The organism is Cytobacillus sp. FSL R5-0569 (assembly GCF_038007265.1).
GTDB classification, from domain to species: Bacteria; Bacillota; Bacilli; order Bacillales; family Cytobacillaceae; genus Cytobacillus; species Cytobacillus kochii.
The window spans coordinates 288,358-346,028 of the sequence record NZ_JBBOWW010000001.1 but is presented as its reverse complement, the minus strand read 5'-3'; the positions used below and the strand labels follow the sequence as shown (position 1 = coordinate 346,028).

At 38.1% G+C, this 57,671-nt stretch carries 59 protein-coding genes and 3 riboswitches (2 of these 62 only partly in view); of the genes, 6 read left to right on the top strand and 53 right to left on the bottom strand.

Features of this window, described 5'->3' with window-relative positions:
* Together MKX78_RS01865 and MKX78_RS01860 are read left to right on the top strand one after the other, a co-directional pair.
* On the top strand, positions 1-715 hold the 3' portion of the coding sequence (locus tag MKX78_RS01865) for a polysaccharide biosynthesis protein (protein ID WP_095370925.1). The gene continues 281 nt to the left of window position 1, outside the view; 715 of the gene's 996 nt are visible here — the last part of the coding sequence; its start codon lies beyond the left edge, outside the window; its stop codon occupies positions 713-715.
* Between the two features lie 197 nt (positions 716-912).
* Positions 913-1,674, top strand: a complete 762-nt coding sequence (locus MKX78_RS01860; protein WP_095370926.1) for an IclR family transcriptional regulator — start codon at positions 913-915, stop codon at positions 1,672-1,674.
* A gap of 223 nt (positions 1,675-1,897) precedes the next feature.
* Here MKX78_RS01860 and MKX78_RS01855 read toward each other — a convergent pair whose 3' ends face one another.
* The 9 genes from MKX78_RS01855 to MKX78_RS01815 all read right to left on the bottom strand — a co-directional run bounded on the left by MKX78_RS01855 (position 1,898) and on the right by MKX78_RS01815 (position 10,031).
* The gene (locus MKX78_RS01855) at positions 1,898-2,653 is read right to left on the bottom strand and encodes a 3-oxoacyl-ACP reductase (protein WP_095370927.1); all 756 of its coding nucleotides are present in this window, start codon (positions 2,651-2,653) and stop codon (positions 1,898-1,900) included.
* A gap of 92 nt (positions 2,654-2,745) precedes the next feature.
* Positions 2,746-2,847: riboswitch (TPP riboswitch) on the bottom strand.
* A gap of 85 nt (positions 2,848-2,932) precedes the next feature.
* Complete coding sequence (locus tag MKX78_RS01850; RefSeq protein ID WP_307315591.1) at positions 2,933-4,468, bottom strand: glycosyltransferase; 1,536 nt, start codon at positions 4,466-4,468, stop codon at positions 2,933-2,935.
* Positions 4,469-4,585: 117 nt separating this feature from the next.
* A complete protein-coding gene (locus MKX78_RS01845) occupies positions 4,586-6,250 on the bottom strand; it encodes an ABC1 kinase family protein (RefSeq protein WP_307315593.1) in 1,665 nt (554 codons plus the stop codon).
* Between the two features lie 29 nt (positions 6,251-6,279).
* Positions 6,280-6,582 (bottom strand): phasin family protein, encoded by a 303-nt coding sequence (locus MKX78_RS01840; protein WP_307315594.1) that lies wholly within the window; start codon positions 6,580-6,582, stop codon positions 6,280-6,282.
* A 435-nt stretch (positions 6,583-7,017) separates the two neighbouring features.
* Positions 7,018-7,437, bottom strand: a complete 420-nt coding sequence (locus tag MKX78_RS01835) for a disulfide oxidoreductase (RefSeq protein ID WP_095370930.1) — start codon at positions 7,435-7,437, stop codon at positions 7,018-7,020.
* Between the two features lie 2 nt (positions 7,438-7,439).
* Positions 7,440-8,126, bottom strand: coding sequence for a DsbA family protein (locus MKX78_RS01830; RefSeq protein ID WP_307315597.1), 687 nt, complete (start codon positions 8,124-8,126; stop codon positions 7,440-7,442).
* Positions 8,127-8,203: 77 nt separating this feature from the next.
* On the bottom strand, positions 8,204-8,674 hold the full coding sequence (locus MKX78_RS01825; protein WP_307315599.1) for a nucleoside deaminase: 471 nt from the start codon (positions 8,672-8,674) through the stop codon (positions 8,204-8,206).
* Positions 8,675-8,692: 18 nt separating this feature from the next.
* On the bottom strand, positions 8,693-9,265 hold the full coding sequence (locus MKX78_RS01820) for a hypothetical protein (protein WP_307315601.1): 573 nt from the start codon (positions 9,263-9,265) through the stop codon (positions 8,693-8,695).
* A 70-nt stretch (positions 9,266-9,335) separates the two neighbouring features.
* Positions 9,336-10,031 carry a CPBP family intramembrane glutamic endopeptidase gene (locus tag MKX78_RS01815; protein ID WP_341049528.1) on the bottom strand — a complete coding sequence of 232 codons (696 nt, stop codon included), beginning with the start codon at positions 10,029-10,031 and terminating at the stop codon, positions 9,336-9,338.
* Positions 10,032-10,111: 80 nt separating this feature from the next.
* On the opposite strand from MKX78_RS01815, the gene MKX78_RS01810 reads away from it, so the two are divergent.
* Positions 10,112-10,825, top strand: coding sequence for a MerR family transcriptional regulator (locus tag MKX78_RS01810; protein WP_307315604.1), 714 nt, complete (start codon positions 10,112-10,114; stop codon positions 10,823-10,825).
* 11 nt (positions 10,826-10,836) lie between these two features.
* On the opposite strand, the gene MKX78_RS01805 is transcribed toward MKX78_RS01810, so the two are convergent.
* Entirely contained in the window at positions 10,837-12,159 is a 1,323-nt protein-coding gene (locus MKX78_RS01805) for a TrkH family potassium uptake protein (RefSeq protein ID WP_322910287.1), read from the bottom strand.
* Positions 12,160-12,895: 736 nt separating this feature from the next.
* A riboswitch (cyclic di-AMP (ydaO/yuaA leader) is annotated at positions 12,896-13,047 on the bottom strand.
* A 226-nt stretch (positions 13,048-13,273) separates the two neighbouring features.
* Here MKX78_RS01805 and MKX78_RS01800 point away from each other — a divergent pair.
* Positions 13,274-14,173, top strand: a complete 900-nt coding sequence (locus tag MKX78_RS01800; protein ID WP_095370937.1) for a 3-hydroxyacyl-CoA dehydrogenase — start codon at positions 13,274-13,276, stop codon at positions 14,171-14,173.
* Between the two features lie 528 nt (positions 14,174-14,701).
* Here the strand turns inward: MKX78_RS01800 and MKX78_RS01795 are convergent.
* From MKX78_RS01795 to MKX78_RS01630, 34 genes are all read right to left on the bottom strand, one after another.
* Positions 14,702-15,670 carry an LLM class flavin-dependent oxidoreductase gene (locus MKX78_RS01795; RefSeq protein WP_341049525.1) on the bottom strand — a complete coding sequence of 323 codons (969 nt, stop codon included), beginning with the start codon at positions 15,668-15,670 and terminating at the stop codon, positions 14,702-14,704.
* A gap of 154 nt (positions 15,671-15,824) precedes the next feature.
* A complete protein-coding gene (locus MKX78_RS01790) occupies positions 15,825-16,094 on the bottom strand; it encodes a hypothetical protein (RefSeq protein WP_095370940.1) in 270 nt (89 codons plus the stop codon).
* Positions 16,095-16,169: 75 nt separating this feature from the next.
* Positions 16,170-17,582: a catalase gene (locus MKX78_RS01785; protein ID WP_322910283.1), complete on the bottom strand. Its 1,413-nt coding sequence runs from the start codon at positions 17,580-17,582 to the stop codon at positions 16,170-16,172.
* Positions 17,583-17,874: 292 nt separating this feature from the next.
* Entirely contained in the window at positions 17,875-19,755 is a 1,881-nt protein-coding gene (locus MKX78_RS01780; protein ID WP_095370942.1) for a helix-turn-helix domain-containing protein, read from the bottom strand.
* Positions 19,756-19,898: 143 nt separating this feature from the next.
* Positions 19,899-20,918: a 4-hydroxy-2-oxovalerate aldolase gene (dmpG, locus tag MKX78_RS01775; protein WP_307315616.1), complete on the bottom strand. Its 1,020-nt coding sequence runs from the start codon at positions 20,916-20,918 to the stop codon at positions 19,899-19,901.
* A 16-nt stretch (positions 20,919-20,934) separates the two neighbouring features.
* Complete coding sequence (locus MKX78_RS01770) at positions 20,935-21,810, bottom strand: acetaldehyde dehydrogenase (acetylating) (RefSeq protein ID WP_322910281.1); 876 nt, start codon at positions 21,808-21,810, stop codon at positions 20,935-20,937.
* A 26-nt stretch (positions 21,811-21,836) separates the two neighbouring features.
* Positions 21,837-22,586, bottom strand: coding sequence for an IclR family transcriptional regulator (locus MKX78_RS01765; RefSeq protein ID WP_322910280.1), 750 nt, complete (start codon positions 22,584-22,586; stop codon positions 21,837-21,839).
* Between the two features lie 142 nt (positions 22,587-22,728).
* Positions 22,729-24,018 carry an MFS transporter gene (locus MKX78_RS01760; RefSeq protein ID WP_095370946.1) on the bottom strand — a complete coding sequence of 430 codons (1,290 nt, stop codon included), beginning with the start codon at positions 24,016-24,018 and terminating at the stop codon, positions 22,729-22,731.
* A 65-nt stretch (positions 24,019-24,083) separates the two neighbouring features.
* A complete protein-coding gene (locus MKX78_RS01755) occupies positions 24,084-24,878 on the bottom strand; it encodes a 2-keto-4-pentenoate hydratase (RefSeq protein ID WP_095370947.1) in 795 nt (264 codons plus the stop codon).
* 60 nt (positions 24,879-24,938) lie between these two features.
* Entirely contained in the window at positions 24,939-25,796 is an 858-nt protein-coding gene (locus MKX78_RS01750) for an alpha/beta fold hydrolase (protein ID WP_095370948.1), read from the bottom strand.
* A 20-nt stretch (positions 25,797-25,816) separates the two neighbouring features.
* Positions 25,817-26,773, bottom strand: coding sequence for a 3,4-dihydroxyphenylacetate 2,3-dioxygenase (gene hpaD / locus MKX78_RS01745; RefSeq protein WP_322910278.1), 957 nt, complete (start codon positions 26,771-26,773; stop codon positions 25,817-25,819).
* Between the two features lie 34 nt (positions 26,774-26,807).
* Positions 26,808-27,596, bottom strand: a complete 789-nt coding sequence (locus MKX78_RS01740) for an FAD synthetase family protein (RefSeq protein WP_340977412.1) — start codon at positions 27,594-27,596, stop codon at positions 26,808-26,810.
* A 20-nt stretch (positions 27,597-27,616) separates the two neighbouring features.
* Positions 27,617-28,096, bottom strand: a complete 480-nt coding sequence (locus MKX78_RS01735) for a flavin reductase family protein (RefSeq protein ID WP_095370951.1) — start codon at positions 28,094-28,096, stop codon at positions 27,617-27,619.
* 17 nt (positions 28,097-28,113) lie between these two features.
* Positions 28,114-29,292, bottom strand: coding sequence for an acyl-CoA dehydrogenase family protein (locus MKX78_RS01730; protein ID WP_341049520.1), 1,179 nt, complete (start codon positions 29,290-29,292; stop codon positions 28,114-28,116).
* Positions 29,293-30,996: 1,704 nt separating this feature from the next.
* Complete coding sequence (locus MKX78_RS01725) at positions 30,997-31,266, bottom strand: hypothetical protein (protein WP_224938243.1); 270 nt, start codon at positions 31,264-31,266, stop codon at positions 30,997-30,999.
* A gap of 576 nt (positions 31,267-31,842) precedes the next feature.
* A complete protein-coding gene (locus MKX78_RS01720; protein WP_341049516.1) occupies positions 31,843-32,874 on the bottom strand; it encodes a S66 family peptidase in 1,032 nt (343 codons plus the stop codon).
* Positions 32,875-32,891: 17 nt separating this feature from the next.
* Positions 32,892-33,707, bottom strand: a complete 816-nt coding sequence (locus tag MKX78_RS01715) for a lipid II flippase Amj family protein (protein ID WP_307315635.1) — start codon at positions 33,705-33,707, stop codon at positions 32,892-32,894.
* A gap of 140 nt (positions 33,708-33,847) precedes the next feature.
* Complete coding sequence (locus MKX78_RS01710; RefSeq protein WP_224938246.1) at positions 33,848-34,135, bottom strand: DUF4190 domain-containing protein; 288 nt, start codon at positions 34,133-34,135, stop codon at positions 33,848-33,850.
* Positions 34,136-34,145: 10 nt separating this feature from the next.
* Positions 34,146-35,987, bottom strand: coding sequence for an LTA synthase family protein (locus MKX78_RS01705; protein WP_341049513.1), 1,842 nt, complete (start codon positions 35,985-35,987; stop codon positions 34,146-34,148).
* Positions 35,984-37,582, bottom strand: a complete 1,599-nt coding sequence (locus tag MKX78_RS01700; RefSeq protein WP_307315638.1) for an aminotransferase class V-fold PLP-dependent enzyme — start codon at positions 37,580-37,582, stop codon at positions 35,984-35,986. The genes MKX78_RS01705 and MKX78_RS01700 overlap by 4 nt, the downstream gene beginning before the upstream one ends.
* Positions 37,582-38,127 carry a glycerol-3-phosphate acyltransferase gene (locus MKX78_RS01695; protein ID WP_233435322.1) on the bottom strand — a complete coding sequence of 182 codons (546 nt, stop codon included), beginning with the start codon at positions 38,125-38,127 and terminating at the stop codon, positions 37,582-37,584. The genes MKX78_RS01700 and MKX78_RS01695 overlap by 1 nt, the downstream gene beginning before the upstream one ends.
* Positions 38,128-38,304: 177 nt before the next feature.
* Positions 38,305-38,736 carry an RrF2 family transcriptional regulator gene (locus MKX78_RS01690; RefSeq protein WP_224938250.1) on the bottom strand — a complete coding sequence of 144 codons (432 nt, stop codon included), beginning with the start codon at positions 38,734-38,736 and terminating at the stop codon, positions 38,305-38,307.
* An 18-nt stretch (positions 38,737-38,754) separates the two neighbouring features.
* Complete coding sequence (locus MKX78_RS01685) at positions 38,755-39,651, bottom strand: NAD(P)/FAD-dependent oxidoreductase (protein WP_095370963.1); 897 nt, start codon at positions 39,649-39,651, stop codon at positions 38,755-38,757.
* A gap of 219 nt (positions 39,652-39,870) precedes the next feature.
* On the bottom strand, positions 39,871-40,434 hold the full coding sequence (locus MKX78_RS01680; protein WP_307315645.1) for a PepSY domain-containing protein: 564 nt from the start codon (positions 40,432-40,434) through the stop codon (positions 39,871-39,873).
* A 106-nt stretch (positions 40,435-40,540) separates the two neighbouring features.
* The gene (locus tag MKX78_RS01675; RefSeq protein ID WP_307315648.1) at positions 40,541-41,218 is read right to left on the bottom strand and encodes a PepSY domain-containing protein; all 678 of its coding nucleotides are present in this window, start codon (positions 41,216-41,218) and stop codon (positions 40,541-40,543) included.
* A gap of 7 nt (positions 41,219-41,225) precedes the next feature.
* On the bottom strand, positions 41,226-42,578 hold the full coding sequence (locus MKX78_RS01670; RefSeq protein WP_307315651.1) for a sensor histidine kinase: 1,353 nt from the start codon (positions 42,576-42,578) through the stop codon (positions 41,226-41,228).
* A complete protein-coding gene (locus MKX78_RS01665; protein ID WP_307315654.1) occupies positions 42,575-43,270 on the bottom strand; it encodes a response regulator transcription factor in 696 nt (231 codons plus the stop codon). Before MKX78_RS01665 ends, MKX78_RS01670 begins: the two co-directional genes overlap by 4 nt.
* Before the next feature lie 112 nt (positions 43,271-43,382).
* Positions 43,383-44,384 (bottom strand): DUF1835 domain-containing protein, encoded by a 1,002-nt coding sequence (locus tag MKX78_RS01660; protein WP_307315656.1) that lies wholly within the window; start codon positions 44,382-44,384, stop codon positions 43,383-43,385.
* A gap of 175 nt (positions 44,385-44,559) precedes the next feature.
* On the bottom strand, positions 44,560-44,871 hold the full coding sequence (locus MKX78_RS01655) for a hypothetical protein (protein ID WP_307315659.1): 312 nt from the start codon (positions 44,869-44,871) through the stop codon (positions 44,560-44,562).
* A 249-nt stretch (positions 44,872-45,120) separates the two neighbouring features.
* On the bottom strand, positions 45,121-45,378 hold the full coding sequence (locus tag MKX78_RS01650; RefSeq protein ID WP_341049500.1) for a hypothetical protein: 258 nt from the start codon (positions 45,376-45,378) through the stop codon (positions 45,121-45,123).
* 222 nt (positions 45,379-45,600) lie between these two features.
* On the bottom strand, positions 45,601-45,954 hold the full coding sequence (locus MKX78_RS01645) for a hypothetical protein (protein ID WP_341049499.1): 354 nt from the start codon (positions 45,952-45,954) through the stop codon (positions 45,601-45,603).
* A 15-nt stretch (positions 45,955-45,969) separates the two neighbouring features.
* Positions 45,970-46,119, bottom strand: coding sequence for a hypothetical protein (locus MKX78_RS01640; protein ID WP_341049498.1), 150 nt, complete (start codon positions 46,117-46,119; stop codon positions 45,970-45,972).
* A gap of 104 nt (positions 46,120-46,223) precedes the next feature.
* Positions 46,224-46,415, bottom strand: coding sequence for a hypothetical protein (locus MKX78_RS01635; RefSeq protein WP_341049495.1), 192 nt, complete (start codon positions 46,413-46,415; stop codon positions 46,224-46,226).
* Positions 46,416-46,634: 219 nt separating this feature from the next.
* Complete coding sequence (locus MKX78_RS01630; protein ID WP_341049493.1) at positions 46,635-47,897, bottom strand: cation:dicarboxylate symporter family transporter; 1,263 nt, start codon at positions 47,895-47,897, stop codon at positions 46,635-46,637.
* A 130-nt stretch (positions 47,898-48,027) separates the two neighbouring features.
* A riboswitch (cyclic di-AMP (ydaO/yuaA leader) is annotated at positions 48,028-48,183 on the bottom strand.
* A 361-nt stretch (positions 48,184-48,544) separates the two neighbouring features.
* Between MKX78_RS01630 and MKX78_RS01625 the strand changes: the two genes are divergently transcribed.
* The gene (locus tag MKX78_RS01625; RefSeq protein WP_307315668.1) at positions 48,545-49,000 is read left to right on the top strand and encodes an SRPBCC family protein; all 456 of its coding nucleotides are present in this window, start codon (positions 48,545-48,547) and stop codon (positions 48,998-49,000) included.
* Positions 49,001-49,018: 18 nt separating this feature from the next.
* Here the strand turns inward: MKX78_RS01625 and MKX78_RS01620 are convergent, their stop codons facing one another.
* Positions 49,019-49,414, bottom strand: coding sequence for a VOC family protein (locus MKX78_RS01620; protein ID WP_307315671.1), 396 nt, complete (start codon positions 49,412-49,414; stop codon positions 49,019-49,021).
* A gap of 64 nt (positions 49,415-49,478) precedes the next feature.
* Positions 49,479-50,702 (bottom strand): MFS transporter, encoded by a 1,224-nt coding sequence (locus tag MKX78_RS01615; protein ID WP_322910333.1) that lies wholly within the window; start codon positions 50,700-50,702, stop codon positions 49,479-49,481.
* An 83-nt stretch (positions 50,703-50,785) separates the two neighbouring features.
* Here MKX78_RS01615 and MKX78_RS01610 point away from each other — a divergent pair, with 83 nt between their 5' ends.
* Complete coding sequence (locus MKX78_RS01610) at positions 50,786-51,424, top strand: alpha/beta family hydrolase (RefSeq protein WP_307315674.1); 639 nt, start codon at positions 50,786-50,788, stop codon at positions 51,422-51,424.
* 19 nt (positions 51,425-51,443) lie between these two features.
* Here the strand turns inward: MKX78_RS01610 and MKX78_RS01605 are convergent, their stop codons facing one another.
* From MKX78_RS01605 to metG, 7 genes are all read right to left on the bottom strand, one after another.
* Positions 51,444-51,833 (bottom strand): DUF2283 domain-containing protein, encoded by a 390-nt coding sequence (locus MKX78_RS01605; RefSeq protein ID WP_307315676.1) that lies wholly within the window; start codon positions 51,831-51,833, stop codon positions 51,444-51,446.
* 77 nt (positions 51,834-51,910) lie between these two features.
* Positions 51,911-54,391 carry a peptidase G2 autoproteolytic cleavage domain-containing protein gene (locus tag MKX78_RS01600; RefSeq protein WP_341049485.1) on the bottom strand — a complete coding sequence of 827 codons (2,481 nt, stop codon included), beginning with the start codon at positions 54,389-54,391 and terminating at the stop codon, positions 51,911-51,913.
* A 205-nt stretch (positions 54,392-54,596) separates the two neighbouring features.
* Complete coding sequence (locus MKX78_RS01595; protein WP_341049483.1) at positions 54,597-55,079, bottom strand: VOC family protein; 483 nt, start codon at positions 55,077-55,079, stop codon at positions 54,597-54,599.
* A 148-nt stretch (positions 55,080-55,227) separates the two neighbouring features.
* Positions 55,228-55,689 (bottom strand): helix-hairpin-helix domain-containing protein, encoded by a 462-nt coding sequence (locus MKX78_RS01590; protein WP_095370978.1) that lies wholly within the window; start codon positions 55,687-55,689, stop codon positions 55,228-55,230.
* Between the two features lie 25 nt (positions 55,690-55,714).
* Positions 55,715-55,963: a hypothetical protein gene (locus MKX78_RS01585; protein WP_341052689.1), complete on the bottom strand. Its 249-nt coding sequence runs from the start codon at positions 55,961-55,963 to the stop codon at positions 55,715-55,717.
* A 112-nt stretch (positions 55,964-56,075) separates the two neighbouring features.
* Positions 56,076-56,939: an aminoglycoside 6-adenylyltransferase gene (locus tag MKX78_RS01580; RefSeq protein ID WP_341049481.1), complete on the bottom strand. Its 864-nt coding sequence runs from the start codon at positions 56,937-56,939 to the stop codon at positions 56,076-56,078.
* A gap of 61 nt (positions 56,940-57,000) precedes the next feature.
* Positions 57,001-57,671, bottom strand: partial view of a methionine--tRNA ligase gene (metG, locus tag MKX78_RS01575; protein WP_341049479.1) — the end only. Its footprint extends 970 nt past the window's final position; 671 of the gene's 1,641 nt are visible here — the last part of the coding sequence; the start codon falls outside the window, past its right edge — the gene reads right to left on this strand; it ends in the stop codon at positions 57,001-57,003.

Sequence of the window (57,671 nt, the reverse complement as noted above, 5' to 3'; positions counted from 1 at the left end):
AGAGGCGGTGAAAACGAATATTCTTGGCACCGATCATGTATTAAGTGCAGGCATACAAGCAGGGGTAAAGAAAATTGTCTGCCTATCAACGGACAAAGCAGCCTATCCAATTAATGCAATGGGAATGTCTAAAGCTTTAATGGAAAAGACATTTATCGCTAAATCGAGACAAGCTAACGCTCGTGGTACCATTATATGTGGCACAAGATACGGAAATGTCATGGCATCAAGGGGGTCCATCATTCCGCTACTCATAGAACAAGTAAAGGAAGGAAAGCCGCTAACTGTTACGCATCCTTTAATGACCCGTTTTATGATGAGTTTAGATGAGGCTGTCGAACTCGTATTGTACGCTTTTGAGAATGCTTGTAATGGGGATATTATGGTACAAAAATCGCCTGCTGCCTATATTACAGATTTAGCACAAGCGATTAAAGAACTTTTTCACGTTAGCCTTCCTTTAGAATTAATTGGCACACGGCCGGGAGAAAAGCTCTATGAAGTTTTACTAACAAAAGAAGAAGCAGCGAAAGCTATTGATCTTGAAGGCTTCTATCGCATTCCTCGAGATACCAGAATAGAAACTGATACAAACTCTGTAGAAGAATATCACTCCAATAATACTTATCGTCTCTCTGTAGCTGAACTAAAAGAAAAACTACAATCATTATCCTATGTTCAAAAAGAGCTAAAAAAATGGAAAAGGTTAAATTAATATATTTGACCGCTCCCTATTTTTCGTGAGTTGAGCACCTTCATTGACCAAGTTAATAATCGCCAACTCACTTACTATTCTTATATATACTGAATTTATAGGGATATCCTACCAACCTTCTAAAGGAAGGTTGTTGTTTGATGTAGTTTCTGATAAATTAGGATTCAACATGACTAGCATATTGAGGAGTTACATACATGGAAATACAAAAAAGTAGTACGATGATACAATCCTTGCAAATAGGCATTTCTATCATCGAATTAATCTATCAAAAAGATACCCCAATGAAATTCTCAACCATTCAAGAAGAAACCGGTATTACGAAAAGTAATTTATATAAATATTTAAATACACTTACGCAATTGAACATGCTCTATCGTGAAAAAGGGACAAACCTGTATTATCTTGGAAGCAAATTGATTCAATATGGTACAGCCGCCTTTGGTAGTCGTGATATTGCCGATGCAATCACTCCGTATATGCAGGAACTTTCTTCGCTTACTTCCTGCACCGTTTCGTTTTCATTATGGACAAACAACGGACCTATTACGACAAAGATTTGTCATTCGAATGAACCACTTCATATTGGTACACAACTAGGCGGAAGCTTACCACCAACATCTGCCGCAGGGAAGATTTTCTTAAGTTTCTTAAACCCAGTACTGACAAAAGATTGGCTAGGAGACGGGGAAGCGATCGATAACGCAGAATGGCAAATGATTCAACAATCGAAAATCTCCTTCGCTACCGAACCTTTAATTCCATCGATTTCTTCGGCTTCCGTCCCTTTGCTAGACTACCAGAATCAATTACTCGGTGCAGTGACAGTTGTTGGATTTAACGATAAGATGCCTAAGGAAGCATCGGATCCGATGAGCAAGCAACTGCTGAAGTTTCACCTACAAGCATCTTCTATGTTTGGCTATCGATATAAACAAGGAAAAATTGAACAATACTGATTGAACGTTCAATCGACCGTTTTAACATCTAGTAGAATAAAATACTAGTGAGAAAATTAAGTTGTTATTTTAAAAATATCCTTTTCTGCGAATAAATTGGAGTTTAGCTTCGACTTAGTCTCACATTTGCTGATATAAGCTCTTTACTGATTTATCAACCTACAAAATAAGTCCATTTTATTGAAAAAGGCCGCCATAAACAAAGATGACGACCTTTTTTATCTTAGTTCATCGTCAATCCATGATCAACGACTAGATTTTGTCCCGTAATCGCTCTAGCGCCTGGAGAGGCTAAGAAAACAACGGCTTCTGCTACGTCTTCTGGTTTTGTCACACGGCGGATAGCAGAGTTATCAGCCACAATCGCAAATACCTCAGGGGTAGTAACAGCACTTGCATCCGTTGTTTCTAATAATCCACCGGAAACCATATTCACATTAATATCATACTGTCCGAGCTCTTTGGCCATATTGCGTGTAAAGCCAATTAATGCCGCTTTGGCTGTTGTATATTCATGGTAGGCAACGACTGGGTTCTGGTAAAGATTCGTGCCAATACCAATCACACGGGCTTGCTGTGAATCCTTTAGAGCCGGAAGAGCAGATTGAACAACATTTAAGCTTGCTTTTATCGCGCCTTCAAACTGGGTTTGATAGCTAGCCCAAGATAATTCCTCTACTTTCGCCTGTGCCACAGGATCAAATTTAAATTGAACTAATGCATTATTTACAACGATATCCAAGCGACCAAAATGAGCAATTGTGTCTGCTACCATTGCTTTTACTGCTTGATGATCTCTTACATCAGCTTGGATAGCCAATGCACGATCTTGTCCGATTTTTTCAACTACTGCATCTGCTTTTTCTTTATTATTAAAATAATTAACGACTACTTTGTAGCCCTCCTTACCAAACTTTTCAGCAATTGCAGCTCCTAATCCACGACTTGCTCCTGTTACTAACACGACTTCTTCTCTCACGCTATTCCCTCTTTTCAATAGATGTAATTAAAAATGTTCAGGGAAACAAAACAAAAGGCTCCCCGAAAATGGAGAGCCTACCATACATATGCATATAGTTGGAAGATGCTCCCTACGATCGTCTTAACGAACAGGTTCTAAGGGTCAGGTTTTAACCTTCTCAACTCATTTTCTGAGTCCCCCTGCAACAATTTTTAATTATTTTTAGTTTAGCATACAAATAGTTTCCTAGCTATGAATCGAAGTTCATTTCGAAACTGACCATTTGCTTTATGTTTCTCACCATTGTTTTAAACGGGGATTCTTATCTAGAATCGATTCATATTGTTTCTCATTACCGTAGAGGCTATTCGGGTCAAGCAGCTTATATCTCTCATATTTTTCTAATCGATCTTTTTCTTTTGCCCAGCCTAAATGCTTGACTCGCATTGTGGATAAACTGTGGGTAAGTTGGAAGATGTTTTCTGGAAATCTCCCACAATGCTGTGGTGTTTCTTTCCAGACAGGCTGAAAGGTTGATCTAACTCTTGCTAGAAATGGACGGTATAAGAAATGTGCTTGCCAGTATTCATCTTCACGATAATGGTCTTCATCCCACATATCATACAGTCTAAAACAGTACAGGTCGATAGTATCCTGTTTAACAAAGTCATCAATATAATCAATAAAACTCTCCTCAAACCATTCATCTGCGTCAAGATTTAATACCCAACCTAAAAAACCATTCGTTGCTTCTAACCACTGTTGTTTTCTTAGTTCCACTTCATTGGCAAACTGGGAGCTTGCATTCTTGACCAATTTAATTGGCATACCTTTTAGTTCTTGCAAGAAAATCGATATAGTCTGATCAGTACTAGCATCATCTATAATCACAGCTTCATCGATAAATGGCTTTACTTTCTTTAACATCGTTTGTAAATAACGACCTTCTTCATTCTTCACAATCATCGATAAGCGAATTTGATGGCTTTCTGCTTTTTCTGGATAAATAGGTAGTTCGCTATAAGCATACTGACATTTTTCTTTAAATGCGGGTATGCCTGTAAGGTCAGAAGAACGATAAATATGATAAGCTGGCAGATGCGTGTCTACATGTAGATCCAGTCCTAATGCCACAGCTCTCACACAAAAATGTCGATCTTCTCCCCAAAAACTGAGATTTTTAATTTTACTAAAATGAATACCTGCTAACAAAGCCTTCCTGCTAATTAGCGTGCACGCACCTAATCCTCCTACTTCATAAACACCTGGAGTTTGTAACTGTTGAATAAAGGCCTCGGTTTGAACGGCCTTTTCTTCGTCTGTTATGGCACCTTCATCCGCCTGTCTCCAGTGGGTATATTCATCTGTTAACCACACCTGCGGATAAGGAATTGTCCCCTCTTGCCAAGCCGTCCAAAATACCTCTGAAACAATTTCTTTTTTCGTGGAAATAAGTGTATGAAGGGTATTCGGGTGTAAAAGCAAATCAGAGTCAATTAAAAACAAATAATCAAATTCTTCAAATTTCGCCTGCTCAATAAGCATATCTTTGAAGCGAGCAACCTTCCAGATGAGAGCATCATTCCAGAAATGGGTAAAGTCGGTACGAATATAGATACTATCTTCTTTTGCGGATAAAATCGCAACATCTTTCTTCCATTTGGCAAAATGACGTAGTAATCTACTTGATTCTTCATTCTGATTATCATCTATGAAAAGATAATGAATCTCCATTGTATCCGTTTTTAAATTGGCTAAGGATAGCAGAAACTCTTTTAAAATATCGGGTTCTTGATTAATTGGACTGCCAATGAGAATTTTTGTATTAACCATAAGCAACATTAACGTTTATTGACAAAACCGTTCACCTCTCTACACTATATTCTCACCATGAATTGCTTGTGTAGTGAAATCAGAAAAATTCTACCCAAAACAAAAAGCAGAGAGTCGTCAGAATCTCCCTGCTCTAATGATGGTGTATATAAGAAATAAGAACATTAATATCGCAATGACGAAGCCGATTTCTACTGCTGGTATATTCCATAGGAGAGATGATTGCCTGCCAAGGGCGGAACCGATAATTAAACCCACCATTATAATGCAAAATGCTAGCAACACGATACTAAATGCTAGCCGGTTGCTGATACGATCAATTCTCGTTAGAAATTTTTCACTGTTTGGCAAGTTCAGTTCGAGCGGGATTTTTCCCTTTTTGATAAGGGCAATCAAATCTTTCAAATTATACGGCGCTTCCTTTAGAATATCAAAATACTCCCCGATATGAGCTAGCGAATCTTTCGCCAAATGATCAGGTCGATATTTATTAATAATTAATCGTCTACCAAAAGGCTCAGCAATTTTTAATATGCTTATATTAGGGTCAAGTTTTTCAACAATACCTTCCATTGTTAACAATGTTTTTCCCACTAATGTTAAGTTTGTTGGGATATGTATATGATGTTGATTGGCAACGGAAAACAAATCATTAACCGCCTCGCCAATTGATATTTCACTAAACGGAATATCATAATATCTCTCTCTTAGTAAATCAACATCAATTTTTAAAAGTTCAACATCGACATCATCTTGGACAATACCCATTTTAGTGATGGCTTTAATGACTCCATCGGTGCTTTGCCGCAACATGGCAATAATTAATGATGCTAAATTTTCTTTCATATCCTCAGTTAAACGTCCAACCATACCAAAATCCATGAAAACAATTACATTTCCTGGTAATACACAAATGTTACCTGGATGAGGATCTGCATGGAATACACCTTCCTCTAATATTTGCTGGAGGATGCCTTCAACGATTCTTTCGGCGATCAGTTGTTTATTAAACCCTTGTTCCGCCAAACTTTTATTTTCAAGGATGCCGCACCCTTCAATATATTCCATAGTTAACACTTTTTTCGTCGTATATTTCCAGTATGTTTTTGGGATTTTATAATGATTATTGTCTTCAAATTGATTGGCAATTTTATCTGCATTACGACCTTCAAGTAAATAATTCAACTCATTTAACAATGCTTTAGAAAATTCTTTCATCATTTCCACTAACTGATATTGCGATGCCCAATGTAGCCGTTTTTCTGCGATTTTAGCAATTTCTATCAAAATTTCTAAATCTGTTCTCATGGTTTTCTCAATATCAGGCCTTTGTACCTTAACAGCTACTTTTTCACCAGAATGGAGGACACCATAATGGACTTGACCGATAGATGCCGATCCTAATGGCTCCTCTTGAAATTCTGTAAAGAGGTCATGTAGTTCTTCCCCTAGTTCGGTTTCAACAATTTTTTTTACCTCTGCAAATGAAAATGACGGAGCATGTTCCTGCAATTTTTCCAATTCCCTAATGATTGATTCCGGAAAAATATCTGACCTTGTACTCGCAATCTGACCAACTTTAATAAACGTCGGTCCAAGCTCTTCTAAAAACAGACGAACACGTTCACCTGTCGTCTTTTCATGAATTTCCTCTTGCTTTCGCATGAACATACGTTTAGGTAGGGACAATACTTCATGCAAGCCTAATTCTTTTAAGAGATAACCAAAACCGTAATGAGAGAAGGCTACGGCAATTTCACGATAGCGATGAATATGACTCATCTTTGGTTTGAAAATGGCAAAAACCTCCCTTAATTCTCTTCTCGATTGTTTGCCTCAAGTGCTAGAATCCGTTCCTCTAATCTTAAGACATCATCCTTTGTAGCGATATTCAAATCATGCAATAAACTAGTCATTCGTTGATGGGCTTTGTCGTCTATCTGCGTTTGCTTCTCTTGGCCTTTCGCCCTTACCTCCTGCATAAAATCCTTCGCTTCCTGTTTTGTTAACTCTCCTCTTTTCACTAACTCATCCATCATTTCTTGTGCACGCTCTTTCCCTGCTGCTGCTAAACCTAACCCTAACATCATCCCTTGTTTTATTGGGTTTTTCATCTCATTTCCTCCTTTAATAAATGGCAGATTTTCACTAACATTATTTTACCCATTTTCAAGTAGATTAAGCATGAAAAAACATATATCACAAGTTGTTCTAACAGATGGGAAATTCAGAGATAGTTAGAAAATTAATCAAAGAAAATGCAATGCCTCACTTCATTTTTACGCTCATGTCCAACCCTAGAAAGTAGATGAAGAATGGGCAAGTCGGATTAAAGCGGAAGTGTTCACGGAATTTGCGGATGAATGGCGATGTCCGATTTACATACAATTCTATTCGTGATTTTCAAATGAATTGTGTGCATATAATGAGATTTTACGCTTGTCTCATGTCAAGCAGCTTCCCCTTCTTCCATTTACAAATTCACAACCGATTTCTACTCTATTACGAACAAAACAAAAACCCCGTACAATCATATGTACGAGGAATGTTTATGATGCTTGATTGTCTTTTTTTATCATCAGGCAAAAGAAGATAATAAGCGTGAAAGCCGTTAATGCCAAGAAAGGAATGGTGATAAACCCGAGCCAATTGATATATTGGCCACTACATGGTACACCGCTTGAACATGGGGTGACCTCAGCGAGTCCAGGCACTTTTTGTACAAGATAATGATAGAGAGAAATACACCAGCCAATAAACGCCATTGGTAGCGCAAATCTTCGCACAGAAATATCTTGATAGAACGTACCGATCCCCAAGATTAAAACGAGTGGATACATGAATATTCTTTGATACCAACAGAGCTCACAAGGAATAAACTGCTTAATTTCACTAAAGTATAGACTACCTAATGTTGCTATGAGTGCAACCACCCAAGAAAAATACAACATGATTTGATTTTTCTTCATTCTTATCCCTCTAACTCTTCTTCAATCAAACGTTTGATTGAATCATAATTAAATGGATCTGTCACCATTTTATCGTTAATCATAATCGTCGGTGTGAGCTGGACTTCATATTCACCTACGAGTGAAGTGTCATGATTAACCGCCTCTATTGTTGCGCTTTTTTTCATTTCTGCCAATAGATCTTCTAGTGGAATTGACGTCGTTTCTGCAACGACTTCCTCTAGCACTTCCGTTGTTAACCAGACAGAATCATGTTGCCCACTCTCTGGCTGCTTATCAAACAAACCTTTATGGAATGCCCAGTATGCATCAGGTTCCAATAGATGAACAGCTTCGGCTGCAACTGAACCTAATTTAGACTCATCGCCATGGAAGAGCACATTGATATAAGAGAAATTCACTTGATTCGTGTCTACATAATCTTCCACTAATTGCGGATAAATAGTCTCACCCCATTGTTTACACGCTGGACATTTAAAGTCGCCAAATTCTACGATTTGTACAGGTGATTCCGCCTTGCCTAAAACAGGCTGTCCTTCAATAGGGGGTGCATTTTCAAAAGATGTATACTCATCCTTTTCATTTCCTTGATTGTTTATGAACACCATGATAACAACTGCGATAACGACAATAATCGTAATAAAAAATAATAACTTCATCGGTTGGAATTGATTTTTATTTGTGCCCATACTGCTCTCCTTTATGTAGATGTATCACTTTTAAGAATAATATATCCTTATGCAGAAAGTAAGGAATTTCCGTGAAGTCAATATGAAGTTCGATTGACTTGCTTACTCCAAGCATCAAAAGGGAGCTGTGATTGATTTAGTGTCAATTGTACAAACGGAAGACCTCTATCTTTCGGGTCTATGCCAATCTCTTGGTAAATAAAATCATCATCAAAAAGCGCTTTTGCTGCATCTTTCCGATCGGCTGCGTAATACACATTTTCCAAACGCGCCCAGTAAATCGCACCTAAACACATGGGACAAGGCTCACAGCTTGTATAAAGAATACAGCCTGTTAATGTGAAAGATTGTAACTTCGTACATGCTTCCCTAATAGCCATTACTTCCGCATGCGCCGTTGGGTCATGAAGAGCTGTTACCCTATTCACACCTTTGGCAATCACCTTCCCGTCCTTTACAATGACTGCTCCGAAAGGTCCTCCTGCATTTCCTACGTTTTCTACTGCTAGATGTACTGCCTCTGTTAAAAATTGTTCATGATTACTCATCTCGTCCCTCCCATTTATTTAGGCTTTTTGTTTAATACCATGAGATTCTAACAGGATTTGCAACTGTTCATAAGCCTCTGTTGAAGTAACTAGTAAACTAACCTGACTCGAACGACCTGAATGAAGCTTCATCTCAAAACCATCATTTACTTTTTTATCAAAACCAAAATGACGGTTATTAATATCAATAGACTGAACTTCATAAGAATCAATTTTATGCCAAGGGATATACTTTAGCCCTTTAACAATCCCTTTTTGAAGAAAAACTAATTGGTTAAACAGAAACTCCATTTGAAAAAGAGGTACAAGTAACAGCAGATAATTTGAAACATCTAACTGATCGGAAAAAACAATAAACATGATCGCGATAAACACCATACATGTGATAAAAATATAAGTAAAGATACTGCCCTTCTGACTAGCTACCTTTGGCTCTGCTATCGGCCTTTGCGGCTCAATACGAATGTCCTCTAATACTTCATCTGGCAATGGGAATACCTTATTTTTCTTAATCTTAAAGAAAACATTAAATAAGCGATAATAATAAAAAAGTAATAACATAAGCAGTAAAATAGCAAATAACCATTTCATTCTATTCACCCCCTCTATTGTTTACGATTATTCGCTTCAAACGTTTCGTGAAAACTAAAAATTAAGATAATTAAGTAAAGGCACTTAATAGAATCGCCAGTCCGTTAAAAACGCTATGGATAATCATCGCAGGATAGATGGAGCCTGTTTTCTCATAAGTCCAAGCGAAGATAAGTCCACTGAAAAAATTAACTGGTAATGTGTTATAAGTCGGTAAATGTACCACCGTAAAAATCGTAGAACTAATGAGCATACTCAGTCCAATATTACATTTAGTCCTAAACCATTTGTAAATAAAGCCACGATACAAAATTTCTTCATAAATGGGTGACACAATGGCCGCAGATATAAATGCAATGAGAATCGTAAAACCATTCAGTTCTGCTGTTAATGAAGCGGTTTTCTTATTTTCTACGCCAACACCAAATAAATCCATAAGAATAACAAGCAATCCACTGCCCACTATTAGAAAAAAAGTCCATCCGATAATCGGTAGCCAATAGCTCTTAGCAAACGACTTCAAGCCAAGCGACTGCCAATTCAATCCATATGATTTAATCGTAATATAATAAAGAGCCACTGTAAAGGCAATTGCCATGATTAACCCTGTCAAAGTCCCCGCATATAAATCATTTTGAAATAACCGCTGCAATAGGTCTTGTGCCCAATTTTCAATGAATATCGGCACTATGATGAAGACAAACATCAGAATAAGTAAAAACGTTTGTATTGACCAGCGTGATTCTTTTGAAAATAAGGTATTCACTCCATTTACCCCCAATTTATTTGATATATTAAGAGTACCTGGTTACGTTACGTCATCTTCAAGTTCAAAGGAGAGAAAAGATGGATTATTTTTCGACGGGTAAAATTGCTAAAGATTGGTCCATTTCTGTTAGAACTTTACGATATTATGATGAAATTCAATTAGTCACCCCTACTTATAAAGATGATTATGGCAAACGTTTCTATACACAACTAGACTTACTTCGTCTGCAAAAAGTATTGCTATTAAAGAAAGCGAATATGTCGTTAGAAGATATACAAAAGCTCATTGACGAGACGACTGTATCATCAGTGCTAGATATCCACCTTCAAACATTGAAATCGTCAATTGACGATATCGTACAAGCACAAAAATATACACAAACTTTAAGGAACAGTGTAGATTTAGAAGGAGAGATTGGTTGGGAACAACTTCTTCCCTTAACGTTAAAAGAGAGTGAGGATCATACACCGCTAACAAAGGAATGGGAGACATCACTTCCCAAATTAGAGAATGATGATGGTCAAATTAAGAAATGGATGAATATTATTAAGCGCATAGAACTTTGTTTAAAAAATGGAGAAGCGCCTTCTTCTGACGTTGCCCAATTAATTGCGAGTGATGTGGAAATTTACTCAATGGAAATGTTCAACGGTAATCAAGCACTCTCTGAACAATTTTGGGAAGCACGAAGATCAAAAGAGCAATCAAAATCATTAAACTTATATCCTATTAAGCAAGAAGTTATCGAGTTTCTCGAGTCAGCCCTTACCTATATGAACAATAAAAGCTGACTCAATTATATTTAACCTGTCATGATATCTTCACTCGGATATCTTATCTTCTCTTGTCTTGGTTTGGCTAGAGAAAAGGCAAATGTTAAAGGCCCAATTTTTCCGAGAAACATAATAAATACTATAATAATCTTACCAATGTTAGATAGATCAGCCGTAATCCCCATAGAAAGCCCAACAGTCCCAAAAGCTGAGACCGTTTCAAATAATAATTTTAAAAACGGCTCTGGTTCTGTAATATTGAGAATAAACACAGCTAAGAAGATAAATAAGAAACTAATCATAGAAATGGCCAATGATCTAAATATGATGGTTTCTTTAATTGCTCTATTAGCAATGGTAATTTGCTGCTTTTGCTTTAAAAAACTGATAACTGATAATACGATGACTAAAAAAGTTGTTAACTTAATTCCACCACCAGTAGAGCCGCTACCCGCACCAACAAACATGAGAAGTAGCATGAAAGTAATGGTTGCTTCATGCATATTACCTATATCGATTGTATTGAACCCTGCCGTCCTCGGTGATGTCGCTTGAAAGTAAGCTGCCCAAAGTTTATCACTCATTTCAGACATAGCGCCTAATGTATGTGGATTATGGAACTCCATCACGAATATAACTAACATCGCAAAAGCATTGATAACTACAGTGCCGACAATCATCAGTTTTGAATGTAAGCTCAGTTTCTTAAATTTACGTTTATACCAAATATCCGCTAAAACAGTGAAACCAATACCGCCAAGAATGAACAAAGATGAAATAACAATATTAATAATAGGGTCCCCCACATATCCCATTAAATTATCAGGAAACAGCGATAAGCCAGCATTATTGAAAGCGGAAATGGAGTGAAAGAAGCTGAGGTACATACCCCTTCCCCAACCAAATTCAGGGACCCAAGTAATGGCTAAAAAACACATAGCAATTAATTCAATCGTGAAGGAATAAATGAATAAACTTTTTACTAATTTAATGATTCCACCAATAGATGTATGGTTTAATGACTGTTGAACTAATAACCGCTCCCTAAACCCTATCCTTTTACCAAGGAGCATAAAAATTAACACTGCAAATGACATGATCCCTAATCCACCAATTTGTATTAACGCAAGGATGACTAATTGCCCAAATAGTGTATAGACCGTACCAGTATCTACAACAGCTAACCCTGTTACCGTCATGGATGAAGTTGCTGTAAATAATGCATCTGTCCAAGTAACCTGTGTTGTCGTTGCAAATGGAAGTTTTAAAAAAATCGTCCCTAATATAATGAAAAACAAGAACACTAACAATAACAACTGAGATGGATTTAACCGAACGATTGCGTTGTTCATCTTTCTATGCTCCTTCTTTTTCAAAGTATAATGACTCTTTTTTTACCCACTACTATTAAAATATCATTCATCTGAATTAGTCCTTCTTCACTTGGAGAAACGGTAAAGTTCTGTTCTCGCCTGAATACCGACAATATGACAATTAAACCGCTTAGCAATTCGTAAATCTTTTAATTTACGCCCCCAAAATTTCTTTCCTAAAGCATTTCAGCGATGGTGTAATCATGAGCAAATTCAAAAAAATCAACCATTGAAAGTGTGACAATATTTCCTGCTCTTATAGTCATATCTCTCTTAATGAATCACTCGGTCAACACCTATCCTTTCTAACACTTTCTCATGAAAATTGTTATGCGCTTTGACCCCCATACCCTTCAGAAGAAAGGCTGTTAAAATACTTCATTGCACATCTTCTCCAAACGAAATAAAAACATGATTCACCCCTTCTTACCTTAACGTGTGCTCATCTAGTGAATGTAAACAGCAACATTTGTAGAGAGGTCGCGATGTTTAATTACTTTCATTTCATCCTTATCTACTGCTAAAACTTCAACATTCATCTCTTTCAGTTCTTGTAGCATCGTTGCTCAAAATGCCCCAAACCAGACAAAGCAAAGGTTTTCTTTATAGGCTATCCCATCCTTACTATCGATTTGTGAGTACTTCAATGAGAAAAAAGGAACAGCAAAAAGACCACAGAGGGATCCCCCGTGGTCACGTTATTTGATCACAAGTTACCATCTTTTCTTAACGCTTACGAAGTTAGCTGTCGGATTAGGGTCAAGAATAACCCTTCCTTTTTACATTCTTTAAAGGATTCACCCCAAGTAGATTACCTCTACAAAAGTGGTTCCTCCGCTCCAATTAAGGATTCAGCGATTGAGATGATATTTAATTGATGAAGTTATATTACTCCCCTTTTTGTTATCTGTAAAGATAAAATAAAAAATGTTTACCAAACCATCCATTTACCTACATTAAATGAAGAGCCATGTTAACGAATAAAGATGTTTCAGTTTTACTTAACAATCCTTCTATAAGTCGAAAGTCATAGAAGGTAAGACTATGCCATAATGAAAATGTGAAAATAACTTTTTATAAAGAGGGGATTACAATGGGATTCAAACATATCACAGTTGCAGGTAGTGGGGTACTTGGCAGTCAGATTGCTTACCAAACAGCGTATAGTGGATTTCAAGTAAGTGTGTATGACATTTCTGAGGAAGCACTAGCAACAGCAAAAGGTAGAATATTGAAGCTGAAGGAAAGCTATAAAAATGATTTACAGGCAACCGATGAACAAGTCGATGCGGCATTCGAACGGATGTCTTTTTATACTGATTTATCTAAAGCTGTCGAGCAAGCTGATTTAGTGATTGAAGCTGTTCCAGAAGTGGTTAGCATTAAAGAAGACTTTTATACAAAATTAAGTGCAGTCGCACCGAAAGAAACAATCTTTGCAACGAATTCATCCACATTACTTCCTAGCCAATTTGTAGCTTTCACAGGGAGACCGTCACAATTTCTAGCATTGCATTTTGCAAATGAAATTTGGAAAAACAATACGGCTGAAGTAATGAAACACCCCGGTACAGACATGAATGTTTTTAACCAAATCGTTGAATTTGCAAGAGAAATAGGGATGGTCCCTCTACAATTGCATAAAGAACAACCAGGGTATATCTTAAATTCCTTACTCGTTCCATTATTAGAGGCAGGACAAATGTTATTAGTGAATGAAGTAGCTGACCCAGAAACCATTGATAAAACATGGATGATTGGCACTGGTGCTCCACTAGGCCCGTTCGCTATACTTGATGTCGTTGGAATCCGCACAGCTTACAATATCTCACAAGCAAAAGCCGATGCAACCGGCAATGAAGCCTTTAAAAAATTAGCTCACCTATTAAAAACGGAGTATATAGATAAAGGTAAACTCGGACGAGAAACAGGAGAAGGCTTCTATAACTATCCGAATCCAAGTTTTGCTGATCCTGAGTTTTTAAAAAGGTAACGAGGGCGCAATTGAAAAATTGATATCCTTAGAACCTTAGTATATTTTAGGGCGTCTAAAAAGTCGGCAATGAGACTTTCTGGATGCCCTTACTATTGTAAATGTTTTGCCCACTTTGTATATTTGGTGGAACTTGTGGTCGCATATCCGCTTTACCAACATTTCTCATTTGCCAACACTTCCTGGTACTTTTCATCCCACTTGGGTTCGCATTTCCAATTTACCAACACTTCTCGGCGCTTTTCTTCCCACTTATGTTCGCATTTCCGCTTTGCCAACACTTCTCGGCACTTTTCATCCCACTTGGGTTCGCATTTCTCATTTACCAACACTTCTTCTCGCTTTTCATCCTGCTTGTATTCGTATTTACTATTTGCAGGCACAAACTCGTCACTATTAATCCCAGTTGAGTTGGTTCGGGTTTGTGGAAAAACCCTTCCTCTTCTTCTCCACCTTTACACTTGCCAACACATTTTTTGTTAGTTAAATTCTATTAATGCGTGTACTACTTGAGAGTTAACCACATCTTCAGAAAAACATTTCTGCAATGCGTTCATAAGATTGGCGTTGATCAGCAAAATGATAGGTGTTATTTAATAATAACCAGTGGTCACATTCATAAAGTTCGCTCCATTTGCAGAGCTCTTCTTTTACTTTTGCTGGCCCACCGATAATCATTCTTTTTCTATTCAATGCGATTCTTTTTTTATCTTCTGTTGTTAACCGCATTGCTTTTGCTTCCTCAAGTGTCGGAATCCGACTATCAATTCCTTTTTCCGTCCTTAATAACCATATATCTTGTGTAATGGCCATTTCCTCTGCGTCTTCATCTGTCGCACCACAAATGACAAATACAGCAGTAATCGCTTGCGGATTTACTAAAAAGCCCGGCTGAAAATACTCCCGATATTGTTTGTGGGCCTGCACGCCTCTTCCAGATTGAATAAAGTGACCAAAGACATAACCAATTCCAAGCTCTGCTGCTAGCTGGGCACTATTCTCCCCAAGACCCAGACTATAAAGCTGCGGCGATACCCTCGGCCTAGGTGTCGCTTGCACCGACTGATCCCCTGCGAAATAATGCAGCATTTGTTTTATCTTTTCAGGATAAATGCCCGTTTCATTCTTCACACCATTAGCTAAGGCTTTACGAATTCGTTCTGGTCCCCCTGGTGAACGTCCTACACCTGCCTCAATCCTACCTGGAAAAATTGATTGAAGTTGTAGCATTTGTGTAGCCACTTTATACGGACTATACTGAGACAATAAAATCCCGCCACTGCCTACATGAATGGTCTTTGTTTTTGCCGCTGCTGTTGCCATTAGGATTTCAGGTGCACTAGAAGTCATCCCTTTTGTCCCGTGGTGCTCAGCAAACCAATAACGCTCATATCCCCATTCTTCTGCCATCTGTACTTTATGGATTGTTTCTTCTACCGTTTCCTCAACTGACAAGTGACGTGGTCTCGGCATTTGATCAAGAATTCCTAAATGCATGCTTCATACCCTTTCTAAACGATCGTTTTAATAAAGAAAAGTATACCAGTCTGTTGACCAACTTCAAACGGAGTTGCTTGAATAATCGACTCCAAATAGGCATGCATCTATCTAATCTTTTCCAATCCATAAAAAAAACCAGCTGATAGCTGGTTTATTCGACTTCCACTATATCAGGACTGATTTCTAACCTCTCAGCAATTTCTTTCTTAATATCATCAGCTGAATTGAATTCAAAATCATAAAAGTGGTCCCATTCTTTCGCTGGCTCATAATCATTTAGAAGCTCCATATTTTTCCCGTAAAACAAAACGGTATCGACTCTTAATAAAGCGTCTGCTGCTTCCTTCTGATCATTATCGTCTGTAAAATATTCTTCCATCTCATCCTGTAATACGACTTTCACAGCTGTTAATTCTGCCATTTTATATCGCCTCCATCTCTTACGTATTAATTACCTCGTAACAGATTATTTTAAACGGAGGTTATGCTGAGAATTTTAGACATGCTTGGCAATCGCTTCCCCAAGTTCTGAAGAAGCTCGGTGAAAATATGACAATACCACTTCTTTTATATCTTGATCAATCCCTTTTAAATCTGCAGCAATATTATTGACTAAATGTTCTTTCTCTTGTGGACTTAAAGCGTGATAAAATTCTCCAGCCTGCGCATAATCATTTTGTTTTATTAAATCACTTCTTTGTAATTTCCCTTCAACAAATCGGCCATCTCCACTTGTCACCTGGTTGGCAGGTGTCCAATCTGCTTGGCCATTTACTGGCAACTTCCTAAACCCAGGTCCGATTCTTCTTCTTTGTGAATCGCTATAAATATTCGCTCTACCTTGAAGCATCTTATCATCGGATAACTCCGCTCCCTCTAACAGGTTAACAGGTGAAAAAGAGACCTTCTCTACTTCTTCCATATAATTTTGGGGGTTTCTATTTAAAACCATTCGACCAACTGGTACCAATGGATACTGCCTTTCATCCCACACTTTCGTATCATCAAGCGGATCATACGATAACTTTTCCTCATCCATGGGATCCATTAATTGAACGTATAATCCGTACTCTACTGTTTTGCCAGATGCAATGGTATCAAAAAGATCTTTCCCAGCATAATCTGGATTCTCACCGGCTAGTTTGCCCGCTTCCTGCCTCGTAATATATTCAATACCTGCAAACGGATACCAATGATATTTCACATATTTCCTTTCTCCCTTCGCATTACGCCAGACATATGTATTCACACTATGTCCTGGGATATGACGCAAACTTTTCACTGTTCCAGCATCTGAATATAGATGGACAACAAAATTTAACGACTCTGGTGCTCGTGCTACAAAGCTCCAGAAGCGATTGGGATCAATTAAATTATTGACTGGAGATGGTAAAAACGCTTTAATCGCCTCAGGGAAACGAATCGTATCACGCACAGAGAAAACAGGAATATGATTACAAATTAAATCAAATATCCCCTCTTCTGTATAAAACTTAGTTGCAAACCCTCTTACATTCCTTGATGTATCAGGCGTTCCTTTCGTACTCACTGCTAATGAAAACCGCACCATTACAGGTACTTGTTGACCAGGACGCTGTAGGAAACTAAGCTGTGTATGTTCTTTCATTGAATGCACCGTTTGAAAATAGCCAAAAGCACCGAATCCTTTGACATGAACAGGTCGTTCAATGATTTTCTCATGGATAAATTCTTGCAGTGTTTCATGTTCTACACTATCCTGTTTTAAAATAGGTCCTCTTTTGCCAACAGTTTGTGAATGAAGCTTTGCAGGTTCGTCCCCTTTCCATTTATTTATATCCCTCTCTTCCACTTTTTCTTGCGCTTGACTTCCTCGACTATTGAAATGAATCTTTGCTTGTCGCTCGTGTTTTTCGTTGTTTTCGTCCATAATTCCCTCCATATTTTTCTATGTCTTCCTGTTAATTTAATATGAAGGACAACTTCGTTTTATGTTACTTTCTATAACAACTTTCTTAGAATTCTATCGAAGCATACAAGCTGATCATTACAACGAACATTAAATAGATAGGAGTACTTTATTAAAAAGTGGAGGGAGTGCCTTCAATATGACTTATTAAAAGTTTGACCCTTAATATTATCCGTTTAATGGAAATACCAGACGTTCAATTACATTAAACAACCACCAGAACCAACTCTGGTGGGGTAATATAATCATCTACTTAGTTCATTTTCAATTCTCCTAAAGCAATTAAAGATTGCATAATCAAGAATAGTTGATGTGTTTCTTGAGGATTACGCAAATCCTTATCTAATGTATGTTCAATCTTTCGAATGCGATGGCGAAGACCGCTCATAGATAAATTCAGATCTGCTGTCGTTTGTTCCAATTTTCCTCCGTTTAGTAAAAACACATATAAGGTTTGCAATAAGTCCACCATCTTGCTATCCGATAAATCATATAGTGAGCCTAATTCCTGCTTGGCAATTGTTTTCACCCCAGCTGTATTTTTAGAATTAATCAGAACACCAACGATTCCTAATTGTTTAAAGGACATCATATTTTCCTTTGAAGATAGTCTTAAAGAAACAAGGGCTTCTTCATAGTGTTGATGGGCACTTGTAATCTCATTTCCTTGATTGCTAAGACCAATTGTAAATTCACCATTAGGAAAGTCCGCACGTAAGGTCTTCATTAATGGGCGGAAGAATGTTTCATGATGCTCATATGAAAGTGCCGCATCAGGGATCAGAATGATTAGATGATGATCACGCATATTAATTAATACACTTTTCTTTTTTTCACTAAAGTATTGAATCATCCATTCATATATATCTTCCTGCAACTGAAATTCTTCTTCAAAGGATTCTGTACCAATACTAAAATCGATCATGACTAAGAAATAGGACTGTGTTAAATCGATACCCGTATATTTACCCCTTTTAATAATCTCTGCTTTAGACGTTTCTCCTTCTAATATACGTTCAAGGAAACTACCCTTCATTCTTTCTAACGATTCAAATCGAGTTTTTTCATTTAATAATATAAGGGAAGCAGCATTAGCAAATCGTTCCAGTAATAAATAGTCAGATTCATGACTGTTATCTATCATTGGTTCATAAACAAATGAGCAGTACCCTTGAATTTTCTTTTGCACTAAAATTGGAGCCATCAGCCTTGTTTGCTTTTCAGTATGGACGATTCTCTTTTGAAAAAACAATGGATAGGTAGGGGGCTTTTCTTCCTTATCATTCATAGGAAATGAAAAATATTGCTTCATATCATCCGTCAGTTCACCGCATTCATCTGGAGATAAGCCTGCACTAGACATTTGATAAAAATCAATAGACTCTATCACAATTGGTATTTTCATATGATCGTAGACAAGTTCAGTAATTTCTTCTAAACTACTGCCCCCAGAAATCTCTTCAGTTAATTTACTTTGAAATTCAGCCAGTTTTGTTACAAAATTACGTTGATCTAATAATTGTTCATATGTATAAGCTAACTCTTTAACGATGGGGGTTTCTTCATATGGAGAATGAGCATCTTCACCCTCCATCTCCCATTGTTCTTGCGATTGGATTGTCCATTTGCATTCAGCATCACCCTTCGCCACACAACACGTTTCTTTTACTAGCAACGACACACCTGTGATAGTAGTCATATAGCCGCTTGCATAACCTACTAATGTATGACATTGAGGTGTATCACTATAACCATGTAGTCGTATATGTTCTTCAGCCTCATAAGAACCATACCAAATACCCTCCGAATAGAGAGATTTCACATGCTGATTGTCTTCACACATTGTTAAATGGCATATATGCTTCACACCTGTAATTTGTCCATTTTCCTTATGATACAGGGGGCCGTGCTTGATTAAATAAGGAACCGAAGTATGCTCTTTCATTGCCTTTTTAGCATCCTTCACACCATTCTCCCATCCAAAAGAAAATAAGAAACTTTTTAGGCGTTCAAAACCTATATGCTTAACGAGTTGATGACGCAAAATACCTAGTGATGCCGATGGTGTCGAAACAACTCTTTCATGTCCTTTTGTAATAGGATTGATTGAAACTTCATCAACAACAATATGCATTGATAACCTCCTAAAGCGCAAGATTGAAAGCGCAAACATTTCTATTTTTATAAAAAAAGGGGGAATTTCGCCCCTTCCAGTCTATTTTATTAGAAAATTTAAACATTCGCGAGTTTTGAAACGAAGGTTCGCTGCTTTGAACTTTAGACGAATGTTTTTACTTTTGCTAATTCTGCCGCCACATCAACAATCATATCTTCTTGCCCGCCGACAACTTTTCGGTTACCTAGTTCAATTAAAATATCTCGTGCATCTAAATTGAACTTTTCTGCTGCACGCTGGGCATGTAAAGCAAAACTAGAATAAACGCCTGCATATCCAAGAACTAAACTATTTTTAGTAATTTCTTGAGGAACAGGTAAGATCGGTGCCACAACATCTTCTGCTAGATCCATCATTTTATAAAAGTCCACACCTGTTTCAATGCCCATCCGATCTAATACACCTACTAACACTTCTGTTTGCGTATTACCCGCACCTGCTCCGAGACAACGTACACTTCCATCGATTCTTGTTGCGCCTGCTTCAATGGCAGCTAACGTATTTGCCATTGCTAATGAAAGATTATTATGAGCATGGAAACCAATTTCCACACCAATGGTTTCTTTCATTGCTTTGATTCTTGTTGTTACTTGATTTGGTAATAAAGCTCCAGCTGAATCAACGACATAAACAATATCGGCACCGTAACTTTCCATTAGTTTTGCTTGTTCCACGATTTTCTCCGGTTCTGCCATATGAGACATCATTAAGAATCCAACCGTTTCCATTCCAAGCTCTTTGGCAGCGTAAATATGTTGGGCAGACACATCTGCTTCTGTCACATGTGTAGCGATACGCGCCATCTTCGCCCCTAGTTGCTGGGCTTGTTTCAATTCTTTAACTGTCCCTATACCAGGAATTAACAACACAGCAACCTTTGAAAAGTCAGTTACAGCAACAGCTGCTTCTATTAATTCAAACTCATTTGTTTTTGACCTGCCATATTGCAAAGAAGATCCCGCTAGGCCGTCTCCATGAGCTACTTCAATATAAGGCACCTTAGCCTCATTCAATCCTTTGGCAATCTTCTCTACTTGCTGAACAGTATATTGATGTGAAAGCGCATGACTCCCATCTCGCAATGCCACTTCCGTTAATAATACCTTTTGACGTTCGGTCATATGAATCTCTCTCCTTTTACTGTGTAATTAAATTCTTTGCAAACTCTTCAGCTACCTTTACGCCAGCTGCTGTCATAATATCTAGATTTCCTGAATATTTAGGTAAATAATCGCCGGCTCCTTCCACTTCTATAAAGATAGTTACTTGATTACCGTCAATAATTGGCTCCGTCCGTAATCGGTAGCCTGGCACATAGCTCTGCACAGTTTTTTCCATATCAGCAATTGATGCCTTAATCTCTTCTTCCTTCATCGTCCCCTCTTCCACTAACGTGTAGACGGTGTCTCTCATGAGTATTGGCGGTTCTGCTGGGTTTAATATAATAATAGCTTTCCCTTTTTTCGCTCCACCCACTTCTTGAATCGCCCTTGAAGTTGTTTCAGTAAATTCGTCGATATTAGCCCTCGTACCAGGTCCGGCACTTTTACTTGAGATTGTCGCAACGATTTCAGCATAGGCAACTGGACTCACTCGGTTCACCGCATGTACCATTGGTATAGTTGCCTGACCGCCACATGTAATTAAATTGATATTCGCAGCATCTAAATGTTCCTTTGAATTAACCGGGGGAACAATCAACTTACCTACAGCTGCTGGTGTCATATCAATGACCTTCTTACCTGCTGCTTTTAAAGCTTTTGCATGACGAATATGCGCTTTTGCTGATGTCGCATCAAAAACAATATCTGCAAGTTCCGGCTGTTCTAAAAACCCATCAATCCCAGTATCAATGGCGACATACCCTAATTCCTTCGCACGTCTTAAGCCATCAGAATTTGCATCAATACCTATCACCGTTGTAAGTTCTAAAATGTCTGATCGACCTAATTTAATCATCAAATCTGTTCCAATATTACCTGATCCTAAAATCGCTACTTTTACTTTACTCAAACCTCAGTTCCCTCCTTAATTTCCTTCTAATATCCAAGTGTAGTTGAAATTTCATTGGCAGCAGTTTTAATTCCAGTAATAACCTCTTGTTGATGTCCCTCATTTAATCGTACTGTTGGTACCGCACAACTAATGGAACCAACTACCCTTCCTTGATAATTAAAGATCGGGCTTGCTGTACATATAAGACCGATTTCAATCTCCTCGTTATCAACAGCGAATCCCTGCTCTTTCACTACAGCTAATTCCTTTACTAATGCTTGCTTAGTAACAATGGTATTCTCAGTGAACGACTCTAAAGTAAGGGTTTCGATGATTTCTTCTTGTTCTTTTTTTGGTAAAAAAGCCAATATCGCTTTCCCTACTCCCGTACAGTGAAAGGGTGCCCTCCTACCAATCTGCGAATAGATTCGTAAAGAATGAGTACCTTCCTTCTTTTCAATGTAAATCGCTTCACCTTGCTCAAAAGATACTAAATGCACCGTTTCTTTTAGAGTAGTAACAAGCTTATTGATGATTGGCCTCGAAACTTCAGCGTAATCGAGTTGGTTCTCAACAATATGACCTAGTTGAAAAAGCTTCATACCTAAACGATACTTACCACTTTCCTCATTTTGATAAAGATAACCTTTCGAGGCCAAAGTTTTTATTAAACCATGTACCGTGCTTTTAGAGAGTTCCATGGCTTCCGCTATTTCTTTTACACTTAACTCTTTTTGACCATTAAGGAATAATTCTAAAATGTCTGTTGCACGCAAAACTGATTGTATCGTCATACATCCTCCAACGTTCGATAATATCGAATGGTATTCATTAATATCATATTAAAATTGTAGGATGTTTTCCTTTTGTTTGTCAATATAATTATTCTGATTTTTTATTTTTTTCAAAAACTAATTGTAACCGCATTCATTTTCTTTATGCTACGTTTGATTGAATATTCTCATCTTTATTTGGCCGGACAAATAACCAGACAAGTCCACCGCAAATAAGGAGGATTATACCGCATAATTGAAATGCCATATGAAAGCCCGCTGCTTGTGTTGCAGATCTTTCAATAAGAAGACCAGTAATATAAGGACCAACGATTCCTCCTAAAGAGGTAAACGCCATAAACCACCCTTGCACTTTACCTATATGCTCTTTTGAGACCATACTCGAAAGAATAGTCGGACCAAGCACAAGTGTGATACAACCGAAAGTAAGCCCTAAAGAAAGAAAGGCAATCACCAACATATTCGCATTTAGTAATGTTCCTATAAAGTAACTAACTGCTCCCGCTAGCATCACCGGACCCAGTACAAACACTCGACCCTTCACGATACTTTTCGTTTTCTTAAATAATCGATCTGAGACAGTAGAGAAGGTGATTTGAGAAATGGTAATCATTATCCATGGGAGTGCTGCTACTATAGATAAGGTTTCTGCACTCAATTGACGGACATTTTCCAAGTAATTAGGAAGCCAATTTAAACCAATGGTAAAAGACCAATACGTTGCAAAACCACAAATGGCAATAAGAATAAAGTTTTTTGACCTTAGCACTGGTCCAAATTTACTTACTGCTGTTTGTTGGCCTTGTTGGCGATTAGCCTTGTATTTTGCTATTGCTTCTTTGCGATCATTTTCTGCAATCATTAGCCAAAATACAACCCAAATCAAACCGACAATACAAGTTGCTAGAAATGCCGAACGCCAACCAAATTGAGTGATTAATGAAATAAGTATAGGTGCCGACATAGCTACCCCTAAAGGACCACCTACAGAAACAAGTGTTAAACCTATCCCAAGCTTCTCTTTTGGTAGATATTTTGTTGCAGCAGTCATAGCGAGTGAATAAGATGGTCCCTCCCCTGCGCCTAGTATAATGCGTGTTATCAATAAAAAGGTAAAGCTTGATACAAATAGGGTAGAAAACTGCACTGTCGCCCAAACAATTGCCATACCAGCAATAACAATTTTTGCACCGAATCTGTCAGCTAACGTTCCCCCGATAATAGCAAAAATAGAATATAAAAAGAAAAAGGCACTTCCAATGATCCCCCACTGTTCAGCATTCAACCCTAATTCTTCCATCAGAGGAACAGATGCAAATCCAATAATCGCTTTATCTGCATTACTAATCACTGTCAGTAAAAATAATAAAATAATAATTAGAATAGCCTGACGCGAGATTTTACCTTCTTTCGTACGAGGATTTTTCGCCATTTAGATGACCTCACTCTCAAGATTTTTAAGATAAAGTAAGCGAAGGACTATGCTCCGCTATGTTTTTAAAAACTCACTTCTACACTCACAAGTCCACTAAATTCTGCTTTAAATGAATCGCCTCTCTCCACAGGAATCGCTGCAGATAATGCACCTGATAAAATGACTTCTCCTGCCTTCAAGTGAACACCATAGTCAGACAGCTTATTAGCTAACCAAGCAACACAAGTTATCGGATTACCTAATACATCCGCACCATAGCCTTTATTAATCAATTTGTTATTTTTGTATAACTTCATTTCCATTTCTTTTAGCTTCACACTATCAACAGCATATCGTTCTTCACCTAAAACAAATTGGGCACTTGAGGCATTGTCAGCAATAGTATCTTCCAGTTTAATTCGCCAATTTTCGATTCGACTATCCACAATTTCTAAAGCAGGGATAATATAATCAGTGGCTGCTACAACATCGGCCTCTGTTATGTTGGGCCCCCGCAAATCATGCTTCAATACAAACGCAATTTCTCCCTCAATTTTCGGCTCAAATAATTTATCCATAGGAATGGCCGATTTTTGCATGGTGACATCCATGCTACTTAATAAATGGCCATAGTCTGGCTGATCAACCCCTAAGGCCTTTTGCATAGCTAGAGAGGTTAAACCGATTTTCTTCCCAACTATCTTTTCTCCTTGAGCCAACTTCACATCAATATTTTCCATCTGAATCTGATACGCCTCATCAACTGATAGTTGCTCGATTTCATCTGTTAATGGCTGGAGGGATTTCTTTGTTTCCTCCGCTTCTAAAAGCGCTTGAGCAGCTTCTTTTAGTTGATCATTTAACTGTAGTGTCATCATTGAACCTCCTTCTATATGGAAAGACCCCGCCACTTTGTTAAGAGACGGGTGTATAAATATTTATTTAGATACCACTTGTTTTTTTAAAAAATCAATAGTCACCTGATTGAATTCTTCCGGTTTTTCCCATTGTGGCCAGTGGCCAGCCTCATTGATTACTGTCAGTTCACTCCCTGGAATCATCTCTTTGATCGGTTCTGCTTCTTCTACTGTTGAAGTTGGATCATGGTCAGTCCAAGCAAGTAATGTTGGTACATTGATTTTGCCACACCATGATGGGTCCCAACTAAATTGTTTTCTTGCTTCGATGTTTTGCAAATGGACAATATGATGGACAGCTTCCTGATAAGCAGGTTGAGTATAAATATTGTACCGAGATTCAATTAACTCATCTGTTACTTGTGATTTATCATACATTAACCATTCTAATCTCGTTTTCACATTTTCATAGTTTGCTTCAAGTACAGCTTTTAATGTTGACGCTTTTAGCCCTGCCATAACTTCAGGTTTGTTATTCACATTACCAGGAGTATTGAGCACCATGGATTCCACATAGGACGGATGGTGAGCAGCAAACCAGGCAGCCACCCATCCACCAAGAGACTCGCCAGATAAATATACTTTTTCTAAATCAAGCGCTTTGATTACAGCTAATAAATGGTCACTGTAACTATCAATGCCGTACGGATAGTCTGGCTTTTCTGTATATCCATGACCTAACATATCGATACATATCACGCGGAAATGCTCAGCCAATCCTTTGATATTTCTTGCGTAAGCCTCGATGTGCCCCCCTGTACCATGTAAAAGTAAAAGAGGCTCTCCTGTTCCCGATTCTAGTACTCTCGTTTTCACCCCATCTGCATCGACAAAATGAAGTTTAAATTCGATATCTGCTAAATCGTTCCAAATAGACATATAATCCTCTCCTATTCTCTTTATTTTGTCACTTTCTCTTTCATCCACTCATCATTCACTGGTGTTGTTTCAAAGAAAGAATCCGGCACTGATGGTCCCCACCATAAACGACCCTTTGTATCATATTCTTCCTTGGTCCAGCCAATTGGTGGTAAATCAGTATCACGTTTATAATCACCAGAATAAATCTCAATACGATGACCGTCTGGGTCTCTTACATATAAGAAGAAGGCATTTGTTACCCCATGACGACCTGGTCCATAATCGATATTTGCGCGGTAGCCTGCGTCTGCAAGTAAGTCAGCCGTTTTCACAACGGAAGAAATACCGTCTACAATATAAGCAATATGATGCAGAGATGTTTCTTTATGTTGGACAAGGGCTACGTCATGTGTAGATGTTTTCGCTCTTGTCCATGCAGCAAATTTCCCCTCATCTCCTTGAACATATTCTGAAATGCTAAAGCCAATTGCTTGCCAGTATTCTAATGCTTTATCTACATTTGTTACACGCAGGTTCATATGATCGATTGCTACTGGCGGTATACCACGATGTAAATGGGAGTACCTCATTGGCAAGGCATCTACTCCGCCACTTTTGTTCCCTACATTAATCTCTTCCATTGCATGATAGAATTCAACCGGATGACCATTTGGCTCAGCTACTTTAAGTACCGGCCCTTTTCCTGGGTGGATACTATTCTCGACATATTGAGTGGCAACTCCCATTTCTTGATGTTGCTTCTCTAACTCTCTTAAATACTCAGGACTAGATACACGTAGACTAAAACTACCAAGAGCTGCTTTTGGCTTTTGCGTTAAAATTAAAGAATAACGATCAAATTCATCAATAGCACGCAAATATAGACTTGACTCTGTTCTTTCCACTTCAATAAACCCTAGTACATCTACATAAAAGTCTTTAGACTTATTTAAATCTGTTACAAACAGCTCGATTTGCCCTAAACGAAGAATCATTACTCTTCACTCTCCTATTTATCAATATATTGATTTAACTGATTTGTTCTTTTGCATCTGTTTTTTTCAACCAATGAATGCTTAATTCTTTTGGTAAGGTCTTGTTCGATTGCCATTCTACTTCTTCTTTGCTAAGGACTTTGACTGTATGCATATCCCCTTGGCAATTCACTTCATATTCACCAAGTGCAGGTAGAGTATAAAAAGGTTTAACCCAGTACGTGCTACCGTTCCTTTGCAACTTCACTTGATACGGCCTACCAAGAAGCGCATTTGCTAAATCTACTTCCCCCTGCTGTAAACAGCTGCGGATATAAGAGGAACTAATTTTCAACCCATTTCTGCTCAATTTTGAAACAGATGTTGTCGTTATTTGATAGCCTGAATCAGTTGCTAATCTGGCCATATGTCCGACTCCCTTGTTACCATAATGAAAGTCGAAACCAGCAACTGCATGTTTAACGCCGAGAGTGAGTAAATATTGCTCAACAAATGCTTCTGGGGAGAGGCTAGCAAATGCATGATTAAATGGAACGATATAGAAAAGATCGACACCAAGAGAACTCATTCTCTTTTTCTTTTCCTCTAATGGCATTAAATAAGGAAAGTCAGATCGCTTCATTAACACCGTTTTCGGATGAGGAAAGAAACTCATGATTGCTAGTGGCAGGTTGCGTTTATTTGCTTCCACCTTTGCTTGGCGAATGACTTCTTGATGACCAATGTGAAGGCCATCGAAAAATCCGAGCGCCATCACACATGATTCTATGTTTTTACCTAATACGCCATGGAGCTCTTCCTCATTTAAGACGATGGTTTTCATCTGACTTCCCTCCTTTATTGTTAGGAAATTGGCTCTTCTACTGCTATCATTGAACGGTATTTGCCGTTAAAGAATAATAATGGATCTTTTTCTTCTAAATACACATCCTTCACGCGACCAATAAATAACGTATGATCACCTTCTACATGTGTGGCCGATACTTCACATGCCATTTGTGCCACTGCCCCGTCAATGACCGGCATGTCATTTAATCTCGCGAATGACACTTCCTTTGTTTCCTTTAACTGTCCAGCAAAATTCATAGACAGCTCTTTTTGATCATCAGCCAAAATATTGACGGTGAATATCCCACTATCTTTAATTTTCGAAAGGATATTCGCTCTCTCCCCAATAGAGATAACGACTAATTTAGGATCAAGTGATACCGACATAAAGGCATTAGCCGTCATCCCATGAACATTCCCATTTGTTTCGGTTGCAATCACCGTTACACCGGTGGCAAATTTACTCATTGCATTTCTAAATAAACGATCATCCATCTTTACCTCTCCTTTCATTAACCTCTGACGCCACTCTCAAATCCAAATAAGTCTTGCCCGTAAGCAGCAACAGAATCTTCATAAAGTGATGTTTTATGTGTAGCCACGGATAAAATATCGCGGATAAACATTTCTAAAGTCCCACCTTTATACAGTGCAGCACCACCAAGTGTTAACATGGCACGAACAGCGATATCTGTACAAAGCTTTATAATTTTAGTTCTAATGGCAAAAAACTCCCCGAGTGGTGTCATTTCGCCATCCTTTTCGTAATTTTCTAATAAAGAAATGTATTGAGCCATCAACCCTTTTGCTGCATGCAAATCAGTAGAAATTTCTGCTATTACACGTTGACTTCGAGGGGACTCACTTTCTCTCACACCATCCATCAAACGAACACGCTTTTCCGTTAACACTTTAAACTCTTCAATCACTCGCTCTGCACCACCGATGGCAATCGCCGGGAATCCAATATAAAATGCCGGATAAAATGGCACATGATAAAACGGATAACTTTTATCATAATCTTCTTCTGGTGGCCTTCTTGTTGATTCCGCTTTTTCTAAATCGAGAATACGCTCTTTCGGTACGTACACATTATCTGCAATGATTTGGTTACTTCCCGTCCCTCTTAATCCAAAAGTATCCCAATTTTTAACGATTTCAACCTCAGATGTTTTCAAAATGGGTAGGCAGACTACTGGTTTATCACGTCCTGGTAATTGAACTTTCACCCCTACGCCAACCCAATCACTATGAAGAATGCCACTGACAAAATTCCATTTCCCACTAATTCTTAATCCATCTCCATCAGGTTCTGCTGTACCTAATGCTGCAAAGATATCTGCAATCAATCCACCTTGATTGACTACTTCATCTCTTCCTGCTTTCGGTAAATAAGATGGTAATGAATTGTGTAAAGGGTAAAGGAAGGTTAACCAAGCAGCAGAAAGATTATAATTTGCCACCTTTTGAATCACTTTTGCAAAAGTAGTTAAACTCGCTTGTGGCCCACCATATTCCCTCGGTAACATCATCCTTGAGATTTGTGTTTCTTTTATCAAATTCACGACATTTGCTGAAACCGTGGCATTCTTATCAGCCTCATGTGCTTCTTCTTCAGCGAGCATACCAATCTTCTCGGCTCCCTGTAATAGCGCTTCTTCCGTTATATTATCCACCGTATTAACATTCATTGTTACTCACCCCGTTTATGAAATATAAAAACAATTAATTTGATATCGCTTACATTGTTGATTCGAAATTTTCTTTTAATTAAGTTTCTACTGTTAGTGTAGTGAAAAATGAAAATTCAAACTAGAACAAAAACTGTTCATGATTTTTGATTTTTTCGTCTTTATTTGTTCATGCCGGAAAACTTTTTTACAAAATAACTGGCGTAAAATGAAAAAGAAGCGTTCAAATGAAGAACGCTTCTTTTTTGTGATTTTATGAAAATATCGTCTAATAATACAGAGAGGAGTTGCTGTGAAAATCAACTATTAATTTCCATTGGGCCCCATAGTAGAGGATTCTTGTTTGTGATGCTCTCGACTCTGGAATCTTTCCTGGCAGCCGCGAAGAATGTACAAAAACAAATATCTGCTAATAAATTTTAACTCACAATTTCACTTGCTTTTCTTGTACCATTTTACGCGTAAACACAACATGCACGCAGTTCTTTACCTTTTACCTCCATATCAGTCGCGATTTTCCCTTTTATGCTACTTATCTTTGTGTTTTTGTTCAGATTAGTCGCGATCTCCTCTTTTTCACTACTTATCTTTGTGTTTTTGCTCTGATCAGTCGCGATTTCTCCTTTTTCACTACTTATCTTTGTGTTTTTGTTCAGATTAGTCGCGATTTCCTCTTTTATGCTACTTATCTTTTAGTTCTTGTTCAGATTAGTCGCGATTTCTCCTTTTTCGCTACTTATCTTTGTGTTTTTGCTCTGATCAGTCGCGGTTTCCTCTTTTTCGCTTCTTATCTTTTTGTTTTTGTTCAGATCAGTCGCGATTTCTCCTTTTTCACTACTTATCTTTGTGTTTTTGCTCTGATTAGTCGCGATTTCTCCTTTTTCACTACTTATCTTTGTGTTTTTGTTCAGATCAGTCGCGATTTCCTCTTTTTCTCTACTTATCTTTGTGTTTTTGCTCTGATCAGTCGCGATTTCCTCTTTTACCCTACTTATCTTAGCTTTCTTGTTCAGATTAGTCGCGATTTCTCCTTTTTCGCTACTTATCTTTGTGTTTTTGCTCTGATCAGTCGCGATTTCTCCTTTTTCACTACTTATCTTTGTGTTTTTGCTCTGATTAGTCGCGATTTCTCCTTTTTCGCTACTTATCTTTGTGTTTTTGCTCTGATCAATCGCGATTTCCTCTTTTATGCTACTTATCTTTGTGTTTTTGTTCAGATTAGTCGCGATTTCCTCTTTTATGCTACTTATCTTTGTGTTTTTGTTCAGATTAGTCGCGATTTCCTCTTTTTCACTACTTATCTTTGTGTTTTTGCTCTGATCAGTCGCGGTTTCCTCTTTTTCGCTACTTATCTTTGTGTTTTTGTTCAGATCAGTCGCGATCTCCTCTTTTTCACTACTTATCTTTGTGTTTTTGCTCTGATCAGTCGCGATTTCCTCTTTTTCACTACTAATCTTTCAGTTTCCACTCTGATTAGTCGCGACTCCTCCTTTTACCCTACTTATCTTTGATTTTTTGGATGACTTTTGCTCGTATACGCAACTTGCCCCAAGTTTTCTTTCTTTTCCTATTAGTTTTTGTCCGCAAACTCAACTTCTTGGGCAGGCAGACGATTTTTCTTTTCTGCCCCCCTTGTGATTCTTCCTTTGACAACGCTCACAGCTCAGGTTCTGATATCAAGGAGACCAAATACCAAATTTACAATCAAAGGAAAGAAACAAGTAAAACAATAATAGGAAAGAGAACAAAAAACCCATTTAACCCTTGTAAAAAGATAATGAGCGGGCTCATGCTATTTTTGTTCCTAATATAAAAGAAAGAAATGATAGCTAAAATGGGGGTAAGTAATCCAAAGATGCCATAGACCTTGCCGGTTGTGTCTAAAAGCTCTTGAATAATTAAAGAAGTAAGAACGATATTTACTAGCAACAACAATAAAGGAATTAGCATTTTCTGTGCTTTGTACTGCTCCACCTCTATCACCATCCTCTAGATCATTTATTAATAGATGAACAATAAAAACAAAAAGAGAAGATTTAACATCAAATATCGAAATAAATATTTACTTTTTTGCATCCATGATTCTACCGCATCCATTAGAAACATCATGGCCAAAATGAGATATAATCTACTCGGTAATAACAAGTCAGTGTTTTGCAGACCCAAAATTAAATAGAGAAATAGCATGAAAATGAATACGAACCGAAGTATAGTAAAAATTTTAATTGGCTTTACATTACTTTTTTCAAAAAACAAACCCATTTTTTCATCTACTTTCAAAGATTTTCTCCCTACTTCGCCGTTTAAAATAAAAGGTAATAAGCAGACTACCAGTAAAAACAAACAAGAGTGAGCCCCAAAATCCCCTTGATAAACTAGCGAAAAAATAGAAAAACACCGCATTCACTAACATCCAAAATGTAAAAAGGATAGAAAAAACCAGACCTCTCATAGTCTTATTTGCCCTTTTTGCTAACAACCAAATTCCTACAATACATTGCAATAATATAAAACCAATGAATGAACTCATCCAGTAATTATAGACTAACACTACTCCAAACCATTTTCTAAGATGGCAAAGGAGCCAAGATCAGCATCAATTTGAGCAGTTGCCCCATAAGGCAAAATAAATTTTGGTTCGGTATGTCCAAAATTTAAGTTATAAAGAACGGGTACATCAGTTAAACCGTATTCCTGTAAAACGGTTAATATCACCATCTTGTATTCTTCATAGTATGCTTCATCATAAGGCTTAGCAAATACGATTCCATTTGCTGCTTTCAATATTCCTTGCGCTGCATAATTTCTGAGCCAATACTTCACATAATCAGGGGCCGTCTTATCTTCAGACGTTTCAAAAAACAAAATACTACCTTCCCAATACTCTTTCTCTGGCCAAAGAATGGTTTGCTTAGCAAATTCCAGCACTTCAATACAGCCGCCAATTAACGATCCTTGTACCTTACCGCTTCCTTGCAGGACCTCATAACCGTTATTCTTATTCATTTTTCGCCGCTTCTCTTTATTGACTTCTATCCACTCGAGTCTCTCACTCGTCCAATGCGGAGCAGGCATCAGTTCACCAATTGGAGAAGAGGAAAATAGCATACGTTCGATGCTTTCAACCGTGTACGGATCCATCTCAACATTCTCGGCAAAGTCTGTTAAAATCGCAGGTCCATAGAAAGACGATAGCCCTGCTTTGTGACAGAATAAATGAGTAATCGTGACATCTGAATAGCCCATAAATATTTTAGGGTTTTCTTTTATCACATCAAAATCAATATAGGGCAGCAAGCGAATACTCTCTTCTCCACCAATATTGGCAATAATGGCTTTAATACTATGATCAGAAAAAGCTGCCATTAAGTCTTCGGCGCGCGCTTCGGGATGTTGATATAAATAATCTGCCCCCTTCAGGCTGTGCGGCATTGCGACGACTTCTAGTCCAAATACTTGTTCAAGCCGCCTTACCCCTTGTTCGTAACGCCATTTAATTTCTTCTTCTCCTGCACCTCCCCATGAAGGACTCACCGTTGCTACTCGGTCACCTCTTTGCAATCTTTGTGGTTTTTTCAACATATATATCCCCCCATCTGTTATATCCAACGTGCAAACCAAGCTACATAGTAAGCAGCAGGCAAGAATATGATTTGCGCTGCCAATGTGCCAACAAACTTAGAACTGACCATTGTTAATGAATAACTTTTCAAATAAATATATTTGCTTGGGTTAGTTACCACCCTATCAGCTAGTACTGAAGCTTTTGGGTCAATAAATAATGTCAGAATAATTGTTGCTACACCGTTTATGATACCCGACGACATTAACGCTGCTTGCGCATACTCTGGTGCAATAATGGAAGCATAGATAGATGATAGCACCCCTGTCGTAAACACCGCTGTGACGATTACATTCAAGCAAAATAAGCGCTTAGGAATGGTTTGTAACGTAATTCCTTTTAAATAATAGAAACGTGGGATTCTAATACATGAAAGCATACGCTTGATTCCTCGTAAATTCATATTTTTCTTTACTAATGCGGGGATTGAGCCCCGTTGTTCTGACATTTGCACGATTGCCTTTGAAAATATCAAAATAAATGTAGGGAAGAGCAACATGCCTAGCAATACACCTATTGAAGTAACACCTATTAACAGACGATACTGTTCTTCAATGAACTTCATGACATTCCCTTCAGGTGCTGCATTAATCAACTTTGCCGTCATCGGTTGCTGAATCATCGTCGAAAATCGCGAGACAATCACTATTGTACTGAACAATGAGATTGCTGTAGCAATCAACCTTACTCTTGTTCCAGCAATCCTAGTCGAGTAAGCTAAAGTCTCTATTAATGTAACGATTAATAGAAAACATGCGATCAAAAGTAATTTTGCTGTGATCAATTCTGCCATTAACTTGTTCACTCCAGCTCTTTATATTAAAAGCAATTATAAATCAAGTGGGATAAATTAACAATAAAAAATACCATCCTTTTCCTTTGGTATTTGGGCATAAAAAAAACGCTCCTTCCATTAGAAGAAGCGCATTTCCGTTAAGGCATTTCCTGTATTTCGGTTTCAAATGTTGAAAAAGCAAAGATACCAAGTAACGCAAATAATATCCATATGACCGTAAGAATGATACCTATAATCCCGCAGATAAGGCCGGCCGTTGCTAGCGATTTCCCTTTTTCTCCTGTTTGCAGGATTTCTTTTGCTGACAACCTTCCAAATACAATACTAATAATCCCTAATAAGAAGCCGATAAATGGAACGAGCAATGAGAGAATCCCTAGGGTCAGGGAAACCACTGCTTTCGTATTTGTTTTTTGTTGTTCCATTCTTTCCCTCCTATTCTATAAACCTAAATAAATCCCCTAAAATAATTTCATCAGATAACTTAAGTTCTTTACGTACCGTTTCTAGATAAGTTTCACAGTTTTCTTCTTCAGTTAGTGATTCAGTATTCATGCTGTAACAAGCATTGTTAAGATAAGCATATTCACTAGCTACCATACTGCCATCACGAAAGACAACAGGTTTATTAGGATCTCTCGTAAAGAGGTTTTCACTAAAGTTTGTTCTTTGCTCCTCATCAATACCCATTAGTTCGAGGATAGTCGCATGAATATCAATTTCGCCACCGATTGTTTCAAATATCGCACCTTCTTCACCAGGTATATGAATAATAAGAGGAATTTGCTGCAATTGAAGATGATTAATCGGCGTCTCCGGTTGATCTAATAACTCATGCACGCCTTCTTCAAATTCTTGAGAAATCCCATAATGATCACCATAGATAACGAAAATGGTGTCTTCATACATGCCTTCCTTTTTTAACAAATCAAAGAATCTTTCAATCGCTGCATCTTCATAATTAACCGTTGTCACATAACGATTAACAACGTCAACCGACGTATCAGCAGGAGGCATTCGTTGGTCCTCACTTTCTAATAAAAAAGGAAAATGATTTGTTAATGTAAGGAAACTAGCCATATAAGGTTCAGTTAGCGTTGAAAGATGTGTGATTGATTGTTCAAAAAAGGGAATATCTTTAATACCATAGTTTACGGAATTCTCTTCTGTAATATGATAGTCCTCTTGAGAAAAATATTGATTATACCCTAAGCTCGGATACATTTGCTTTCGATTCCAAAAATTAATGCTGTTACCATGGAAAGTGGCAGCGCTATAATTATTTTTTGCTTTCAATAATTTAGGTAGAGAAATAAACTCATTTTCAGGGCGTCTAACAAAGACAGAACCACTGGATAAAGGGTATAAGCCTGTATGAATCATGAACTCTGCATCTGACGTTTTTCCTTGTGCTGCTTGCTCATATATATTTGAAAAATAATAACTATCTTCTATTAAGGAGTTAAGAAATGGGGTAATTTCTTCTCCATTGACTTTACGGTTAATGACGAAATTCTGCGTAGACTCTAAGCTAATCAATACTAAATTCTTTCCCTCAGCAAGACCAAAATAGTCTGATTTAGTATCAGGCATCCCCTGTAAATAGTTAGTTACAGGCTCAACACTTTTATCACTAGCTAATACTTTCATCATTGGTGATTGCAAACTATTAATAATGTTGAACACTTGATAATTATATAGCCCTAATGACTCAACAAGCTGTTCCCTGTCATAGTTTGCTTGAAGCACGTAGGGATTTCTCAATAATGCGAGGGAAACAGTCATCATGATTAAGACCATAGTCAAGCCAACATACTTCTTTTTATGAGGCATAGCTGGTTGCCACTTTGTTTGTTTTGTTTTTCGCCATACATAAACAAAAAAGATAATATCTAAGAATAATAGCAAATCTAAAGGCGAAATTAACTCTAACGTACTAGGTCCAAGTCCACCAACATTATTTAGCTGCATAAGGACAGATACTGTTACAAAATCAATATAGAAACGATAATATAGTAAGTTCGCATATAATAAACCAATAAGCAACACATAGGCAATTAACACGCCTATCATGGAAAATCTTTTTTTGAATATAAAGGCAAGGCCCATAAGTAGCAGGCTAATACCAATTGGATTAACGAGAAGGACGAGAAAGTCTAGCCATGTCTCGACGGTTAAATTGAAGCCTACCCATGTAACAACCACTACCTTTACCCATAACATGACAAAGAGCGCAGCTAGATAATGCTTACCAACCCAATTTATAAAGTTTTTCATCCCATTACCTTCCTACTATGAAAGCTGTCATAGACTTTAAGCAAGCGAATCATCGCATCCTCAACATCTGCCTTTTTCTGTTCCCCCATTAGTGCAATCTGAAACCAGTTTCTCTCAAGCAAATAGTTGCTTTCATAACTGACATAAACCCCTACGAGCTTCAATTGATCGCCAAACTCTCTTGAACTAATTTCTATCTCTAATTGAACAGACAAAATACCCGGAGAATAATTTTCCCCATAAAACACTCTTAAGCCTGCCTCTACTAATTTTTGACGTACTAATTCATATAAAGCATGACTTGCATAATGATGATTCTCTATCGCTACAGATAGTGCATACAGCCCATTTGATGAATGTGTAAACGGAATACTCGCCTTGGCCTGATACACACCAATATCGAGATATTTCGGTAATTGATGATGAGGCTTGATTTGTGTTTGATGAAAAACCAGCGCTAAACCAGGATAGGAACCTAAGCCTTTCCCACTAACCGCACTCGTGATATATACATTCTTTAGATGAACTGGAACAATTCCTAGCGAACTGCAAGCATCTACACATAGCTTCACATTATACTGCAGACAAAGCTGTTCCAATTCTTCTAATGGAAAAAGATAACCTGTAGATGTTTCACAGTGTACAGTCCAAATCCAGCCAATATCTCGATTGTCCCGTAACATGTTCTCTACTTCGCTTATATCTATAGGTGCGTTCCATGGTTTCTCAACTGTCGCAAAAGGTAATTTGAAACGCTTACCATGCTCAATGAGCCGGTACCCAAATTCACCGTTTGCTAAAATGAGCCCCTTCTCATTTACTATTGATAAATGGGCAGCAACCATATCATTTGCCATTGTTCCTGTACCAACAGCTATTTCGACTTCATTAGCATTAGTTAATGCGCAAAGCTTCTTTTTTAGCTTGCTCAACATAGAGCTTACTTCATGAGAACGGTGGGACACTGGCTCTCTCCCCCACGCCTCCTTTACCTTATCTGCGATCGAAACTGGACCAGGAAGGAAAAAATGTCCATTCTCTTTCGCGTTCCGCCTCAGCATTTTTTGAAAAAGCTTAGATGCTGCCTCGAAACTTTCTTTTGTTAAATACATTGGTTGGTATGGCGCTTCCTTTGTACCTACCAAAGGACCAAAGGGGCGGAATCCAAGATGTCTATATAACTTTGTCTGTCTTAATGTTCCAGAAATGATTGCCATTGTATAATGCTCTTCAAGACAGAAATCAACTAAAGCTTTGCTTAACTCGTAAAATACGCGACTCCCACGATAAGGTGCTTTGATAGATAATAACCGTATCTCACATAAGGTTTCGTTTGGTGGCAGGTACGCGTCTAATTGATCAAGCTTTTCGTCTAATGAAAATGGTCTCGTCCCTTTCACAGCAATCATACCAACGACTTCATCTTCTTTTTTAGCGATAATATATGTATTAGCATCATGAAAGCGATCAATTAATTTTCTCTGTTCATTCACTCTATGTTGCGGTATTTCCTCTACAAATGTTTCATAGTTTAATTGATGAATCTGCTCCAGTTCAGAACTTTGATCTGCACGTTTATAAACAATTGCTGTCATCATTCCACTCCTCCACTTCTATGCAGCCTTACAATAATGAATAGCATAAAAAAGTATGCCGCCGCTAACATCCAACTACTTTTTATCATAAGTAGAATAGGCATGATAAAAAAACTAGTTAGTGTAGGGATAGTCAACTTCTTTGTGATGATATATAGCAGGAGAATGAGTCCACCGACGATTAGTAAACCCATTGGCAACAATACCAATGAGACAGCTAGATAGACAACAATTCCCTTTCCCCCATGGAAATGTAATTGCACTGGCCAGATATGACCACATAAGATTGCTACCACAACGCAAGCGAGTACTAGATTACTAGCTTCCCCCAAATAAATGACTACTAATAAAGGGAAAATGGTTTTGAGTGCATCAATAATCACGGTATACACAAAAGCTTTCCTACCCATCACTCTACCGGCATTACGTGCACCTGCATTACCACTTCCCTTTACTCTTATATCCTCACCATATAAAAAATGACCAATATAATAGGCCCCATTTAAACAACCACAAGCATACGCAAAAAGAACCCATAAAACCAAATTCAGGAAGGGTCACCTCTCTTTTTAACATAACTACACACCTCATATCTTAACATTATTATCCAATGTGTAGGAATACCCTAAATGTCATTTTTTACATAGGTTTTAAAATATAAAAAAAGGCTCAAGCCACCAATCATATAGAGTCTCGAGCCTTTTCATTCCATTTTCATTTACTTAATTTAAATCAACTGCTTTTTGAGAAGCTTTCATTTGTTCAGCAATGTCACTAATGAAGGTTTGCTCCAGCTGTTTCACCATTTGCTCTTCTGCTCTAAGCATTGCCTGCTCAATTAAACAGCCTTCATTATGTGGGTGGTCGTGATCAAGTGAACAGTGAAACAGTTGATTACTTCCTTCTATCGCTTGGATCACTTGTAAAAATGAAATATCTCCATTACGCTTCACTATACGGTAACCACCTTTTGCTCCGGGTGTGGATTCGATTAACCCCGCTTTTACCAGCTTTGTTAATATTTTTGATAAATAAGTCGGCGATAGATCTTGCACTTTTGCTAACACGTCCACCCCGACAGATTCACCTTTTGGAGCCAAGTATAAGAAAGCCATTGTGTGTAAACCATAATTCGTCGCACTTGAATATTTCATTTTTACTACTCCTTTTTTCTAAAAATCTTCGGCTAATAAATCACTCACAACAGCAATGCCCGCCCTACTTCCGTCACTAGCCGCAAATATAAGTTGAGCCATTGGCATTGTTGATGTGTCACCACTAGCATAAACACCTTCTATATTTGTTCTACCAAATTCGTCTGTGATAATGCCACCATTTTCATTTACTTTACAACCTATTATATCAGCTAAAGGAGAAGCTTGCTTTGACATCATCCCAACAAATCCACCATTCCTTTCTAATCTATCCCCATTTGTAAAGACAACTTCTTGTAATTGTCCCTCTTCACCATGTAAATAAGCAATTTCTTCCTCCAATACACGGATTCCTTTCGAGGCTAACATTTCTTTTTCTTCTCCTGTTAAAATCTTTTTCCCATTAGAGCATACAATAATATCATTACTCCAATTCGTTAGTAATTTAACCATATGGGTAATACCTTCCATCTCAGAAACAACCACGAGTTTTCTCTCCCTTAACTCCCAACCATCACAAAAAGGACAATGAAAGATACTTTTGCCATATAACTCTTTTAATCCTTTAATAGGAGGTAATTGATCCTTCACTCCCGTTGCTAAAATCACTTTTCTCGATTGTATAAGATTACCTGAGCTTGTCTTAATGAGGAATATATTGTTTTCTTTTTTAAGCCCCGTCACCTTTTCGTTCTTTAATGAAATGCTTGGATATTTCTGAAGATCTTCTTTTGCTAAACGTTTAAATTCAACTGGTGCAATTCCATCTCGTGTAATAAAACCATGTGATTCATGTGTAACACTATTCCTCGGTTTATCATCATCAAAAAGCATGATATTTTTTCTTGCTCTCCCTAATACAAGCGCCGCATTCATACCTGCTGGACCGCCACCAATAATCACACAATCTAACATTTTATTACTCACTCCTCAATATAAATATATTATAGACCTTTAATATCTATAATAAGAAGTATAACGATTAAAAACAAGGAAAACAACTCGCACTTTAGAGTAAAGACGTTTTCTAGATAAAAATTAATAGCAGCAGTTGGCGAATTACTCTCATTATTTGTACTTATGTTCATAATAAAAAGTGCTCACCAGAAGATGAGCACTCTCTTATTATTTTTATTAATCATCTAATTCAACTTTTAGTACTTTACCCGTTAAAGCATCAATTTCTATTTCTGCTTCTTGTTTGCCTTCTAATTCAATATCGTAAATAAGTGTCCCATTATCTTGATCAAGTTGCAGTTCACTGAACTCTCCGCCTGCTTCTTTTTCAGCTAATTGAATGGCTTCACTTGCAGAGAATAGCTTTTGATCCAGTGTAATTTCTTCGTCCTGCTCATCTTCTTTCTCTGATTTCACTTTAAGCACTTCACCAGTATTTGCATTTAACTCTACATCTGTTTCAGTCCCATTCCCTTGTAGCTCTATATTATATACGAGATTTCCTCTTTCCCACTCTAATTCAACATCAGTTACTTTTCCTTTCCCTTCCTCTTGTGCTGTCTTGATTGCTTCTTCAATTGAAAGGGTTCCTTCATTTGTATTGCTTGTTTGTTTTTGTTTCACTTCTTCACCATTTGTTACCGTTGCTTTTGGGGCATCATCATTGGCAAATGTGGTTGCAGCGAAAACGCCTCCTAATGTAATAGCTCCTGCTAATAAACCTACTCCTACTTTTTTCATTTTAATTTCCTCCTGTTTGTTATGTCTATACTGCTATATTAAACAGCTATCATGAGATAAAATTGTGAGGAAGATTAAAATAAGATTAGAATTCACTTCTTTTTCATTAATCCCAAGTCACAGTTGATTCACCTGTAATGGCATTCACTTCAACTATAGCCTCTTTTTCATCACCCGTTTCAATTTCGATAAGATAGAAGACATGATCCTCTTCATTTTCCAAGTCAACATCGTCTACTTCGCCTTGAACAGCTTGGAGAGCAATTTCAATCGCTTCTTCTTCTGTCAGAATCGTATTTTTCGGAGGCTGTTCATTGGCCAGCTCATTTGAAAGGACTTTCCCAGTTACTGCATGTAAGGTAATTTCACGCGCTTCTCCGTCTTTAACTACTTGAGCGACAAATACTTCTTCGCCTGACTTTTCTTTTAGATTTACTGAATCAATTTCCCCTAAAGAAGCAGTTTGCACTAATTCCTTGACTTCTTGTTCCGTTAAACGTTGTTTTTCTTCTCCTATTCTTGACATTTCTTCAATTTCACCACTTGCACGATTAATGTGTAGTTGATACATTTGGCCTGCGCGATCGAAAGAAACGATAAACTCTTTACCTTTATTCTCTGTTTCTTGGATAACGCCTCCATATCGTTCCTCAACTATCTGCTTTACCTCGCTCTCAGCTAATTCATCCGATGGCAACACAAACTGTTTGAGCAAGAGCCAGACAATAATGATCATGATGAAAAAAAACAGAATGAATCCTAAGCTACTAATTACCTTCTTCATTTTCTCATCACTCCTGACTTTGCCCTTTATCAAAAAGTATTTTCACTTTCGTTCCTATTCCTAATTCGCTTTGAAGCGTTAACTGAACATCAATCGCTTCTGAGATTTCTTTTGCCAAAGATAAACCGAGTCCGCTACCATTTTTCCCCCGCTTCCTTGCGGGATCTACTTGGTAAAAGCGATCAAACACTCTCGCCTGATCAGCTTTAGAAATACCAACTCCTGTATCAATTACTTCAATAAATGTTTGCTCATTTGCCTTCCCGATAATAATTTCAATCTCATTTTCACTATATTTCCTAGCGTTATCTAATAAGATAAACAATAGTTGCTTAAGCTTTTGCTCATCAGAAGTGACCGTCGTTTCTTTTAAGCCATTTATTGTAATGTGGCGCTGATACGCCCTCTCAAATGAACGACTAACTTCAGAAAGGAACGGGGAGAGCGTAATCTCCTGTTTTTGTACATTCCATTCTTCGTTATTCTTCGCCAAAAGAAGCAATTGTTCAGTTAGTTCTCTCATTCTTATTGCCTCTGAGTGGATAGCTTCAACAGATTCATCGACTAAATCTTTATCTTGGTACCCGCGTCTCTTAAGCAAATTAGCATAACTTTCTATGATTGTTAATGGTGTTTTTAATTCATGAGAAGCATTAGCAATAAATTGCTTTTGTTTCTCATCATTCTCCTCAAGCAACGTAATCATATGATTGAAGGTTTCACCCATTTCCCTCAATTCGATGTCTGCATTTCGATGGAGCTCCAGCTGTTTAAATTGGCCACTATTTCTAATTTCCTTCATTGTTGCAGTTAAAGAAAGAATCGGCGTAATAATCACGTTGCCGACAAACCTACTTGAAAGGAATACAGGTATCGTTGCAACTAGCGTTACGATAAAGAGAACGGTCTTTAATATATTTAAATTTCGATAACTTGCTTCAATATCTTTTCCTATTTGTAAGTTTGCCACTTCTCCACTAGGCAAAATCATTGGTGTTGAACTAATAACTATATGGTCGTTCTTAATAATTTCTGTCTTATCACTTGCTCCAAATTGAAAAGCCAGCTTATCTACCTTTTCATTATTCATCGAAGTGGTTGTTGTTGCTTCTCCATTTTCATGAATAATTCTTATAAACCCATCAACCGGTACATACGCCCTTAATAAGCTTCCTTGAGGTAGAGTGCCTAGGGATTGATGGAACTCAGTTAAAACCCTATTTAATTCTTCTTTCGCCTGCTCCTTCTCACCCTCTAGCGTAATGGATTGAAAAATGAAGTATATTGTAAAGTTCATTACAATGAGTAAAACAATAAATAAGACCGCAGTATATAAATGAATTCTATTTTTGATTTTCATGTTGGTTGCCTGAGGGTATAGCCCACACCTCTTACTGTTTGAATAAGCGGTTTGACATCATCAGATACTTCTAACTTCCTTCTTAAATAACGAATATACACATCAACCACATTAGTATCACCGCTGTAATCGTACCCCCACACTTTAGACAATATTTGGTCTCGTGTAAGCACTTGGCGTTCATTCTCAGCTAAATAGAGCAACAAATCGAATTCCTTAGCAGTCAACTCAATGGATTGTTCCCCTCGCATGACTTCTCTCGTCTGCTCATTCATTTTTAAATCGCTACAAGTTAACCACTTTCCTCCTTCTTCCTTAGCGTTTTTTTGTTTTAATCGCAAAGCTGCTCTCACTCGTGCTAGTAATTCTTCTATTTGAAAAGGCTTGGTGACATAGTCATTCGCCCCAAAATCAAGTCCAGTTACTTTATCTTCTACTGCACCTTTAGCCGTTAGTAGTATAACCGGTGTAACCGTATCATTCCCTCTAATTCTACGCAGAATTTCCATCCCACTTAAACCTGGTAGCATCACATCTAAGAGGATAAGATCCCACTCTTTTTCTCGGTAATGATTCATCGCCTCCATGCCATCATACACCTTTGTCACTTGATAACCTTCATACGTTAATTCAAGCTCTAATAAGCGCGCAATTTTTTCCTCATCCTCAACAATCAAAATCTCCTCTGCCATCCACCACGCCTCCTTTTACAGTTATTATTAGCTTACCAAAAGAACATTAAAAACAAATTAAAATTTTCATTAAATAAACCTCCCTTTTTTGGGGGAGGCCTCACCATATTGATTATTCTTTCGACTTGAGGCGTACACTATAAAATCTCATTGCCCTCGGCACACCCTTCAATTCAAAAACCCCTAATAAAGCTAGCGTTCTTAGACGGTATTCAATAAACAAATCCCCAACGGGTTGGTCTAAATGTCCAATGACCTCACCAATTAGGCGGGCAGACTTCATAAATTCTTTTCCCTTTTGAAGTTCCCTTGCCTTAGCAATAATCATCTCATCTAAATAATTTTCACTGACAGAAGTCAACCTTCCTTCTTCCCATGTCCTTAAAAAGACGTCCTTCGATTGAGCAAGCGTAACCCAAAGCTCTATCCATCTTTGACGTTCATCTATTGATAAGAGGAGATAATTTTCCACATTTCTTATATATTCGATCCACTGCTCGGGCGCAAGCTCACCTGTATGTAAAATATCTTGACGTGTTAAACTTTGCTGGTGCTCCTGATCTAAACCTATATATACTTGATTGTTTTTCTCCCGTAATAGGTAGACTGCATAGGCTATTCCTGCCTGTTCATGCGCATTTTCACATCCCCAAATAAAAATTTTACATTGTTCGGGTAATGCCTGTAACTTCATCCAACTTTCTTCTATCCGTGGAATATAGTCAAAAATAAATTCATCTTCTAAATTAATACGTTCAAACAACCAGTCCCTACGCTTCTCAAGACCCTCTATTTGATGCAATTGCCACAATGGCCCTATCGAAAAATTAATCGGAATAGTAATAACTCTATCACTTATATTTAATTTCTTTATTGCTTGTTTTAAACTCCCCGCACTCGAATCGCTAAAAACAATATGTATATTACCTCCTTGAATAGGAGGAGTTTCCTTATCAAATGTTAACACTGCTTGATAAAACTTCTTCATGCTAGTCATATAATCCTCATCAGAGTAATTTCCTGAACGAAGCATTTCAGTATGTAATAACATTTGTAACAGTAAGGATCTTGCTTCATGATCCGATAATTTATCTACTTGCTGTTTAATTTGCAACTGCTAATCCACTCCCTATACACTTTTATAACAATCAATTACCATATTTATAAACTCATAAGTACTTCCGTTTGTTTCATGCATATATATGCGACTCGTGCGAAACCCCATTCGTTTAAATAGTTTAATCGCCCTTTTATTGAAAGCAGCTACAGATAATGTCATCTGTTTAGGTTCATAACTCATTCTTATAAAACACATCGCAGCCTTTAAGAAAGTGGCACCTTTTCCTTGACCAGTTAAGTCTAGTCATCCCAAGGCCTAAATCCATTGAGTCACCCATTTGCTCAATCATCAAAAAAGCGATAAGCTCTTCTTCATCCTTTACAGAAAAAACAAACTCTCCCCGTTCTTTTTCATCCAAAAATGCAACTAAATCCTCCTCATCTTCTTCCATATTATAAAAATCATAGGGGGCATCATACTGCCAAGTTAAAGCAATTTCCTCAGCTTCCTGTTGCGACATGATATTAAATGAATACGGCATATAAACCCCTCCTTATTTTAGTAAATTATACCACTTCCTATCTATTCAAAGGCCCTAACTAGCCATTTAATAAGCAGGGCCCTGCTTTTGACAGCGAAGTCCGCATTGAGCGCGATACTTTTGGAGTAAAGTGTTTCCTACTTTTTTTTAGACTTGTATGCGTTTTTGGCTCTTTCGCGCATTTCCTCCCCCTTCTCTATACCTCTTTTGCGCGTATCCGGCTTTTTCGCGCAATTCTTCTTCGCTTTCTCATAACTTGTGCGCGTTTTTGGCTCTTTCGCGCATTTCCTCGGCTTCCTCTATACCTCTTTTGCGCGTATCTGGCTTTTGCGCGCAATTCTTCTTCTCTCTCTCATAACTTGTGCGCGTTTTTGGCTCTTTCGCGCATTTCCTCGTATCCTCTTTTGCGCGTATCTGGCTTTTTCGCGCGCAATTCTTCGCGTTCTCTCTTCGCGCAATTCTTCTTCTCTCTCTCAACTTGTGCGCGTTTTTGGCTCTTTCGCGCATTTCCTTCCCCTTCTCTATACCTCTTTTACGCGTATCCGGTATATGCGCGCAATTCTTTTTCTCTCTCATAACTTGTTCGCATATTTGGCTCTTTCGCGCATTTCCTCTGCCTTCTCTATGACTCTTTTGCGCGTATTTTGGCTTTTTTTGCGCGCAATTCTTCTTCTCTCTCTCATAACTTGTGCGCGTTTTTGGCTCTTTCGCGCATTTCCTCGGCTTCCTCTATACCTCTTTTGCGCGTTCTGGCTTTTTCGCGCAATTCTTCTTCTTCTCTCTCGCATTTCTTCTCTTTCCCTTCTTTCTCTCTCTCATAACTTGCGCGTTTTCGCTTTTAGGCTTTTTCGCGCATGCAGCGCGTATCTGGCTTTTTCGCGCAATTCTTCTTCTCTCTCTCATAACTTGTTTTTTGGCTCTTTCGCGCATTTCCTTCCCCTTCTCTATACCTCTTTTACGCGTATCCGGTATTGCGCGCAATCTTTTTCTCTCTCTCATAACTTGTTCGCATATTTGGCTCTTTCGCGCATTTCCTCTGCCTTCTCTATGACTCTTTTGCGCGTATCTGGCTTTTGCGCGCAATTCTTCTTCGCTTTCTCATAACTTGTGCGCGTTTTTGGCTCTTTCGCGCATTTCCTCGGCTTCCTCTATACCTCTTTTGCGCGTATCTGGCTTTTGCGCGCAATTCTTCTTCTCTCTCTCATAACTTGTGCGCGTTTTTGGCTCTTTCGCGCATTTCCTCCCCATTCTCTATACCTCTTTTGCGCGTATCTGGCTTTTGCGCGCAATTCTTTTTCTCTCTCTCATAACTTGTGCGCGTTTTTGGCTCTTTCGCGCATTTCCTCGGTCCTCTATACCTCTTTTGCGCGTATCTGGCTTTTGCGTGCAATTCTTCTTCTCTTTCTCATAACTTGTGCACGTTTTTGGCTCTTGCGCGCATTTCCTCGGCTTCCTCTATACCTCTTTTGCGCGTATCTGGCTTTTGCGCGCAATTCCTTTTCTCTTTCCCTTAGCTTGTGCGCGTTTTTGGCTCTTGCGCGCATTTCCTCCCCCTTCTCTATACCTCTTTTGCGCGTATCCGGCTTTTGCGCGCAATTCTTCTTCTCTTTCCCTTAGCTTGTGCGTGTATTTGATTCCTGCCACATAGTTTCTTATTCTCTTCCCTCGCATTTTAGGTTATGCAGCCAAGTTAGACTATTAATCGCAAACAAAAAAAATACCACAGAATTAAATTCTGTGGCATACAAATTCTATGATAACTTTTAAGAAGCTTTTTGAACTTTATTATCAGATGGCGGGTTAAATTGGCCTTCCCACTTTGCGATAACAAGTGCAGCAAGGGAATTACCAACTACGTTTACTGCTGTACGACCCATATCTAGGATACGGTCGATACCTGCGATAAAAGCAAGACCTGCTGCAGGTAGTCCAATTGTACTGAAAGTAGCTAGTAGAACAACAAACGAAACGCCTGGTACACCTGCCATACCTTTAGAAGTAATCATTAGTACAAGCATTAGTGTGATTTGTTCAACAATACTTAACTCAATACCAAACATTTGTGCAATAAATAATGCTGCAATGGCTTGGTATAAAACGGAACCATCGAGGTTAAATGAGTAACCAGTTGGAATAACAAAAGAAGCGATATGTTTCGGGCTTCCTGCTTGTTCCATCTTGTCCATAATTCTTGGAAGAACCGTTTCTGAACTCGCTGTTGAGAAAGCAAGCAGTAATTCTTCTTTAATGGATCCAAGTAATTTAAAGATATTCACACCGATAATTTTAGCCATAATTCCTAAAATAACGATAACGAAGAATGCCATTGTACCATACACTGTTAACGCTAATTTCCCCAAAGGAATCAATGAAGCAAAACCATATTTTGAAATAGTCACACCAATTAACGCAAACACCCCTATTGGTGCGTACTTCATAAATAAGTTTGTTACATAAAACATGGCCTTAGCTGTGCCTTCAAAAAATCTTAATACTGGTTTCCCTTTTTCACCTATTGCTGCGACTCCTAGTCCAAATACAACGGCAAAGAATATAATCGCAAGCATGTCACCTTCCACCATTGCTTGAACCGGATTTGTCGGTACAATATGCAATAGTGTGTCGGCTATTGATTTTCCTTCTTGCTCTTCATTCGTTTCAACATATCCAGAAATATCATTCTGTTCTAAGCTCTCCATATCCAAACCCGCTCCAGGTTGGAATATATTAGCAGAAATAAGTCCCACTGCAATCGCTACCATTGTCATTCCAATGAAATAAAACAGTGATTTCCCGCCGAGCTTACCGACTGATTTAATGTCACCAACACCAGCAATAGCAACGATGATTGTTGAAAGAACGATCGGTACGACGATCATTTTAATTAAACGGATAAATAAATCACCAAATGGCTGTAAAAAACTTTGAGCGGTTTCATTTCCGTAGAAAATACCACCAATGACAATACCTAAAATAAGACCAATCAAAATTTGAGTAGCTAGACTCATTTTAAATATTTTTTTCATTTAAAAAACCTCACCTTCTATAAATTTGATCTAGTGCTTAGGCAAGGGAAACAAGGTTAATTAATTTAAGGTGAAAATAAACCAAAAAAAAAAGCCTTTTCAGTCATTTTCCCGCAATCATATAAACTCCTTTTGTCTCCTTTAATGCTGACGAGGTTAGCTTTCGGGTTAGGACTAAGGGAAACAGTAAGCCCCTCTAACATACATAGATTCACCCCAAACGGACATGTCCGCTGTAAAAATTGGGTCCCCCGTTCTTAGAAAAAAGATTAAGCAATATACTACAAAATACTTTTCTATTATATTATTAATACATTCAAATTGTAAATAGCAAGAATTACCGAGGATATTTAAAGCTGTGCGTTCACTATAGCGCACCTATCTAGAAAAACCTTTATAATTCTCTCAAATACTTATTATTTCTCCTGTTTACTATAATATTCTTCAGTTTAATTCTTCCGATTATTCCTCTTTTTTTAAATAAAAATTAAAGAAAAATATACACAAATTTTACAAAACTAATTTTTCTGAAATATTAATTATTTAGTCTATCTAAATAATTAATCAACGGTTACCGCAATGATTTTGTTTATGGTGGTTGATTTCATCGAATGCTTTTGTTATCACTAAAATAAGGGGGTTTACACATGCCTGTCATTAAACATCGTTTATTGATTCATGCCGATATTCACTTATGTTTTGATTTAGCTAGAAATGTGGAAGTACATACGGAGACAACAAAACAATCACAGGAGCGAGCTGTTGCCGGAGTGACTTCAGGTTTACTCAGGAGTGGGGACACAGTAACATGGGAAGCTATACACTTTGGTGTAAAGCAGAGACTAACAGCAAAAGTTACGGAGATGGAACGCCCCTATCAATTTACAGATGTATTGGTAAAGGGTGCTTTTCAATCATTTATCCATGTTCATGAGTTCCGCGAGCATGATGAAGGAACAGAAATGATTGATTCATTTTCTTATATTTCACCATTAGGATTGATTGGAAAGATAGCAGACTTCCTCTTTTTAAAAGCTTATATGCAACGATTCATAACCAAAAGAGCGTTAGCATTAAAAAAGATGGCAGAAGGGAATACATAACCCTCGCCATCTTTTTACTTAAGGTAGATTGATTTGCCAAGATACACCGAAGCGATCATTAATCCAAGCAAATTGTTGACTAAAACCATAATCACCTAAAGGCATTAATTCCGTACCACCGTCTACTAGCTTTTCGTAGACAACACGAAGTTCTTCCGCAGTATCACAATTCAAATAAAAGGAAAAGCTTGGTGTGAAATTGAACTGATGGGCGATATTACTATCAATGCACATCACTTCTTGGTCCTTTAGCTTGAATATGGCATTCATTACTGTCCCTTCATCACCCGCTTCATTTTCACCATAGCGGACAATATTTATAATGCTTGAGTCTTCAATAATTGACGTATAATAATTCATCGCTTGCTCTGCTTGGCCATCTTGAAACATAAGAAAAGGCATGACACTTTTCATCGCTAATCTCCTTTATCTCTCATTTTCATTCATCATACTTCAATCGGAAGTTAGGAGCAAATCATTAGCTAGAGACAGCCTTATCTTCAAAATAACTTGCCTTTGATGGACGATAGATAGTTGCGACTAACGCAATGGAAACAATTCCACTAATCACTGCAAATACAACACTTACTTCTTGTAGGGTAAACCACTCAGCTAGGAGACCCAGTAGTAATGTCAAACCAATTTGGACGATTCCTTGCAATAGATCAGCTACACTTGCAAACCTCCCCATTATGTCGACAGGTACTTGTTTTTGGAAAAAAGTAACGTAACCTGCATTTGCAAACGTAAAGAAAAACCCTAATATGACAAAGGCTATGGTTGCAGTTAAATAATGTGAAGATGCATAGAAGACAATGTAACCGATGGATGTCAATAACATCCCCGCACCAATATATAGTTTTAATGATAATTTTTTCGCTAATAAACTCGAACATAAACCGCCAAATATAGCACCGATACCTGTCATAGCCACAATATAGCCATACGCTTCATTAGATAGGCCAAGATCTCTCGTTAAAAAGGTAACTTCTTGAGAATCTAGGGCGACACATATGAGCATCGTCGTTTGGAACAACAAATAGACAGATATAAAATATTTGGCTCCTTTTGAAAACCGGATAATTGTTCGCCAATCTTCTATTAATGTTTTTAAGCGAATTCGCTCTCTAACATGATTATTCTGCTCATCCACATTAGGAAGTAAGAAAATAAAGAAAGCACAAATAATAAAAGTAGCCGCATTAATATAGAAGCAGACAGCCAAACTAACCGTCGTCATTAATACACCTGCAATAGCTGGACCAATCATAATTGCCCCATTACCTGCCATTCCGATAAGAGAGTTAACTCGCTTACGTTCTGACTCTGGAATTAATTTGGTTATGTATACTTGTGAGCTTGGTCCAAAGAAACTACCAGCCAAATTAATAAGTAACAATAAAAAGTAAATTAACCATAATGAATGTAAAAATGGTAAACAGACAACTAAAAGACCACGTACAATATCGATAAAAATCATTAACCTTCTTTTATTTACTCTATCAATCACGCTTCCTGACCAAAGGTTGGTCATAAGCATTGCTAGAGGTCTAATAATATAAAGACCCGCAACTGCAGCTGCAGAACCGGTTAAGTCAATAATATATACGTTCAACGCAATCAAATAAATCCAATTTCCTAAATAAGAAACGCCTATACCCAATATAAGCAGCGCAGGATTTCTCCACCCGATAGGTATCACCCCTTACAAAAAAATATAAGATTCAGAAAATACAGTACAGGAAATATGTTACACTACTTATAAAAAATAACAAGGGGAAATCGATGGAAATTCACGAAAGAAACTTACAAAAAGAGGAAAAATTAGTTAGATATACTCATATAAATTCAGGTGCTCCGTCCGTATGTATTATGTTTTCAGGAGCGGGATACAACTATAATCATCCATTGTTTTACTACGCTACGATGATGATGATTGAACAGGGCATTGATGTTGTTCATATCCATTATCAATATGAAGCAAATTTATTAAAAACACATAGAGTAGAAGACATTTCATCCTTAATGATGGCAGATATTCACCTAGTTATTACGGATCTATCTCAAAAACATATCTATCAAAAAACCATCCTGTTGGGCAAATCTCTTGGTACGATACCGATCACTTTACACCTTGCGAAAGAAGAAATTTTCCGTGAGGCACAGATTATTCTTTTAACACCGTTATTAAAACTCCCATCAATCGCTAAGGCAACAGTACTTATAACGCAAGAGGTGTTACTCGTCATAGGTAATCAAGATCCATATTTCCATCATGAAACAATCGAAGAAATGAAGGAACGTTCTATTCAAATAAAAATAATCGATGGCGCAAATCACTCACTCGACATCAACTATCATACGGAACAATCCCTTCAAACTTTAAAAACAGTAATGGCTGAATTAAAAAGATTTATTTCTTGAAAGCAAAAAAAACTAAAAATTATTTTACCATGCTTTTTAAAATCTGTTTCTTATATTTGTGAAAATCAATAATGTCGAAGCCGATAAAGTATTTAGACTGCTCATCAGCAAAATAAAATTGGATGCCTTTTAGCAGATAATGTTTCTTAACAGCTTGTCCAGATAGCCGGAAGGATAGGGTTTCTCCATTTTCGAGATATATTTTTTCTTCCCCTGCTATCGGGGATAATCTTTGCGCAATCTCTCCAAGACATTCTATACCAACGATTCGATCATACTCATCAATATCAACTAGTAATGGAGAATCACCCACATCTTCTGTTGCTTGAATTGTATATGTTTCTGAATTAGGCAGCAAATAGATATAGCCAGCTCCCGCCTCTGTATCAAATGTAATTCTAGATTCCAAACGTTTTCCCCCCCAGATTTTTAGTTTATTATGTAAACATAGGGTTCCTCTTTATAGAAACCCTATATTCTTACGGTTTAATTATTTTTATTATTAATTGTATTAGCCAACTGGGAAAGCATTTGTTTCATTTCTTGTTGCTCTTGTTGATATCGGTTAGAAAGCTCGATTATTTCACTTTCATTGCCTTTTATCATAATAATGACTTGATTAGCGGCCGTTCTTTTGATCACGCGATACCCTTGCTGTGAAGTAGTTGCTATTCCTTCATTATTTGGTAAACAATAGCCATTCACTTGACAACTACCATCATCTCTTACTCTTAATTGTCCCAATAACCCTACTGCAGACCACTCTTGTCTATTTTGTCTTGAAACATAAGATTGCGATGGATCCCATTTCGGACTAATGATCGGTTTGGTTTCTGTAAACGATGAGCGAGTTTCTCCATTTTTTGTAGCTGGCAAAGGTACTTCAATATGGGTGTATATTCTACGTCCCCATTCATCTAATTCATATTTCCCCTGCCAATTCAAGCTTGCACTATTACCTAATAAACTTGGAGTAGCACTTGTTACACCAAGAATATAGCTATCAGATGCAGTTGCCTTTCGCATCTTATCTCCTTCTAATGTAACAAAGTATCCTGGATCAATTGCCAAGCCATCTATACTTTCAAACATCTCTGCTATATCTGCCCCACCAGTATTGTATGTGGCTCCATCAATATACATTTCGCCATTACTAGCTAACCATTTAGCACCGAGGCTTCTTGTGTCTGCAGCTGTACCGTTTCCAATAAACCATGAAAAAGGTTCTTCGGCATCACCGTATCTACCTATAATATGCGCGCCGGCTTGATCATTTGTACTTGTTCCAAGTCCCTCCGCATGAGAGTAATCACCTGAAGCGATCGTATCTGTGCCTTCTGCATGACTTGCTAATCCACTCGCCACATTGTTAAATCCTTCAACATGGGAACTATTGCCGCTTGCAGTGTTAGGTGCAGGTAAGTTTGCACCATCTGAACCCCCTTCTGCGTGTGCTGAAAAACCACTTGCGGTATTTTCTGTTCCTTCCGCATGAGAAGCATTTCCGCTGGCAATTGTACCTAATCCTTCTGCATGTGCATAAGGGGCATCAAGTGTTGTACTAGATAAGTAGCCCTCAGCATGGGAAGCAGTGCCCGCTGCTACTGTACTCTGACCTTGGGCATGTGCAAAAGTGCCTGAAGCAATTGTGGAATTTCCTTCTGCATGCGATGCGTAGCCAGATGCCTCTGATCCATCACCCTCCGCATGAGACCAAGTACCAGAAGCAACTGTTGAAGTACCTTCCGCATGAGCCGCATCTCCACTTGCAACGGTTAAATATCCTTCCGCATGAGTATACACACCTTGTGCCTGTGTACTCCCCCCTTCGGCATGAGAGTAAGATCCTATCGCTTGAGTATTGTACCCTTCGGCATGAGTACCAAAGTTACTTGCTACACTTAGAAAACCCTCGGCATGTGCGCCAGAATTGGAGGCAGTTGTTTGAATGCCCTCCGCATGAGCACCATAAGCTGTTGCATTTGTTGAACCACCTTCTGCATGCGAAGCGATAGCGGTAGCAGAAGTAGATAAACCCTCGGCATGTGCAGCACTACCAGAAGCTAACGTACCATCTCCTTCCGCATGAGAGGCATCTCCACTAGCGGTTGTACCTAACCCTTCTGCATGCGCAGCAACTCCACTTGCAGTAGATTCTGAACCTTCTGCATGTGAAACATCTCCACTTGCAATTGTTTCTGAACCTTCTGCATGAGAGGTTTCCCCACTAGCCGTTGTTGCATAACCCTCTGAATGACTATTATCTCCAATCGCCGACGTATTTGTTCCTTCTGCATGTGCCTCATTTCCAATTGCCGAAGTATTAATCCCCTCTGCATGAGAGGCATATCCACTTGCTTCAGACCCATGTCCCTCAGCGTGTGATACTCCACCGATGGCCAAACTTTCAAAACCCTCCGCATGGGAGGCTGTCCCTAATGCATTCGTAGAATTCCCCTCAGAATGAGACCCATCACCGTTTGCAGTTGTACTAAAGCCTTCTGCATGTGCAGCGACTCCACCTGCATTCGATTGAGCCCCTTCTGCATGTGAACCAATTCCTTCTGTTGTTGTTCCATAACCTTCTGCATGTGAGCTATCAGCAATCGCCGTATTCCCAAAGCCTTCCACATGGGATGCTGTGCCTAAAGCTTCCGTCGAATTCCCCTCCGCATGGGAGGCTTGCCCACTCGCTAGTGTATTAAACCCTTCACTATGTGCGGCGACCTCCGTCGCATTAGTACTTGATCCTTCCACGTGAGAAGCTGCACCTGTTGCTGTTGATGCATAACCCTCGGCATGTGATGTCTCACCAGTTGCTATACTATTATAGCCCTCCGCATGAGACGCTGTGCCAACAGCTTCTGTTGTACTACCTTCCGCATGCGAAGCCACACCACTTGCAGTAGTATTATAGCCACCTGCATCGGAACATGTCCCTAAAGCATTTCTATTACAATCAGCCAAATGTAACACTCCTTTCCACAAGAATTTAATCTTTATCCTGATAGTTTATTAAGAAGAGATCATTTTCGTGTGGACAAGTAACCTATTTTTATCACTTTATCTCTTTGGCATTTTCTAAATGTAACCATATTACCGCTCAACTCTTACAAGGCAAAAAAAAAACGAAAAAATGATATATGAAGCAACATTTTTTCGTAAAATTACTCTATTTATATATATCTTGTAGCTTAAGTCTCTTCAAAGATTCTTCCCATTCAGTGATAGACCACTTTTTGCAAACTTTCTGCAACTCCTCTGGTGTATCCACCGTACACATCAACTCTAAACTATTGCCGTCCGGGTCTTTAAAATAAACTGACGCATTACTTTGATGTGATCGAATAAATGGAGCCACCGACTTTCTGTTGCCAAATGGCACTGCTTCAATTCCCTTTGTTTCTAACCAATTTAATGACCGCTTTAAATCTTCATAGGAAACGCGAAAGGCAACATGTCTAACAGAAGGATGATAAGGCAACTTGTACTCTTCACCTTGCCATAGACCTAACCAACTTTTATCCTTTTCAATCCAGAGAAATACTGTCTCTTCATCCCTTAATGCCACCTGTAACCCTAGATTCGTATAAAATTCAATCGCATCATCTAAATCTTTGACTGGTAAATGAGCTTCATATAAGCCTTCTATCATTGCATCATCAGTCCTCCTTTATCTAATTATATTTTTATACAAAAGAGAACTCATCACGACCGATAAAAGCTGTATCTTACTTACGACTTTTGATGGAGAGCGGACTTTGCAATAAGCTACTCTCTTGAATCACAATCGCCAACTTCTCCTAGTCTCTCCACGATTTCTCTGGTCGATCTGATGGAAAGCCATGTGTTATGCGATACGCCTTCCTCTCCTCCGTGAAGTCAAACCATTTTTTAGACATTTGCTTATTGTTAGCAAAATGAATGACACAGCGAATTTGATCTTCCACACAGCCATCCGTTCTCACACCCATTTCCTTTTCCAGCAGATCAAATAGTTGTCCAGGGTTTTCATTCTTTATATCTTCTAAACGATAGATTTGCAGATATCGAACAAGTTTATCCGCTAATTCAAAACCAATTGAGGGCACCAATTGGAAGTCTGCCCATCCCTTAATCTTCCGTGCCCTTTCATCTGATATATTTAAATGCTGACTAATTTCTTTTATCCCAAGTATATGTATTTGGCTGATCTTCAATCTTGCCTCTCGTAGTCTAGACCTTTCATCCGCTGTTAAAGGTAATTTAGGTTGATAAGATGGCATCGGCTTCCTCCTTACTGGCTTACATTTATAGTGTTAGTGGGTTATAACCTTTTCTTTTTTTATAATGTTCAAGTGTACCCATCTCTAAGTTAGCTACCATTTCCATTCTCTCTAAATCTCTTCTTGTCACAACAGGATCCGCCGCATTCCAGCGCACAGTGCGAATGAAATAATACGTTTTAATTGGGTGAAAGACTACTTTTGAATGGGGAAAAGCATCGAAAGTAAATTCAATCGCTCCCCGTTTTTTATAAGAATAGGAAAGAATATTCATTGTGTGAATCCATCCCTTTGCTTTTAAGTCGTACAATTCTTTACCCTTATACGAAAGGTCTTCAATCCCTTTTTCCGCTTTTTCCTCTCATTCTTTAAGTAGCCTATCTCCTTCACGCTTTCGGTAATTGCCTAACCCCCTCCAAATACGCCAACATGCGGCGATCATCATTGATAGGATAAGAGAATCGAAGGTGATTAGCCACTTCTTGAGCTAACGCACGAAACAATTCGCATGTGGTCATAACTGCTTCCCACATATTTTCCTCATCTCCATCACTATAAGTTTTTCTGTACATCTCCCAATAGGAAGGAGGGAGATAACACTTATAATATTTTCCTAACTTACCAGTAGAAATACGAAAATCATATTGAATACCGATCCACCAATCGACCATTTTGTTTAATGCGTCTCTTATGTCAGAGTTAAACATTGCTTGAGCATATGGCCATTCATCTCGCCAAATGCCTTTCGCCACATTTTGTAGACACCACCAGAAGTTATTTGTATAAGCATCATATTCACCTTCACTCGGTGTTTGCACGTGGTAATCGACATCTGTCGGAGGAGGAATAATGGGCAAGTACTCACCTTTATCTAATAAAGGAACAGTCAGTTTATCTTCCCCATATTCTTTTCGCATCACTTCCTTCGTTTGAAAGCGAAGATCGATGCGATTGCCGTCTGTAAATAGCATCAGAAAACCATAACTCTTGAAGTCTTGCACTATTTCTTTACCAAAATCATTTTTATCTGGTTCTTGCTTCATAATCAACTCGCCGAATGATGCGATCCAATTTTGTTTTTTAATAAAAGGCTCGGTATCTTCAACGACATAAACAATATCATAATCTTGAAACTGGTCTCTTGGGACATTTATATTTGTTCTGGAACCGTTCATATAGACAGCAAAAATCCTCTCTTCGTTTTTTGCAAAGTCTATAATCGTAGCCATCATTTCTGTTTCTGACCTCATCACTTCACCACCCAAGTATTGGTTCTTTGTTTGCTAAGTAAAGTCCTGCTTCCGGCGATTATTAGGTAAGTGATTGTGCTTGTAATCTCGTTAATTCTTTTTCAATGTTCTCTACATCAATGCGCGCAAACAATGGTTCAACTGGTGCAGTGAGTGTCACACCATTCAAAACAACCTCATGCCATCTCCGCTCTTGGACATTGAGTAATTCAAATACCTTTTCACTTGAAAACGGTAAAAAGGGAGAAAGTAATTGCGCGAGGTTGGCAAGAAAATAAACACAATTAGCTAACGTTTTTTCACAAGTCCCTTGATCCTCATGCCATTGTTGCCATGGCTTTTGCTCATCAAAATATTTATTAGATTTTCGCACATAGGCGAATATATTCTCTAGGGCTTGCTTCATGCTCCCTTGTTCGATGAGGTTTCCAACTTCTTGATATAAGCAGTTTATTTCTCCTTTTATCTTTTCATCAATATCCGACGTTGTAATGACACCGGCAAATGATTTTTCAATAAATTTCAACGTACGATTCACAAAATTCCCATATGCACCGAGCAATTCGCTATTATGGCTATAGATAAACTCTTTCCAAGAAAAATCGGCATCGCGATTCTCCGGTGCATTAATCGTAAGAAAGTAGCGAATCGAATCTGGTTCATATCTTTCTAAGAAATCAGGCACCCAAACAGCCCAATTTTTACTCGTCGATAACTTCTTTTTTTCTAAAG

What these genes read in the sequence shown, in the direction of transcription:
- MKX78_RS01620 (WP_307315671.1), bottom strand. Translation starts at nt 49,414, where the DNA reads ATGAAAAGTGTCATGCCTTTTCTTATGTTTCAAGATGGCCAAGCAGAG.
- dmpG (WP_307315616.1), bottom strand. Translation starts at nt 20,918, where the DNA reads ATGACCGAACGTCAAAAGGTATTATTAACGGAAGTGGCATTGCGAGAT.
- hpaD (WP_322910278.1), bottom strand. Translation starts at nt 26,773, where the DNA reads ATGATTCTTCGTTTAGGGCAAATCGAGCTGTTTGTAACAGATTTAAAT.
- MKX78_RS01860 (WP_095370926.1), top strand. Translation starts at nt 913, where the DNA reads ATGGAAATACAAAAAAGTAGTACGATGATACAATCCTTGCAAATAGGC.
- MKX78_RS01710 (WP_224938246.1), bottom strand. Translation starts at nt 34,135, where the DNA reads ATGGAACAACAAAAAACAAATACGAAAGCAGTGGTTTCCCTGACCCTA.
- MKX78_RS01810 (WP_307315604.1), top strand. Translation starts at nt 10,112, where the DNA reads ATGGATTATTTTTCGACGGGTAAAATTGCTAAAGATTGGTCCATTTCT.
- MKX78_RS01580 (WP_341049481.1), bottom strand. Translation starts at nt 56,939, where the DNA reads ATGAGGTCAGAAACAGAAATGATGGCTACGATTATAGACTTTGCAAAA.
- MKX78_RS01585 (WP_341052689.1), bottom strand. Translation starts at nt 55,963, where the DNA reads ATGAATATTCTTTCCTATTCTTATAAAAAACGGGGAGCGATTGAATTT.
- MKX78_RS01730 (WP_341049520.1), bottom strand. Translation starts at nt 29,292, where the DNA reads ATGAATGTTAATACGGTGGATAATATAACGGAAGAAGCGCTATTACAG.
- MKX78_RS01805 (WP_322910287.1), bottom strand. Translation starts at nt 12,159, where the DNA reads ATGAACAACGCAATCGTTCGGTTAAATCCATCTCAGTTGTTATTGTTA.
- MKX78_RS01595 (WP_341049483.1), bottom strand. Translation starts at nt 55,079, where the DNA reads ATGATAGAAGGCTTATATGAAGCTCATTTACCAGTCAAAGATTTAGAT.
- MKX78_RS01840 (WP_307315594.1), bottom strand. Translation starts at nt 6,582, where the DNA reads ATGAAAAACCCAATAAAACAAGGGATGATGTTAGGGTTAGGTTTAGCA.
- MKX78_RS01670 (WP_307315651.1), bottom strand. Translation starts at nt 42,578, where the DNA reads ATGAAAATCAAAAATAGAATTCATTTATATACTGCGGTCTTATTTATT.
- MKX78_RS01765 (WP_322910280.1), bottom strand. Translation starts at nt 22,586, where the DNA reads ATGACGATACAATCAGTTTTGCGTGCAACAGACATTTTAGAATTATTC.
- MKX78_RS01850 (WP_307315591.1), bottom strand. Translation starts at nt 4,468, where the DNA reads ATGGTTAATACAAAAATTCTCATTGGCAGTCCAATTAATCAAGAACCC.
- MKX78_RS01680 (WP_307315645.1), bottom strand. Translation starts at nt 40,434, where the DNA reads ATGAAAAAAGTAGGAGTAGGTTTATTAGCAGGAGCTATTACATTAGGA.
- MKX78_RS01735 (WP_095370951.1), bottom strand. Translation starts at nt 28,096, where the DNA reads ATGGATGATCGTTTATTTAGAAATGCAATGAGTAAATTTGCCACCGGT.
- MKX78_RS01630 (WP_341049493.1), bottom strand. Translation starts at nt 47,897, where the DNA reads ATGAAAAAAATATTTAAAATGAGTCTAGCTACTCAAATTTTGATTGGT.
- MKX78_RS01610 (WP_307315674.1), top strand. Translation starts at nt 50,786, where the DNA reads ATGGAAATTCACGAAAGAAACTTACAAAAAGAGGAAAAATTAGTTAGA.
- MKX78_RS01640 (WP_341049498.1), bottom strand. Translation starts at nt 46,119, where the DNA reads ATGGGGAGGAAATGCGCGAAAGAGCCAAAAACGCGCACAAGTTATGAG.
- MKX78_RS01760 (WP_095370946.1), bottom strand. Translation starts at nt 24,018, where the DNA reads ATGGCGAAAAATCCTCGTACGAAAGAAGGTAAAATCTCGCGTCAGGCT.
- MKX78_RS01820 (WP_307315601.1), bottom strand. Translation starts at nt 9,265, where the DNA reads ATGAAATGGTTATTTGCTATTTTACTGCTTATGTTATTACTTTTTTAT.
- MKX78_RS01825 (WP_307315599.1), bottom strand. Translation starts at nt 8,674, where the DNA reads ATGAGTAATCATGAACAATTTTTAACAGAGGCAGTACATCTAGCAGTA.
- MKX78_RS01740 (WP_340977412.1), bottom strand. Translation starts at nt 27,596, where the DNA reads ATGAAAACCATCGTCTTAAATGAGGAAGAGCTCCATGGCGTATTAGGT.
- MKX78_RS01780 (WP_095370942.1), bottom strand. Translation starts at nt 19,755, where the DNA reads ATGCATATTGTTGTTGATGAAGTTTCAATCAATCCTATTACAAAAGGA.
- MKX78_RS01590 (WP_095370978.1), bottom strand. Translation starts at nt 55,689, where the DNA reads ATGCCATCTTATCAACCTAAATTACCTTTAACAGCGGATGAAAGGTCT.
- MKX78_RS01835 (WP_095370930.1), bottom strand. Translation starts at nt 7,437, where the DNA reads ATGAAGAAAAATCAAATCATGTTGTATTTTTCTTGGGTGGTTGCACTC.
- MKX78_RS01790 (WP_095370940.1), bottom strand. Translation starts at nt 16,094, where the DNA reads ATGGCAGAATTAACAGCTGTGAAAGTCGTATTACAGGATGAGATGGAA.
- MKX78_RS01690 (WP_224938250.1), bottom strand. Translation starts at nt 38,736, where the DNA reads ATGAAATATTCAAGTGCGACGAATTATGGTTTACACACAATGGCTTTC.
- MKX78_RS01650 (WP_341049500.1), bottom strand. Translation starts at nt 45,378, where the DNA reads ATGCGCGAAAGAGCCAAAAACGCGCACAAGTTGAGAGAGAGAAGAAGA.
- MKX78_RS01800 (WP_095370937.1), top strand. Translation starts at nt 13,274, where the DNA reads ATGGGATTCAAACATATCACAGTTGCAGGTAGTGGGGTACTTGGCAGT.
- MKX78_RS01720 (WP_341049516.1), bottom strand. Translation starts at nt 32,874, where the DNA reads ATGTTGAAAAAACCACAAAGATTGCAAAGAGGTGACCGAGTAGCAACG.
- MKX78_RS01700 (WP_307315638.1), bottom strand. Translation starts at nt 37,582, where the DNA reads ATGACAGCAATTGTTTATAAACGTGCAGATCAAAGTTCTGAACTGGAG.
- MKX78_RS01705 (WP_341049513.1), bottom strand. Translation starts at nt 35,987, where the DNA reads ATGAAAAACTTTATAAATTGGGTTGGTAAGCATTATCTAGCTGCGCTC.
- MKX78_RS01625 (WP_307315668.1), top strand. Translation starts at nt 48,545, where the DNA reads ATGCCTGTCATTAAACATCGTTTATTGATTCATGCCGATATTCACTTA.
- MKX78_RS01665 (WP_307315654.1), bottom strand. Translation starts at nt 43,270, where the DNA reads ATGGCAGAGGAGATTTTGATTGTTGAGGATGAGGAAAAAATTGCGCGC.
- MKX78_RS01845 (WP_307315593.1), bottom strand. Translation starts at nt 6,250, where the DNA reads ATGAGTCATATTCATCGCTATCGTGAAATTGCCGTAGCCTTCTCTCAT.
- MKX78_RS01655 (WP_307315659.1), bottom strand. Translation starts at nt 44,871, where the DNA reads ATGCCGTATTCATTTAATATCATGTCGCAACAGGAAGCTGAGGAAATT.
- MKX78_RS01795 (WP_341049525.1), bottom strand. Translation starts at nt 15,670, where the DNA reads ATGCATTTAGGAATTCTTGATCAAATGCCGAGACCACGTCACTTGTCA.
- MKX78_RS01750 (WP_095370948.1), bottom strand. Translation starts at nt 25,796, where the DNA reads ATGTCTATTTGGAACGATTTAGCAGATATCGAATTTAAACTTCATTTT.
- MKX78_RS01685 (WP_095370963.1), bottom strand. Translation starts at nt 39,651, where the DNA reads ATGTTAGATTGTGTGATTATTGGTGGCGGTCCAGCAGGTATGAATGCG.
- MKX78_RS01785 (WP_322910283.1), bottom strand. Translation starts at nt 17,582, where the DNA reads ATGGACGAAAACAACGAAAAACACGAGCGACAAGCAAAGATTCATTTC.
- MKX78_RS01830 (WP_307315597.1), bottom strand. Translation starts at nt 8,126, where the DNA reads ATGGGCACAAATAAAAATCAATTCCAACCGATGAAGTTATTATTTTTT.
- MKX78_RS01715 (WP_307315635.1), bottom strand. Translation starts at nt 33,707, where the DNA reads ATGGCAGAATTGATCACAGCAAAATTACTTTTGATCGCATGTTTTCTA.
- MKX78_RS01755 (WP_095370947.1), bottom strand. Translation starts at nt 24,878, where the DNA reads ATGATGACACTACAGTTAAATGATCAACTAAAAGAAGCTGCTCAAGCG.
- MKX78_RS01635 (WP_341049495.1), bottom strand. Translation starts at nt 46,415, where the DNA reads ATGCGCGCAAGAGCCAAAAACGCGCACAAGCTAAGGGAAAGAGAAAAG.
- MKX78_RS01675 (WP_307315648.1), bottom strand. Translation starts at nt 41,218, where the DNA reads ATGAAGAAGGTAATTAGTAGCTTAGGATTCATTCTGTTTTTTTTCATC.